General features: G+C 53.2%; 63 protein-coding genes, 1 tRNA gene, 1 pseudogene and 1 riboswitch (2 of these 66 running past the window's edge). Of the genes and pseudogenes, 6 read left to right on the forward strand and 59 right to left on the reverse strand.

Annotated elements, in window-relative coordinates; translation table 11 throughout:
* From fliG to fliD, 9 genes are all read right to left on the reverse strand, one after another.
* Positions 1 to 758 carry the 5' portion of a flagellar motor switch protein FliG gene (gene fliG / locus IT084_RS03100; protein ID WP_195711039.1) on the reverse strand. 256 nt of this gene lie to the left of the window's left edge, so 758 of the gene's 1,014 nt are visible here — the first part of the coding sequence; the start codon lies at positions 756 to 758; its stop codon lies off the left edge, out of view.
* A 6-nt stretch (positions 759 to 764) separates the two neighbouring features.
* Entirely contained in the window at positions 765 to 2,309 is a 1,545-nt protein-coding gene (gene fliF / locus IT084_RS03105) for a flagellar basal-body MS-ring/collar protein FliF (RefSeq protein ID WP_195711041.1), read from the reverse strand.
* A gap of 29 nt (positions 2,310 to 2,338) precedes the next feature.
* Complete coding sequence (fliE, locus tag IT084_RS03110; protein ID WP_313885409.1) at positions 2,339 to 2,656, reverse strand: flagellar hook-basal body complex protein FliE; 318 nt, start codon at positions 2,654 to 2,656, stop codon at positions 2,339 to 2,341.
* A gap of 6 nt (positions 2,657 to 2,662) precedes the next feature.
* Complete coding sequence (gene flgC / locus IT084_RS03115) at positions 2,663 to 3,103, reverse strand: flagellar basal body rod protein FlgC (RefSeq protein ID WP_195711043.1); 441 nt, start codon at positions 3,101 to 3,103, stop codon at positions 2,663 to 2,665.
* A 2-nt stretch (positions 3,104 to 3,105) separates the two neighbouring features.
* Entirely contained in the window at positions 3,106 to 3,513 is a 408-nt protein-coding gene (flgB, locus tag IT084_RS03120; RefSeq protein WP_195711045.1) for a flagellar basal body rod protein FlgB, read from the reverse strand.
* 173 nt (positions 3,514 to 3,686) lie between these two features.
* Positions 3,687 to 3,773, reverse strand: a riboswitch (cyclic di-GMP riboswitch).
* Between the two features lie 138 nt (positions 3,774 to 3,911).
* Entirely contained in the window at positions 3,912 to 4,277 is a 366-nt protein-coding gene (locus tag IT084_RS03125) for a flagellar protein FlaG (protein WP_195711047.1), read from the reverse strand.
* Positions 4,278 to 4,299: 22 nt separating this feature from the next.
* Positions 4,300 to 4,773: a flagellar export chaperone FlgN gene (gene flgN, locus IT084_RS03130; RefSeq protein ID WP_195711049.1), complete on the reverse strand. Its 474-nt coding sequence runs from the start codon at positions 4,771 to 4,773 to the stop codon at positions 4,300 to 4,302.
* A 5-nt stretch (positions 4,774 to 4,778) separates the two neighbouring features.
* Positions 4,779 to 5,168: a flagellar export chaperone FliS gene (fliS, locus tag IT084_RS03135; RefSeq protein ID WP_195711051.1), complete on the reverse strand. Its 390-nt coding sequence runs from the start codon at positions 5,166 to 5,168 to the stop codon at positions 4,779 to 4,781.
* Between the two features lie 20 nt (positions 5,169 to 5,188).
* A complete protein-coding gene (fliD, locus tag IT084_RS03140) occupies positions 5,189 to 7,051 on the reverse strand; it encodes a flagellar filament capping protein FliD (protein WP_195711053.1) in 1,863 nt (620 codons plus the stop codon).
* A gap of 326 nt (positions 7,052 to 7,377) precedes the next feature.
* On the opposite strand from fliD, the gene IT084_RS03145 reads away from it, so the two are divergent.
* A complete protein-coding gene (locus IT084_RS03145) occupies positions 7,378 to 7,863 on the forward strand; it encodes a hypothetical protein (protein ID WP_195711055.1) in 486 nt (161 codons plus the stop codon).
* Here IT084_RS03145 and IT084_RS03150 read toward each other — a convergent pair.
* From IT084_RS03150 to IT084_RS18490, 3 genes are all read right to left on the reverse strand, one after another.
* Positions 7,788 to 8,339, reverse strand: a complete 552-nt coding sequence (locus IT084_RS03150; protein ID WP_195711057.1) for a Uma2 family endonuclease — start codon at positions 8,337 to 8,339, stop codon at positions 7,788 to 7,790. The two genes, IT084_RS03145 and IT084_RS03150, sit on opposite strands and share 76 nt — an antisense overlap.
* Positions 8,340 to 9,012: 673 nt before the next feature.
* Positions 9,013 to 9,786: an Rpn family recombination-promoting nuclease/putative transposase gene (locus IT084_RS03155; RefSeq protein WP_313885416.1), complete on the reverse strand. Its 774-nt coding sequence runs from the start codon at positions 9,784 to 9,786 to the stop codon at positions 9,013 to 9,015.
* Positions 9,783 to 9,944 (reverse strand): PD-(D/E)XK nuclease family transposase, encoded by a 162-nt coding sequence (locus IT084_RS18490; RefSeq protein WP_279327806.1) that lies wholly within the window; start codon positions 9,942 to 9,944, stop codon positions 9,783 to 9,785. Before IT084_RS18490 ends, IT084_RS03155 begins: the two co-directional genes overlap by 4 nt.
* Positions 9,945 to 10,434: 490 nt before the next feature.
* Here IT084_RS18490 and IT084_RS03160 point away from each other — a divergent pair, with 490 nt between their 5' ends.
* A complete protein-coding gene (locus tag IT084_RS03160) occupies positions 10,435 to 10,866 on the forward strand; it encodes a nucleotidyltransferase domain-containing protein (RefSeq protein WP_195711058.1) in 432 nt (143 codons plus the stop codon).
* 3 nt (positions 10,867 to 10,869) lie between these two features.
* Positions 10,870 to 11,298 carry a type VII toxin-antitoxin system HepT family RNase toxin gene (locus IT084_RS03165; protein WP_195711059.1) on the forward strand — a complete coding sequence of 143 codons (429 nt, stop codon included), beginning with the start codon at positions 10,870 to 10,872 and terminating at the stop codon, positions 11,296 to 11,298.
* 38 nt (positions 11,299 to 11,336) lie between these two features.
* Here IT084_RS03165 and IT084_RS03170 read toward each other — a convergent pair whose 3' ends face one another.
* The 21 genes from IT084_RS03170 to IT084_RS18965 form a co-directional block, all read right to left on the reverse strand.
* Positions 11,337 to 12,290: an Rpn family recombination-promoting nuclease/putative transposase gene (locus tag IT084_RS03170; RefSeq protein WP_195711060.1), complete on the reverse strand. Its 954-nt coding sequence runs from the start codon at positions 12,288 to 12,290 to the stop codon at positions 11,337 to 11,339.
* A 4-nt stretch (positions 12,291 to 12,294) separates the two neighbouring features.
* Positions 12,295 to 12,543: a hypothetical protein gene (locus tag IT084_RS03175; protein WP_313885410.1), complete on the reverse strand. Its 249-nt coding sequence runs from the start codon at positions 12,541 to 12,543 to the stop codon at positions 12,295 to 12,297.
* On the reverse strand, positions 12,537 to 12,770 hold the full coding sequence (locus tag IT084_RS03180; RefSeq protein WP_195711061.1) for a hypothetical protein: 234 nt from the start codon (positions 12,768 to 12,770) through the stop codon (positions 12,537 to 12,539). The genes IT084_RS03175 and IT084_RS03180 overlap by 7 nt, the downstream gene beginning before the upstream one ends.
* A gap of 445 nt (positions 12,771 to 13,215) precedes the next feature.
* Positions 13,216 to 13,347, reverse strand: a complete 132-nt coding sequence (locus IT084_RS18960; RefSeq protein ID WP_195711062.1) for a YjfB family protein — start codon at positions 13,345 to 13,347, stop codon at positions 13,216 to 13,218.
* A 331-nt stretch (positions 13,348 to 13,678) separates the two neighbouring features.
* Positions 13,679 to 14,506 (reverse strand): Rpn family recombination-promoting nuclease/putative transposase, encoded by an 828-nt coding sequence (locus tag IT084_RS03190; RefSeq protein WP_195711063.1) that lies wholly within the window; start codon positions 14,504 to 14,506, stop codon positions 13,679 to 13,681.
* Between the two features lie 712 nt (positions 14,507 to 15,218).
* Positions 15,219 to 15,602, reverse strand: a complete 384-nt coding sequence (locus IT084_RS03195; protein WP_195711064.1) for a hypothetical protein — start codon at positions 15,600 to 15,602, stop codon at positions 15,219 to 15,221.
* 197 nt (positions 15,603 to 15,799) lie between these two features.
* The gene (locus IT084_RS03200; RefSeq protein ID WP_195711066.1) at positions 15,800 to 17,071 is read right to left on the reverse strand and encodes a flagellin; all 1,272 of its coding nucleotides are present in this window, start codon (positions 17,069 to 17,071) and stop codon (positions 15,800 to 15,802) included.
* Between the two features lie 130 nt (positions 17,072 to 17,201).
* The gene (csrA, locus tag IT084_RS03205) at positions 17,202 to 17,429 is read right to left on the reverse strand and encodes a carbon storage regulator CsrA (RefSeq protein ID WP_195711067.1); all 228 of its coding nucleotides are present in this window, start codon (positions 17,427 to 17,429) and stop codon (positions 17,202 to 17,204) included.
* A complete protein-coding gene (fliW, locus tag IT084_RS03210; RefSeq protein ID WP_195711068.1) occupies positions 17,429 to 17,917 on the reverse strand; it encodes a flagellar assembly protein FliW in 489 nt (162 codons plus the stop codon). Before fliW ends, csrA begins: the two co-directional genes overlap by 1 nt.
* Before the next feature lie 102 nt (positions 17,918 to 18,019).
* Entirely contained in the window at positions 18,020 to 19,018 is a 999-nt protein-coding gene (gene flgL / locus IT084_RS03215) for a flagellar hook-associated protein FlgL (RefSeq protein WP_195711069.1), read from the reverse strand.
* A gap of 19 nt (positions 19,019 to 19,037) precedes the next feature.
* Entirely contained in the window at positions 19,038 to 20,510 is a 1,473-nt protein-coding gene (gene flgK / locus IT084_RS03220; RefSeq protein ID WP_195711070.1) for a flagellar hook-associated protein FlgK, read from the reverse strand.
* A 14-nt stretch (positions 20,511 to 20,524) separates the two neighbouring features.
* Positions 20,525 to 21,016 carry a flagellar protein FlgN gene (locus IT084_RS03225; protein ID WP_195711071.1) on the reverse strand — a complete coding sequence of 164 codons (492 nt, stop codon included), beginning with the start codon at positions 21,014 to 21,016 and terminating at the stop codon, positions 20,525 to 20,527.
* Between the two features lie 107 nt (positions 21,017 to 21,123).
* Positions 21,124 to 21,480: a flagellar protein FlaG gene (locus IT084_RS03230; RefSeq protein WP_195711072.1), complete on the reverse strand. Its 357-nt coding sequence runs from the start codon at positions 21,478 to 21,480 to the stop codon at positions 21,124 to 21,126.
* 56 nt (positions 21,481 to 21,536) lie between these two features.
* Positions 21,537 to 21,839, reverse strand: a complete 303-nt coding sequence (flgM, locus tag IT084_RS03235) for a flagellar biosynthesis anti-sigma factor FlgM (protein ID WP_195711073.1) — start codon at positions 21,837 to 21,839, stop codon at positions 21,537 to 21,539.
* Between the two features lie 88 nt (positions 21,840 to 21,927).
* Positions 21,928 to 23,013 (reverse strand): chemotaxis response regulator protein-glutamate methylesterase, encoded by a 1,086-nt coding sequence (locus IT084_RS03240; protein ID WP_395879346.1) that lies wholly within the window; start codon positions 23,011 to 23,013, stop codon positions 21,928 to 21,930.
* Positions 22,997 to 25,144 carry a chemotaxis protein CheA gene (locus IT084_RS03245; protein WP_195711075.1) on the reverse strand — a complete coding sequence of 716 codons (2,148 nt, stop codon included), beginning with the start codon at positions 25,142 to 25,144 and terminating at the stop codon, positions 22,997 to 22,999. Before IT084_RS03245 ends, IT084_RS03240 begins: the two co-directional genes overlap by 17 nt.
* A gap of 22 nt (positions 25,145 to 25,166) precedes the next feature.
* Entirely contained in the window at positions 25,167 to 25,646 is a 480-nt protein-coding gene (locus tag IT084_RS03250; RefSeq protein ID WP_195711077.1) for a chemotaxis protein CheW, read from the reverse strand.
* Positions 25,647 to 25,679: 33 nt separating this feature from the next.
* Positions 25,680 to 26,465 (reverse strand): flagellar motor protein, encoded by a 786-nt coding sequence (locus IT084_RS03255; protein WP_195711079.1) that lies wholly within the window; start codon positions 26,463 to 26,465, stop codon positions 25,680 to 25,682.
* 40 nt (positions 26,466 to 26,505) lie between these two features.
* On the reverse strand, positions 26,506 to 27,324 hold the full coding sequence (locus IT084_RS03260; protein ID WP_195711081.1) for a flagellar motor protein MotB: 819 nt from the start codon (positions 27,322 to 27,324) through the stop codon (positions 26,506 to 26,508).
* A gap of 30 nt (positions 27,325 to 27,354) precedes the next feature.
* A complete protein-coding gene (locus IT084_RS03265; RefSeq protein ID WP_195711083.1) occupies positions 27,355 to 28,836 on the reverse strand; it encodes a DUF342 domain-containing protein in 1,482 nt (493 codons plus the stop codon).
* Positions 28,837 to 29,039: 203 nt separating this feature from the next.
* Complete coding sequence (locus tag IT084_RS18965; RefSeq protein WP_395879398.1) at positions 29,040 to 29,192, reverse strand: DUF1540 domain-containing protein; 153 nt, start codon at positions 29,190 to 29,192, stop codon at positions 29,040 to 29,042.
* A 135-nt stretch (positions 29,193 to 29,327) separates the two neighbouring features.
* On the opposite strand from IT084_RS18965, the gene IT084_RS03275 reads away from it, so the two are divergent.
* Positions 29,328 to 30,044 (forward strand): 2-phosphosulfolactate phosphatase, encoded by a 717-nt coding sequence (locus tag IT084_RS03275; protein WP_195711088.1) that lies wholly within the window; start codon positions 29,328 to 29,330, stop codon positions 30,042 to 30,044.
* Positions 30,045 to 30,103: 59 nt separating this feature from the next.
* Here the strand turns inward: IT084_RS03275 and IT084_RS03280 are convergent.
* A tRNA-Val gene (locus IT084_RS03280) sits at positions 30,104 to 30,178 on the reverse strand.
* Positions 30,179 to 30,264: 86 nt separating this feature from the next.
* Between IT084_RS03280 and IT084_RS03285 the strand changes: the two are divergent.
* Positions 30,265 to 30,900 (forward strand): annotated as a pseudogene (locus tag IT084_RS03285) (DUF362 domain-containing protein); the annotation flags it as partial.
* 6 nt (positions 30,901 to 30,906) lie between these two features.
* Here the strand turns inward: IT084_RS03285 and IT084_RS03290 are convergent.
* The 9 genes from IT084_RS03290 to spoIVA all read right to left on the reverse strand — a co-directional run bounded on the left by IT084_RS03290 (position 30,907) and on the right by spoIVA (position 40,705).
* On the reverse strand, positions 30,907 to 32,316 hold the full coding sequence (locus tag IT084_RS03290; RefSeq protein WP_195711090.1) for an RtcB family protein: 1,410 nt from the start codon (positions 32,314 to 32,316) through the stop codon (positions 30,907 to 30,909).
* Positions 32,317 to 32,434: 118 nt separating this feature from the next.
* On the reverse strand, positions 32,435 to 33,205 hold the full coding sequence (locus IT084_RS03295) for a LysM peptidoglycan-binding domain-containing protein (RefSeq protein WP_195711092.1): 771 nt from the start codon (positions 33,203 to 33,205) through the stop codon (positions 32,435 to 32,437).
* Positions 33,206 to 33,299: 94 nt separating this feature from the next.
* On the reverse strand, positions 33,300 to 33,638 hold the full coding sequence (locus IT084_RS03300; protein ID WP_195711094.1) for a hypothetical protein: 339 nt from the start codon (positions 33,636 to 33,638) through the stop codon (positions 33,300 to 33,302).
* A gap of 234 nt (positions 33,639 to 33,872) precedes the next feature.
* Complete coding sequence (locus IT084_RS03305) at positions 33,873 to 35,084, reverse strand: cofactor-independent phosphoglycerate mutase (RefSeq protein WP_195711096.1); 1,212 nt, start codon at positions 35,082 to 35,084, stop codon at positions 33,873 to 33,875.
* A gap of 29 nt (positions 35,085 to 35,113) precedes the next feature.
* Positions 35,114 to 36,349: an aspartate kinase gene (locus IT084_RS03310; RefSeq protein ID WP_195711098.1), complete on the reverse strand. Its 1,236-nt coding sequence runs from the start codon at positions 36,347 to 36,349 to the stop codon at positions 35,114 to 35,116.
* Between the two features lie 15 nt (positions 36,350 to 36,364).
* Positions 36,365 to 37,267 (reverse strand): homoserine kinase, encoded by a 903-nt coding sequence (gene thrB, locus IT084_RS03315; RefSeq protein WP_195711100.1) that lies wholly within the window; start codon positions 37,265 to 37,267, stop codon positions 36,365 to 36,367.
* A gap of 4 nt (positions 37,268 to 37,271) precedes the next feature.
* Positions 37,272 to 38,561 carry a homoserine dehydrogenase gene (locus tag IT084_RS03320; RefSeq protein WP_195711102.1) on the reverse strand — a complete coding sequence of 430 codons (1,290 nt, stop codon included), beginning with the start codon at positions 38,559 to 38,561 and terminating at the stop codon, positions 37,272 to 37,274.
* Positions 38,562 to 38,585: 24 nt separating this feature from the next.
* Complete coding sequence (locus tag IT084_RS03325; protein ID WP_195711104.1) at positions 38,586 to 39,029, reverse strand: ACT domain-containing protein; 444 nt, start codon at positions 39,027 to 39,029, stop codon at positions 38,586 to 38,588.
* A 194-nt stretch (positions 39,030 to 39,223) separates the two neighbouring features.
* Positions 39,224 to 40,705 (reverse strand): stage IV sporulation protein A, encoded by a 1,482-nt coding sequence (gene spoIVA / locus IT084_RS03330; RefSeq protein ID WP_195711106.1) that lies wholly within the window; start codon positions 40,703 to 40,705, stop codon positions 39,224 to 39,226.
* A gap of 337 nt (positions 40,706 to 41,042) precedes the next feature.
* Between spoIVA and IT084_RS03335 the strand changes: the two genes are divergently transcribed.
* Positions 41,043 to 41,684, forward strand: coding sequence for a C40 family peptidase (locus IT084_RS03335; RefSeq protein WP_195711108.1), 642 nt, complete (start codon positions 41,043 to 41,045; stop codon positions 41,682 to 41,684).
* A 193-nt stretch (positions 41,685 to 41,877) separates the two neighbouring features.
* Here IT084_RS03335 and IT084_RS03340 read toward each other — a convergent pair whose 3' ends face one another.
* The 16 genes from IT084_RS03340 to IT084_RS03415 all read right to left on the reverse strand — a co-directional run.
* Positions 41,878 to 42,420, reverse strand: coding sequence for a gamma carbonic anhydrase family protein (locus tag IT084_RS03340; protein WP_195711110.1), 543 nt, complete (start codon positions 42,418 to 42,420; stop codon positions 41,878 to 41,880).
* 19 nt (positions 42,421 to 42,439) lie between these two features.
* On the reverse strand, positions 42,440 to 43,501 hold the full coding sequence (locus IT084_RS03345; RefSeq protein ID WP_195711112.1) for an NAD(P)H-dependent glycerol-3-phosphate dehydrogenase: 1,062 nt from the start codon (positions 43,499 to 43,501) through the stop codon (positions 42,440 to 42,442).
* Positions 43,502 to 43,503: 2 nt separating this feature from the next.
* Positions 43,504 to 44,094 carry a glycerol-3-phosphate 1-O-acyltransferase PlsY gene (gene plsY / locus IT084_RS03350; RefSeq protein WP_195711411.1) on the reverse strand — a complete coding sequence of 197 codons (591 nt, stop codon included), beginning with the start codon at positions 44,092 to 44,094 and terminating at the stop codon, positions 43,504 to 43,506.
* 23 nt (positions 44,095 to 44,117) lie between these two features.
* Positions 44,118 to 45,431, reverse strand: coding sequence for a ribosome biogenesis GTPase Der (gene der, locus IT084_RS03355; RefSeq protein WP_195711114.1), 1,314 nt, complete (start codon positions 45,429 to 45,431; stop codon positions 44,118 to 44,120).
* Positions 45,432 to 45,433: 2 nt separating this feature from the next.
* Entirely contained in the window at positions 45,434 to 46,780 is a 1,347-nt protein-coding gene (locus IT084_RS03360) for a DUF512 domain-containing protein (RefSeq protein ID WP_195711116.1), read from the reverse strand.
* A 91-nt stretch (positions 46,781 to 46,871) separates the two neighbouring features.
* Complete coding sequence (locus IT084_RS03365) at positions 46,872 to 47,315, reverse strand: DUF3189 family protein (RefSeq protein ID WP_195711118.1); 444 nt, start codon at positions 47,313 to 47,315, stop codon at positions 46,872 to 46,874.
* 1 nt (position 47,316) lies between these two features.
* The gene (locus tag IT084_RS03370; protein ID WP_195711119.1) at positions 47,317 to 47,775 is read right to left on the reverse strand and encodes a DUF3189 family protein; all 459 of its coding nucleotides are present in this window, start codon (positions 47,773 to 47,775) and stop codon (positions 47,317 to 47,319) included.
* Between the two features lie 22 nt (positions 47,776 to 47,797).
* Positions 47,798 to 47,986: a capping complex subunit for YIEGIA gene (locus tag IT084_RS03375; protein ID WP_195711120.1), complete on the reverse strand. Its 189-nt coding sequence runs from the start codon at positions 47,984 to 47,986 to the stop codon at positions 47,798 to 47,800.
* A 25-nt stretch (positions 47,987 to 48,011) separates the two neighbouring features.
* Positions 48,012 to 48,902: a YIEGIA family protein gene (locus IT084_RS03380; RefSeq protein WP_395879355.1), complete on the reverse strand. Its 891-nt coding sequence runs from the start codon at positions 48,900 to 48,902 to the stop codon at positions 48,012 to 48,014.
* A 187-nt stretch (positions 48,903 to 49,089) separates the two neighbouring features.
* Entirely contained in the window at positions 49,090 to 50,346 is a 1,257-nt protein-coding gene (gene spoIIP / locus IT084_RS03385) for a stage II sporulation protein P (protein ID WP_195711121.1), read from the reverse strand.
* Entirely contained in the window at positions 50,343 to 51,095 is a 753-nt protein-coding gene (locus tag IT084_RS03390; protein WP_195711122.1) for a DUF1614 domain-containing protein, read from the reverse strand. The genes spoIIP and IT084_RS03390 overlap by 4 nt, the downstream gene beginning before the upstream one ends.
* 136 nt (positions 51,096 to 51,231) lie before the next feature.
* Positions 51,232 to 53,355, reverse strand: coding sequence for a bifunctional 4-hydroxy-3-methylbut-2-enyl diphosphate reductase/30S ribosomal protein S1 (locus IT084_RS03395; protein WP_195711123.1), 2,124 nt, complete (start codon positions 53,353 to 53,355; stop codon positions 51,232 to 51,234).
* A 31-nt stretch (positions 53,356 to 53,386) separates the two neighbouring features.
* Positions 53,387 to 53,977 (reverse strand): 1-acyl-sn-glycerol-3-phosphate acyltransferase, encoded by a 591-nt coding sequence (locus IT084_RS03400; RefSeq protein WP_195711124.1) that lies wholly within the window; start codon positions 53,975 to 53,977, stop codon positions 53,387 to 53,389.
* Positions 53,977 to 54,654, reverse strand: coding sequence for a (d)CMP kinase (cmk, locus tag IT084_RS03405; protein WP_195711126.1), 678 nt, complete (start codon positions 54,652 to 54,654; stop codon positions 53,977 to 53,979). Before cmk ends, IT084_RS03400 begins: the two co-directional genes overlap by 1 nt.
* A gap of 115 nt (positions 54,655 to 54,769) precedes the next feature.
* Positions 54,770 to 56,056, reverse strand: coding sequence for a 3-phosphoshikimate 1-carboxyvinyltransferase (gene aroA / locus IT084_RS03410; RefSeq protein WP_195711127.1), 1,287 nt, complete (start codon positions 56,054 to 56,056; stop codon positions 54,770 to 54,772).
* 89 nt (positions 56,057 to 56,145) lie between these two features.
* Positions 56,146 to 57,113: the 3' portion of a prephenate dehydrogenase gene (locus IT084_RS03415; RefSeq protein WP_195711128.1), read on the reverse strand. Its footprint extends 121 nt past the window's final position; 968 of the gene's 1,089 nt are visible here — the last part of the coding sequence; its start codon lies beyond the right edge, outside the window; it ends in the stop codon at positions 56,146 to 56,148.

The following is a 57,113-nucleotide window of genomic DNA, read 5'->3' on the forward strand; positions in this document are numbered from 1 at the left end:
CGCTGAATGGATGAATCTGGCAATTTTACAATGTCTTCGAAAACGAACAACAGCTTGCGGATTTCCTCCGTCAGCGCGGGGTCGGTAATTTCCAGTTCCTCCAGGATAGTCTTTTCCGTGCTGCGGTCCACCCGGTTCAACACGTCCACCAACGCCTTGACGCCGCCCGTGCTCTGTTCGCTGTGCTCCAGCACGGAGAGCTTGCGTTCCAGGATGATTTCCACTTCCCGGATCATCTCGGGTGAAACCCTGTCGGTCAAGGCGATGCGGCGGGCTATGTCACTTTGCTGCTCCGGGCTTAACGCGGACAAAATCAAAGCCGCCTGGTCGGGATGAAGATAATTTAAAATTAAAGCTATTACCTGGGGATGCTCGCCCCGGATAAAATTGACCAGGTGCTTGGGGTCGGTTTTGCGTAATGCGCTAAAGGGCCTGTTTTTAATGGTATGCTGCACTTTTTCCAGTATCTGTGCGGCCTTGTGGTCCCCCAGCGCCTTTTGTAACATTTCCCTGGCGTAATCCAGGCCGCCCACCATCAAGTATTCCCGCGCCTGCAGCATTTGCGCGAATTCTTGCAGCACTTCCTCCTGGATTTCCCGCGGCACGGTTTCCATTAATGAAATTTGCTGGGTAATTTTTTCAATATCATCCTGGTGAAAATTATTTTTTAAAATTTGGGCAGATAAATCCGCCCCCAGCGAAATTAGCAATATGGCGGTTTTTTGCAACCCGTTCAATTTAGAAACGACACCAGGCATTTTGAGTTACTCCCTCAGCCACGCTTTTAATACTTCCACTATTTCGGACGGTTTCTCCCTGGCGATATCCTTGATCTTGGAACGGTATCCCGGTTTTGGTTCCTCGATCGCTATTTCCCGTTCTTCCGGTTGTTCTGCCGCCAAACTCTGTTTTGCCGCTTCCTCGGCCTCCAGGCGCAGCAACTCTTCCCGGCGCCTGCGCGCCCGCCTCCTCAGCACCATAATTAAGACAGCCAAGATAAGCAGCGCTCCCGCCGCAACACCGGCGGCAATCAAATAATTTCTGCTGGCCCAGGGTGCCGCTCCCTGGCTACCGGACGGTTCATCAAACCCCGGTATGGCGGGGCTGTTGAACTGCATGCTGGATACGGTAATCTGGTCACCCCGGGCGGCATCATAACCCACCGCGGCGGCGACCACCTGCTGAATTGAGTCCAACTGGGCCTGGGGATATTCACCGTCCACCACCACTGATATCGACAAGCGTTTTATGTTGCCGGGAGATTTGATGATTGTTTGCTGCGTAGTATCCACTTCATAGTTGGTGGTGCGCTGCTCCCGGTTATAATTGGAACTTGTATTGCCATCCGCAAGGGGCATGGTATCGCCCGGCATCTCCGTATCCGTACCCGGAACGCCGCCCGGGGCGACACCAGCGCCGCTTTCGGTGGTTGTCTGGTCGCTCAGAACCGCGCCCGGACCATGTTCCGTGCGCACTGTTTCCTGCTTGTCAAAGTCCAATTCGGCAGTCACCATGGACACCGCCCGGCCCGGTCCCAGGATGCGGTTTAACATTTGTTGGATGCGGCTCTCCATTTCCTTTTCATAATTCTTTTGGATCTCATACCTTTCCATAGCCGTGGTGGAAAGGGGCTCATTACTTTTTAATGCCAGAGAATCATTGAGCACGTTGCCTTCCGTGTCTATGATATGGATATTTTCCGGCTTCAACCCTTCCACACTGCCCATAACCAGGCTTTGAATCCCCATTACCTGGTTTGGCTCCAGCTTGGCATAATTTTTCAACTTGAGCACGATTGATGCCGATGGTGCAACCTGTTCGTCCAGAAATACACTTTCCCGCGGCAAAACCAGGTGCACGCGGGCCTGCTCCACCTCGTCCAACTGTACGATGGTCCGCCTCAGTTCCTCCTGCAGCGCCCGCTGGTAGCCCACCTGTTGCTCAAACTCGGTAATGCCGAATTTTTTTTCGTCAAACAGCTCAAATCCCACGCCACTGTCTTGTAATACACCCGCACTGGCCATTTGGATGCGCAGCTTGTATACCTGGTCCTCCGGCACCTCAATATTTTTGCCATTATTGGTCAGGCGGTAAGGCACCTTTGAACTTTCCAGCTGTTCAATAATCTTCGCGGCATCGCGCGGCTCCAGCTCGGTAAATAACGGAGCGTAAGAGGGGCGCAGCACAAGTTGTCCCAACAAGGCAATGGTGACAAGAACACCGGTGCAGCCCAGAATGAATATGATTTTCTGATTTTGTTTCAAAGATTGCCACCACTGGCGCAAACTGGCCAGCCTTCCGCTGTTCATCCGACCACGCTTTCTGTATCGTTAAGTGTTTAGACCTGCATTCTGGATAATTCCTGGTAAGCCTCAACCAGTTTATTTCTAACTTCCACGGCCAATTGCATGGTAAGCCTTGCTTCCTCCATGGCAATGATCACCGTATGCACATCCTCAACTTCACCGGTTAAAAATTTTTTTACCGTTTCTTCGGCTTTAATCTGACTTTTATTTAAGTTTTGCAGCGCCGTGTCGAATATATCTTTAAAAGAGATATTTTCTTCGGGGGAACCCACCAGTGCCCCGGTAGTGTTATTGTCCTTTACGGGCCCAATATTTTGTGAGAGGGGTAAAGCTACAGGCGTTATTTCCACCGGTTATCACCCCCTGCCCATCTCCAGGGCGGAAAGGGCCATGCCCTTGGCCGCCTCCAGGACGGTGACGTTGGCCTCGTAGGCCCTGGTGGCCGCTATGAGGTTAACCATTTCGTTTAAAATATTAATATTGGGGTAAGCCACGTAACCCGTAGCTGGATCGGCGTCGGGGTGGCCGGGGTCGTAAACTAGGCGGGGTTCGCCTTCATCCCTGGCCAGGCGGGTAACCCGGACTCCAAGGCCGGGTGAGGCACTTCTTTCTGCGCCCATTTGTTGCCGCAATATTTCTCCAAAAACAGGAACCTGGCGGCGGTATGGCTGCTTCGCCGGGTCGCCCGGCGTACCGGTGCTGTTGATGTTGGCCACGTTATTGGCGATTAAATCCGCCCAAAAACGGTTGGCCGTCATACCCGAGGCGCTGATGCCGAAACTTTCGAACAGGGCCATTACTACTTACCTCCTCTAATGACGTAACTGAGCGTATTTGCCCGGTCGCCGTTTATCATTGTGACAAGCCTGTACAATATTGTATTGGCGGCCAAGTTGACCATTTCCTCATCTATATCGACATTGTTTTTGCCGGCCCGCATGGAGGTGTCCCGGACCTGAACCACCGTTGGAACAAGCCCGCCCGTCCCGCGCCCGGGCGATCCGATATGTCTGTCACTGGATGTCCGCAGGCTGAAACCGCCGCTCCCCAGGGCTTCTTTCAGTTGCTGCTGAAAATTAACCTCCGATTTTTTAAAGCCCGGGGTATTGACATTGGCGATATTATTGGCAATAACCCGCTGGCGCAGCGTGCAAGCATCCATCTGCCGGGCTAAAATTGTGGACAGGGGATCGCCCAATAATTGCATAAATAACCCTCCCCATGCAAATTGCGCCAAAATATAGGAATATCTTTCAACATTAAATTTAAATTTCCTGCAATAGACTGCCTTTTGTAGAAATTTAAGAAAAAATTAATATTTATTTGCGTAATAAAAAAAGGAAAGTCGCAAGCAGACTTTCCATAGGATAACCAGCCCTCACTTGCAACCTGGCGATCATAACGCTTCTGCGCCTTAGACCCATGGCTTTGCGCCCCCGCCTTTCAACGGGTTTGCCCTCGGTGGATAGTGTTAATTGTTATAATTCGCCTTAAATTAAACTACATTGACAAATTATACAATATTTTTATCACATGTCAATAGGACCTTAAAAACACAAAAAATCCCGCCCGGTTCGGCGAGATCCTGATTATAATTTATCTTATTTAAATCAGTTTATCCACAATAATTCCAAGCATTTCTTTAAAATAAGCCACCATGTCCAGAATTTTTTCAGGCGGGATTTCCCTGATTACAGTACCGTCCGGCTGCTTCATCACCTTAACCATGTATTCACCGCTTTTTTCATGCAACTCAAAGTGCAATTCGGTATGATAAGTTTTCATGGTGTTGTTTAATTGTTCAACCGCCTGGTTGATGCTCTCCAATGCCTCCTGCGGATCTTTCCACTTTTCCTCCTTCTCCTCAACCGCGGTTGTTCTTATGCCGCCCTGCCGACCTTCCCCCGGTGCCGGTGTTTTGAAATCGCGCAAATTAATAACCGGGTTGGAATCAACGCTATTTAACTTCATGGCAAATCACCTCCCACCGGGTCTATCTTTTTTTATCTACAAAATAGCCTTCCACCTGCCGGGCTTTTTTCCGGTACATGTTCCTCGCTTGTTTGGCCGTGCGCAGCGCGTCCAGGTTGCGGACAAGGTCATGATAATCCCGTTCCAGATCGGCTTTAGTTTTTTGATCTATCTCCCGCACCCGCACCAGGCATTGGCGCAACTCACCTATCAGCTCCCGGATTTCCCCGGTGATGTCGCCCGGCACGGCATCATCGGAAAGCGTAAATAAGTTGCCGGGGTTGATTTTTTCGGTATGCGACAACTTCCGATCCAGGCCGTTAACCTTTTCAATAATTCGCTGCCTCCGCTCAATGACTTCTTGAAATTTGTCCATTTCCCGGCTCTTTAGAGCAGACTGCAGCAATTCCGCAAGACATGCGAATTCCTGCATCAGCTCAAGTTTTTGCCGCAGGATATCCCGTACCTCTACCAATTGCTCCCGGGTATCGTTCAACGCGGTCAACCTTCCGCTACCTGCCCCCGGGCTTTTTGCATGGCCTCTTTCCAAGTGTCACGCAGTTCCTCTGCCAACTCCAGCACGCCCGAAAGTATGGAAACGTCCTTTTTAATGTTCGCTTGCGCCAGCTGCCGGAGAATAAAGTCGTAAAGGCTGTTCAGACCTGCGGAGAGCTCGATTTCATGGTTAAGAGTGTTCGCCAGGTGCATATATATCTCCTGGGCCCGCACCAGCGCCTCGTGCGCCTTTTCTATATTCTTATCTTCGATATGTTTGATGCCCTGGCGGATGAACCTCACCCCGCCGTTATACAACATGAGCGTCAGTTCTTCCGGCGTGGCGGTTGTCACCGAATTCTGCCGGTATTTCTGGTAGGGATTGGGCAAGGCCATGTTTAATACCTCCTCACTTGCTATTGCTGGCTGTACATGCCAAACTGCTGCATTAACCACATGCTCTGGGAGTTCATCTGCTGGATGGCCTTTTCCATGGCGGTGAACTGCCGGTAATAGCGGTCCTCCAATTGTTTTAGCCGGTCCTCCCAGGTATCTATCCTCTCGTCGATTTCCTTGATTTCCTTGCCGATGAAGCTGTTATCCACCAGCTTAACATCGCTGGCATTGCCGGCTTTATCAATTAAGCGCTCCATTCCGTAATTTACGTCTTCGTAAAGACGCATGGCAATGCCCATTTCGCTGTATTCTTTCGTGTCCGGATTTTTGGTAAACAAATCCAGTATGCCCTGCGGGTCCTTTTCTATGGCTTCCCTCAACTTATTCTCGTCGATAACCAATTTTCCGGACATATAATCAGCCGTAGTGGTAATACCAATGGCGGAAAGGCGATCGCTGTAGACGGTTTTACCGTCCTTGACATAACCGCCGGAAACACCGGGAACAACGGCGGACATGGTCATTCGAAATCTGCTGTAGATATCGGATAAAATGGGATCGCGCCGCAACAAACCGCTGCGCGCCTTTTCAGTCCATTTATTTATCTGGTCATCCGTCAGTTCTTCCCTTTGTTCATCCGTAAGGGGTAAATAATCGCGGTAACGCTCCTCATATAATTTGTTGCTGATGGTTTCAATTACAGAGTTGTACTTGTCGATAAAATCCTTAATTGAATTGAAAACCGCGTCCGTGTTGTTATCCACAGACACGGTAATGAACGATGATGTTTCACTTTTCAGGTTGAAGGTAACGTTGTTAAATGATATATTGTTGGTTGCTCGAGTTATGGTAATTCCGTTGATTGTAGCGGACGCATCAGTCCCGCCCTGTTCGTTGGCTTCATTGATTTGCAGCACTTCAGCCAGGAAACCGGTTGTGCCTACACCGATTTCCACCCCGCCGGTATTGTTATCACCCGTAATATTCCGTGATATGGATACCTTGTCGGCCCCCGCATCGTAAAACACCGTTACTTCCAGTTTATCATCAGCGTTAATTAAATTAATCACATCATTCAGGCTTTGGGTGTTGGCATCAATGGTAAACTCGGCGATATGGGCTTGGTGTTCCTGGTTGTATGTAGTGAGGCTGAATTTAAAAGTTTTGGTGTTATATGAATAATCGGCGGTAATAACACTCCCCGCTGTTATGGTATTACTAAAAGTCATTTGGCCGGTTGCCATGTCGAGCAACACTTTGTTTGGATCACTGCTGTCATTATAAGCCGTCTGGTCAGTAAATACCGAATATGTATCGGGGGCTGCCGTTCCATCACCGTCCGGGTAAACCGATATTTGAGAAGGAACAGTGGTAATTGCATCATGAGCTAATTTGAATACTGTTCCTTCAGCGGTTACATTAATCTGCTCGCCTACGACATCCTTTAATATCCAGTCAAAACCGGTATTGGCAAACTTATCCTTTTGGGACCAAAGGGTTTTTGTGCTGTCTATTTTATCCCCCGGGTCTTTAGAAAGTGTACCCTGACTGGAATTATAAGCGGAAGTTGCAAGGGCATTTACTTTAACATTATAAACGGAGTTGCCGGCGTTGGAATTTGCTGTGGCAGTTACCGCGTTTTCATCTGAAGAAGTAACACGTTTAGCCATGTACGTGCTTTGCAGCTTCATGTTAAACACGGCGTCCCGGAAAGTCCTTAACGCGGTATTTATGGCACGGTAATCTTCCTGCTGCCACTCAAGTATCTGCCTGCTTTGCTCCAGTTTGGTCAGCGGTATTCTGTGCGCCCGCATTAAATCCTTAATTATTGAGTCGGTATCTATGCCGGAAGCCAATCCGCCAATGCGCAGGTTGGAAATCACGGGAAGCCACCACCTTGATATTCTTAATGCTTTACAGTTAATTATCGGCAAAACGATAATAAACTTTACTGCAATAAAATAAAACCGCCTCACAATACATGTACCACCTGGTAGCTGATAGCATCTATTGTCCAAATTGACTATAATGCCCCAAAAATGGTACGATGAGAATAGCAATTTATGCTGCGGCACAAGCATCTGCAATCATCTTGCCGCCAGGTTCACCTTTCTGGAAGAAACTTTGCGAGAATATTTAGACTACCAACCTTTAATGCGGGCATACCTGAAGATAACAATAAGGCATATTTCAAGAAGGAAAAAATTTCATGAAAAGTAAACCGGTTAATCGAGAATATCTTGAAAATTTACGCCGGGCCTGGCAGAAGCGGGCAAAGCAAAAAAAAGAGGACATGGAAAAGCTGCGCCAACACGCTTTCCTTAAAGCAATTGCCGCCGCCGATCACTTAAAGAAAAAATATAAGGTTAGTGCTGTATATCTTTACGGTTCGTTGGTCTGGGGAAGGCATTTTTCCGAGAGATCAAACATCGATCTTTTTGTAGAAGGCTTTCCTGCAGAAATGAATTATTGGAAGATGTTAGTGAAGAGATTGAAAACTTTAAAGGCCTCTATTGTTTTTAGAAATGTATATGGATTTAATCTATCCTCTCCCGGCGGGAGTCACACCCGCTATATAAGGCGACCTTGCTTGGCCACACTGCCTGACACCCGGCTTTTCTATTTAAAAATATCCTTCAGTTGTATTTCTAAACCGGGTAAAAGCGGAGAAACCAAGGTATCCTCCATGCTATAAGACTGAAATAGATTCCAACTCTTTTCGCCGGGGGTAAAAATTTCAATAATTTTGGCATCTGGATCAACTATCCAGTATTCCTTTACCCCGTGAGTATAATAAAGTCTGCTTTTTTCGACCCTGTCACGGCTTACCGTTGACGGTGACAATATTTCAATTACTAAATCTGGTGCTCCTTGAATATTTTTTTCGGTAATAACGTTTAATCTGTCTTTAGAAATAAATATAATGTCCGGTTGAGGTTTATCTTTTTCAGTCAATAAAACATCAATTGGTGCGCCGTACAGTTCACCAAGATTGTTATCATCAATAAATGTTCCGATGATTTGAAGCAATTTTCGAGCTACTTTTTGGTGAATAAGTCGTGGCGCCGGAACCAAAATAAGTTTCCCCCCGATCAACTCATATTGGTTATCGTCATTTAGTTTTAAATAATCATCATAGGTATACAACCTGTTATAAACTTCAGCTTGCATGTAATAAGACAAACCCCCTTACCGCGTATTCCAACGAATCCACCCACTCATTCGGGATGAAAACAGCCGCTGGCCGGATGTGGATCAAACGATGGTATCTTTTATATAACACAATGGCCGTTTTGATTCAAGTGGCTAGCAATGCGGGTTTAATTCAACCAGGGGGTACTCTTTAAATCAAGTAAGCTTTCCAAATTGACAAATGGCATCTTGAGCCAATCGCAATTTTCCCCTCAATCCTGGCACCAGCCAGCATGGAAATCTCATCCCGCGCCGCCTTCTCCCGCAGTTCGTACAGTCGGCGCTCAATGCGGTTTTTATAAAACATCTCCTCTTGGTCATGGCTTTGCGGATGCCGGGATTGTTCATGGCTATAACCTCCATTTCTTCTCCCTGCGGGTTATAAAGGTACATTAGCCATTCTTCCAATGGGTTTAGCGGTCGCCTCTTCAGCCGTTTTGCCTTCTCCAGTTCTAAAAAAGTAAAAAAACAATCCTCTCAAGTTTACTGTAGCCGCCACCCTCAATCATGGAAAGAGAGCGGTTTTTTCTTGCCCCAAATGGCATTATACCTCTCCCGGCCGGAGTTGCACCCGCTATATAAGGCGACCTTGCTCGGCCGTACTGCCTTGCACCCGGTTTTCGTGACTGGTCCCATCTTGGTTCGCCAGTTGCTACTTTGCGGCGCCGTCAACGTCGTCAATGACGGCCCCCGCCTCTTCCAGCGAGCCGGCAGTGTAAATTTCGTTGATGATTCTGTCCAGTACCTCCAACCTATCGATCCGCTTGACCCGCCCCTGCAGGCCCCGCGAGGCCTCCCCGAACCTGACGTCAAGGAACTTGCAGACAGCATTCTGGGCCATCGCGACTTTGCCCTTCGTCTCGCCCTCGGCCATAGCGCCGGCTATCATGGACAACTCATCCCGCATGGCCTTCTCCCTCAGCTCATAGAGCCTGCGTTCCTTCTTGCTCTGCCAGAATGCTTTCTCGATTGTCAGCGCTTTCCTAATCCCCGGGTTCTCCATGGCTATCGCCTCCATCTCCTCTCCTTCGAGGTTGTTCAGGTACATCATCCACGCCTCCAGCGCGTCCTTCGGCCTGCGCCTCACGCGCTTCAATTTCTCCAGTTCCAGGAAGTGGATCTCCAGATCATCGCACAGCGGCTCCCCTGTCTCGTCGTCCCGGACGTGGAAGGCGCGGTGGTGCCGCCCGTCGCCCCGGAACCAGTCGAAGCCCAGGATGTTTATGGTCACGGTCTTGCGCAGGTCGCCGAACTTCTGGCCGCTGGTCAGCTGGCCGTGGTAGAGCCCGGCCCAGTAGTACATGGTCCGCTTGTCGATGTTGTACTGGTTGGCAACCTGGACCTCGATGTTGATGAGCGTGCCGCCTCCCGTCCGGGCCAGGACGTCCAGCCTGGCGCCACGGTCCGGCAGGTGCTTGGGGTCTATTCCCTGTCCAGCAGGTCCACGTGGACCAGTTCCCTGCCGGGAGGAGGCTTCAGTACGGCATTGAGGAACCCCAGCAGCGCATCCTTGCCTTCCTCCGACCCGAAGATCCTCTTGAAGGCGTAGTCGTTGATCCGATTGATCCCCCTGATCTCTGCCAAGTACCCACCCCTCTCCCGCTTCTTCTCACCAGTCTTATTATACCAGATTCTGTGTGGACCAAAGTCCCTGCTTCCCGAACGCTTATGGATGATTTTATGGGATTAAGCCGATTCATAATAATCAGCTGATTCATGAGTGTCTTTCATCTATGTTCAAGAAACATCGCTTATACAAATTACCTTTAATCCTGGGCATCCTGGCACTATTACCTACCTTGGAACCATTTTAACAGAAAAATAAATTCACATTGAAAACCGTCCCCAATATGAATTCTTTGCGCCAAATAAGTTAATAAGTTAAGTGCCTGGCACCAGGCTTTTCCTTTGGTTAGTAGGATTGCTGCACCTGCCATAGGAACCGTCCCCCTGGTTTTCCCCCCTGGTTTTCCCCCCTGGTTTTCCCCCTGGTTTTGGTTTCAGTTTCCCCCGGACAGTTGACTGCTATAACCAGAAAATGGTACGATAAAGAAAAAACAGCGGGTGTGTTTTAGTGAATAACTTAATTAAATTTAAAGAGATTTGCAAACAAAACGGCATTATTTTAGCTTACCTATTTGGTTCTCAAGCACATAATGGTTATAAGGTCATAAATGGTGAAAGGGTGGTGCAGAAAGACCCATACGCGGATTTGGATTTAGGTATTATATTGGATGATGAAAACAGGTTAACCGGCTCTATGTATAAGCTGCACTCTACCTTATATAACCAATTGGATGAATTATTTCTACCGCTACGTCTGGATTTGGTTTTTTTACAAGAAACCCACTCTGTATTTCAGTTTGAAGCTATAAAGGGGATTTGTATTTACGCGGCCAGCGAGAGCATAAAAGAAGAATACGAACACAAAATACTGGCCAGGGCCGCTGACTTTCGCTGGGTGCTGGAACAGTATTATAGGGAAAGATTGGAGGAACTGGGATAGCCCATGATAAATAAGATGCTAGTTTCGCAAAGATTAGAATTAATAGGCGATTGGCTGAAAAATTTAAAAAAACTATCCAAACTTTCTTATGAAGAATTTACTTCAAATAATCTTAATTCAGCAGCCGCGGAAAGCTACCTGCGAAGGTCATTAGAAGCAATATTCGATATTGGAAGGCATATCCTGGCCAAAACCGGTAATCTTGACATGGCCGGGGAATATAAATCTATTGCAAAAGGGTTAGCTAGCAATAATTTTGTCAGTGATACTTTAGGCGAAAAACTAGTTCAAATGGCCGGTTATCGGAATAGAATGGTCCACTTTTATAGTATGGTTACGGAAAAAGAACTATATGATATACTGCAGGATAACCTTGGTGACATTGAACAGTTCACCATGGAAATAAAGCAGTCTGTTTTAAAATGGTTGTAAATTTTGGCATCCATTTGTGCCATCAGCACACACATTTCTCAGATTCCCTTAACTACGGAAGTTGCTTCTTCCAAACTGCCTGCCTTGTAAATGCGGTTGATAATCTGATTTAAAATCTCCAGGTTATCCATTTGTCGCACCGCCTGTTGCAAATCACGCGCGTCATGGCCAAAACGAACCTCTAAAAATTGACAAATGGCATCTTGAGCCATCGCAATTTTCCCCTCAGTTCTCCCTTCTGCTCTTCCTTCTGCTCTCCCTTCCGCTCTCCCCTCAGCCCTGGCACCAGCCAGCATGGAAATCTCATCCCGCGCCGCCTTCTCCCGCAGTTCGTACAGTCGGCGCTCAATGCGGTTTTTATAAAACATCTCCTCTATGGTCATGGCTTTGCGGATGCCGGGATTGTTCATGGCTATAACCTCCATTTCTTCTCCCTGCAGGTTATTAAGGTACATTAACCATTCTTCCAGTGGGTTTAGCGGTCGCCTCTTCAGCCGCCTTGCTTTCTCCAGCTCCAAAAAATGAATTTCCAGATCGTCGGTTAGTTTTTTGCCGCTACTGTCTTCGCAAATATGGAAAGTGTGCTGGTAGCGCTCGTCTTCTTTAAACCAGTCAAAGCCCAGAATGTTGATGGTGATGGTTTTGTGCAGCCGGCTGAAGTCCTGCCCGCTTTGCAGTTGACCATGGTAGAGTCCGGCCCAGTAAAAAAGCGTGCGCTTGTCAATATTGTACTGGTTGGCTATTTGTATTTCGATGTTGATGATGGTACCGTCCTGCGTGCGGGCCAATATGTCCAGGCGGGCTGCTCTGTCCAAAAGGTATTGGGGGTCGAGTTCCCGGTCCAGCAGCTCTACTTCGGCAAGCAATTTTTCGGGTGGAGGATTTAACACGGCGTTGAGCAGCCCCAGCAGGGCTTCTTTGCCTTCTTCCGAGCCGAATATGCGCTTGAAAGCGTAGTCGTTGGTGCGGTTAATGGGTGGTTTGGCTGCCAAAAGCTCACCTCCCGCGGGCAGGTGTTTTATTTTTATTATACCAGAGGTTGTTCAGTAATAGTAACTGAAGAAATATTTTTTCCTCGGATGTAAATGATTCTGTAGATAAAACAATACGGCTACCGTTATTTTTTAAGTTTCCGTCATCCTGAAACCAGATGGCCAGACCATCTGCTTCAAGGTTTGCCGCAACCCATTCCATTGGTATCACTTTACGTCCCTGATACCAAAGAGGATATAGTTTATCTAACACAGCTGAAGTTCTGGACTGGTAAAAAACCCTGCCGTAATTCTTTTGCGTCCGGTTGTCGTAATAGAATTCATTTCTTCTTTCACCAGTAACAATACCTTGTTAGCTTCATCAATACTTCTAGCCCGATCTAGACATTTTTGAGTAAAATATCCAAATAATGCTGCTAGGAAAGCACCGATTACCGTGCCAATAAAACTTTGATAATTTAATATTAAGTCTTTCATCATTATTTCCTCTCCAAAATTAACAACACCAGATAGTTATTTACGGGAATACTGTATGTAAATTTTCAAAGCTCAGGCAACAAGAGGCCTCGAAATAATCGAGACCTCGCAATAGTAAAAGTAAACTACCGTAGGAGCTGGAGGACACCCTGGGGCTGTTGGTTGGCCTGTGCTCTGTCGGCCCGCCGGCTTTCGCCGGCGCCTAGACTATATCTTCATCCCGCTGCTTATCGACGGGAGACGGGCGCTTTGGGTGCCTCCAGGTGCCCTACGTGGTTTTCCCAAGTGCCTGGCACTGGACTTTAACACTTGAAACACGCCATATTGCCTGGTAAAATAAGTTAAACCGTGGTTTTGTTTGGAGGATTATGAATTGGAAGATACTCTGCAAAGGAAAGTTGATGTGTTAACAGAGGCTGCCATTTCACCTTACATCAGACCCTATATACTAAATGACATGAAGGTGATAATGTGAGAAATAATGCTCCGCAGTGTCCATGGCCTTCTTTAAGACGGCAATACCCGCATCCTGCTTAAGCTGGACATGGTTCTTTATTATTGACAGCGCCGTTATGTCCATCCGTGTCACCCCAAGTTTCCGGTAGTTATTATGTGCTGAATTTGATAGCACGGGGCGTTACTGGCAGTTCGTCCGGAACACCTCATCCAGCACGGTGATTTCCTGCTGCAGTATGTGCAGCCCTGCATTGATCTCCTAGGCCACGTCCCGGTTTATGTGGGTGTCCCTGACGTATATGGCCAAAGACTGCATTTCCAGCACTTGTACTCGATCTCTTCCAGGGCCGCCATCCTTTGTGCCACCCACTACAGTTTCTGTTGCAGGTAATCTTCGTTGTAAGCACTAAACCAGAAGAACCTTCCCCCTGGTTCCAAACGATCGCTTCTCGTCTTCAGTTCTCCAGCTCTCTCTTCAGTTCCAATACGGTCTCCCTGGACAGCCCGGTTATCTTGCAGATCACGTCTACGTCCAATCCTTCACTCAACGCTGTCCTTGCAACCTCAACCTTACCCTCTGCCTCAGCCTCTGCCCTCTCTTCCTTGACCCACTCCTGGAATATGGGTGATTCCATGACCATTTCCCTCCTTATCATAGATAGCACCAGGTCCGGCGGGAACTTGCCGCCGGCCAGTATCGCCATCACCGCCAACAGGTCCAGTTGCAGCGCTTCGTCCTCTATTCCCTGCACTGCGGCCATGCTTTCCCTCAGTGCCTGCTCCGGGGTCTCGTCGTCGTCCTCGCCCCTCATCAGCGGCAGCAGGGGGTACAGTCCCACCAGTCGTCTTGCTATGACCGGCTGCCTGCGCTCGTCCCACACCCGTATCACTGTGTAGGAGTACTCCAGCAGCCCTCCGTCCCACCTATCCCGCAGCCTGTGCAGGCCGTTGTCGTCATCCTGGAAGAAGAACACGACCACCTGCCTTATCGGCGGCGTCCCCCTTCCGTCCGTCAGGGTGGCTTCCCATATGTCGCTCCTGTAGCGGAGCATCCTGGCCGGGAGCGCGTTGTCGCGGTACCCCATCGGCTCGAAGTTGAGCAGGTACGGCCCGCCGGGGTCGGTTATCTCCAGCACGCTGTCCAGCCTCGATTCTTTCTTCGGGGTGTAGTTCGTCTTGAATTTCGTCACCCACTCTTCCCTGCAGCCCGGCTGCACGTACCTGGCCCAGTCCGCCGGCCTGAGTTCGATGAGTTTCTTTATCGGTATGTCTATCTTGGGCATTCTGTTTTCCGCTCACCCTTCCTGTTTATATTTTACCATATGGCCACCTGTTTTCTGAATGCCGGGTTATTTTTCCTGCCTCCCCACCTTCTATTTTTATTTCCCGGCCAGACGCGAAGAGGCCAGCCCGGTCGTCTACCCGGGCTGGCCTCAGCTCGCTGCCTAATTTGAATTAGGCAGTCAGTTTCATTCAGGGATTGGTGACGTCTCATCTTGATTTTCCTGAATATTCTGTTCCTTTAGGTTCTGGTCCAGTTTTTTGCAGTGAATCGCTTGGATTTTTGCAGTGAGCAGCCGATGTTTTTTTCTGCGGAGTTGGCAGCCCGGTTTTTTTCTCCTGGGCTTTCAGGACAATAATTTGCGACCTAAAAGGTCTTTCCCAGGCCCTGCCTCCCTAATTTTCTTTCAATGTTCTAGCCCCATTTCAAAGTTTATTTTTTGATTCACATTTGGAACGTCACTAATGTTCTTACAAACCGGTATCCCATTTTATCGGGTACATCTCTAAAAGTGCTTCGAGGTACTTTGCGCGCTTCGAGTTGCCTGTGGCATTCGATATAATACCAACTAAGTTAATAAGTTAGGTGCCTGGCACCCGGCTTTTCCTTTGGTTTGTAGGATTGCTACATCTGCCATAGGAACCGTCCCCCTGGCTCCCCCTGCCCCTGGCTCCTCCCCCCTGGTTGCCAGTGGTTGCCAGGATTGACCACAGTTACACTTGAATGATACTATTAATAGTAAAATTTTCTATTTTCCTTGTATCAATATCTATTTCAAATGAAAAAGGAGCCTCATAAATTGGATTGCAATCACCAGCAAAACGATATTTATCACCAGCTATATCATAATTGGAATTATACTCTCGCACTTCTACCTCACATTGAACTACTATTTTGCCAGTTATTATTATAATTCCATTATCATCATCGCAACAAATATCCTTCACTTCTTTGGTTTCAATTTTTATTGGGTGAACAAAACCTGTTTCACTACAATTTTCAATTATATCACTTGGCTCTTTTTTTTTAAAAAATTGCTGAAAAAATGTTTGTACATCATCTCTAAATAATTTATCGAAAATATCAACCTCTTTCACCATAACACCTCCCGAGGAATTCAGCCCTTTAAAAACAGAGTTTCACTGTGGCTTTGGTGCTACTCTTGCGCAAGGAATGAAAAAGGGAACCTAAGAAATCACGTTTCCCAGCCTAATTCAATTTAGAAAACCGTATTCAAATGTAGCTCAGGAAGCCAGCCTTGGGGGCTGGCTTCCTGCAAATTTTGTATTCACTTTTAACGCAGGAGCTGGAGGACTGCCTGGGGCAGCTGGTTGGCCTGGGCCAGCATGGCCGTGGCGGCCTGCTGCAGGATGTTCATCTTGGTGAACTCCATCATTTCCTTGGCCATGTCCACGTCGCGGATGCGGGATTCGGCTGCGGTCAGGTTTTCCGCAGAGGTTCCCAGGTTGTTGATGGTGTGCTCCAGGCGGTTCTGGTAGGCGCCCAGCTTGGAGCGCTCGGCAGACACAGTCTCAATAGCTTTGTTAATCGTAGTAACTGCGCTGTTTGCCGCTTGCTGGTTCGAGACATCGACTCCCTTCACTTCAAACGTGGTATCGGCGGTAACAGCTGCACCTAAAGTAAAGAGCGTCTTTCCGGCTGCATCTATAAAGGTTTTATCATCCAAGGATGTGGCGATGACTTGGCCGCTTGAATCCTTAAGCTCGCCACTTGTTACATTGTAAGTGTATATTCCTGCTTCCAGGCCACTGTTGGTCACTGCGGCGGTCCCGGTGGCTGTGGTTGTACCACTATCGGTAGCGATTGTCACAGTACCGCTGATTACTGCATCATTGAATGTAAAAGTATCGTCACCAGGGGTCACGGCGGTATAAGTCTTACCATCAGTACTAGTGGCAACCGCCTGGCCGCTGCTGTTGATCAGCTCATACTTACCCGTGCTGTCATTCTTTTTCACCGTGTAGGTACCATCAGCAATATCTTGGGTTGTATTAGTACTCAAATTCACAGTAGCGGTTACGGTATAGTTTACACTACCCACTACGCCCAGGGCAAATCCTCTCATATCATTAACCTGCAATGAGAGGTTCTGGTTTTCATTGGCTCCAATCTGGAATGTTCCCGTGAAAGTGCCATTCAAGAGTTTTTGGGTGTTGAATTCGGTAGTGTTGCCAATCCGGGCAAGTTCTTGTGCCAGCTGATCTACCTCTTTTTGGATTTCTGCCCGGTCAGTGGCGGTATTCGTGTCGCTGGCTGATTGGACGGCCAGTTCCCGCATGCGCTGCAGGATGGAGTGGGTTTCGTTCAGTGCACCTTCAGCAGTTTGGATGAGGGAAATACCGTCTTGAGCATTCTTAGAGGCCATGGCGAGGCCTCGAATCTGCCCTCGCATCTTCTCGCTGATGGCCAGGCCGGCGGCGTCGTCGCCGGCGCGGTTGATACGCAGGCCGGAAGACAGTTTCTCAAGCGACTTTTGTGAACTAATATTGTTGGCACTCAACTGACGATAGGTGTTCAACGCCGCGATGTTGTGGTTGATAATCACTTCTTCATTCCTCCTTGAAAATAAATTTGCTTCCTTGCGTTTGTATGTCCCGGGTGGCCACCCGACGGGATTTTAAATATCCCTACCTTTAATATTCGGTTATTTGGCAGCATACTTTAGAATTTGGTAACTATTTGTTGAAAAAACTTTTCAATAAATCAGCCGCGGTGCCTGTATTTGAAAGGGCGGTGATGTTTTCGTCCCTTACGGCCTGGTATAATTCGCTGCGCAAGATCAACAAGTTTTTGGGAGCATCAATGCCGATTTTCACACCGTCTTCCATGATCTCCAGGACGGTGATTTTGATGTCGTCACCCAGCATGACGCCCTGGTTTTTTTTGCGGGTCAGGACCAGCATTATTTCCCCTCCCCGCCACTAACTTTTCCCTCTTCCCCTTTTGTTGTTGACGATCCACCGGCGCCGGGGAAAAGGCGGTGTTTTGTTGTATAAGGCGAACCGGTCAGGATTACCTGCTTGCCCCTGTTCAGCCTGGTGTTGATCACTATGGGGGCCACCAGGTTGGCGGTGGCGCCGCCGGGGTTGTCCCCGGGCACCGTGATCACCGCCAGCACCAGCGCTTCCGAGGGGGTTTGCAGGTGCAGTTCCTCGATGTCGGAATCCGGGATTTCAAAGGAGTACCCCTGGAAAAATTTAAACGGGTCGATAACCAGCAGGGCAACCGCGGGGTCTTCCACTGCGTGCAGCCAGTGGAAGTCCTCCGCGCCTTCCACGGGAAGAATAAAGAAGCTGCGCAGTTGTTCAAAGCCGGGGATGCCTTTGGGAAAAATGATAACTTTTGTTTCGTCTATCTCCAAAACGCCAAAACGGGCGGAATTTATTTTCATCAGCTTTGCTCCTTTAGCCATAAAATTCTACCTTGAAATAAATTTTCAGGTGACCCTGATCAGGTCACCCGCACAAGTAACTCTCGCATTGTCATCTATAACCTATTTTAAGAAATTTAACAGGCTGGTTTGCATAATTCCCGCACCCACCGCTAAGGACGCGTTGTATGCCAGTTGCTGCTGGCTGTATTCTATGGACAGCCGGGCGATGTCCGCGGCTTCGATGTTGTCTAGGCTTTGGGTCAATTTGACTTCTTGATCAAGCAATTGTGTCTTTAAAGATTCAAAATGCTGGTAGCGGGCTCCCACGGCAACACGGTGCTGAAGCAGTTTATTCTTCTCTTTTTGCAGTTCACTTATACTAATTTGTAAATCGCTAGTTTTATTGCCCATTAACCGGTCCCTTAATTCAAATAGCACTTTAAAAATGCCCTCCCCTTGGGCGATACCATCGGCATCATATTGAAAAACAGTGTATACACGTGTAGTTGAGTCATATGTTCCTTTTCCAAACACACCGGCAGGAGCGTCGAGGTTAGTCGGATCATAAGTAATACCCGGCTCATCAATGCGGTAGAAGGTATTGGCCGCAACCTCGCGTGTTATTTCCTGAACGTTACCCTTATAAACTATCATGTCGCGACCTTTAGTGTCCTTTATACGTTCAAAGGGAGGGGCATCATTTTGGGTTCCGGCATAGATATATTTCCCGCCCACGGTTGAGTTGGCCAGATCCTTTACCTGGTCAATCAATTTGTCTATCTGCTCTCCTATAGCAATACGATCATTTTCATTATAAGTGTCGTTGGCGGCCTGAATGGCATATTCCAAGGCTTTGTCCAGCACATTCCCCAGGGTACCCATGGAAACGTCGCTCATTTCCAGGAATGACAACCCGTCATCTATATTTCTGTTGTACTGTTCATTGTAAGACAGCGTGGCTCTAATTTTCAGGAACTCGCCCATTACGTTCGGGTCGTCGCTGGGACGCAGGATACGTTTACCGGTGGAGAGCTGTTCCTGGCTGCGGGCCAGCTTACCCAAATTGCCCTGGATGCTGTTGAGCACTTGGCTGGCCATGTACCTGTTGGTAATCCTCATACTATAATCCTCCCGGGTTTTAGAACAAGCGGTTGATAATCACATCCAGCATACTGTCCAGGGTGTTGATCACCCTTGCGGAAGCCTGGAAGCCGTACTGGAACTGCACCATGCGGGTTAACTCTTCATCGATGGACACCCCGGAAACCGAATCCCGCAGGGCGATAATTTGTTTGCTGATGGCGGCCTGGTTCTCGGCCATACCGCCGGCGCTTTTGACACCACTGCCCACCTCGGTGACCAGCAGGCCATAATACTGTTCAAAAGTGTTACCTTTCAGGGCTGTAATGTTTTTATCCCTAAGGCTGGCAACATCACCGGCTTTTGTACCGTCAAGGTCGCCCGGGTTGTCACTAAGATCTTTGATTACCTTAAAGCTATGACTGCCCAAATCGCCTTCAAAAAAATGTTCGTCAACATCAAAAGAAGGATCATTGGAAGGATCGGTTGAGGGATCGGACGGATCATAATTGGCAGAAAACATCGTCTTGGCAATCTCTTCCTTCATTTTCACCGCCAGTTGGTTTAACATTGTTCTGAAATCGGTGACGTTTTGCCTGGCGTATTCCAACCCCAGCAGCGAACCGCCTTGTTGAGCGTCATCACATTTTTGAGTTAAATTTAAAGACGGTGCTGAAGGGTCTGTGCCGTATACCAGTTCCACTTCTTTAGCAGCGTTAAAACTTATATTAAATTGTTGCGGATTATTTATATCTATTTCAAAAGTAGAGTCAAATAAAAATATTTTAGTAATCTCACCCGTCGGGCTCCCCGGCAACGGAGCGCGTTCCACCTTTACCGGGGCATACTCGCTTAATTCTTCCAGCAGCTGGTCTCGATTATCAAGCAGGTCGTTGGGTTGCTGCCCCAGGGCATAGATTTTTTTAATTTGGGTCGTCAGATCACTAATCTGGGTAATTATATCGTTAATCCGGTTGACTTGGTCCGCCAGACTGCCCGCTAACCCTGTGCCAGGATCACTGGCAATGCTTTTCTCGATGTCTTCCAGCTGTTTATAGGTGGAGGACATCAGCGTAGCCAGTTCATTGCCCAGTTCCACCACCGCGGCCTTGGCGCCGTCATCCTGGGGATTGTTGTTCAAATTCATCCAGGCTTTAAAAAAGTCCACGATCCGGTCTCCAATGCCGGTCGTGGCGGGCTCGCCGAAAGCGGCCTCGGCCCTTTGCAAAAAGTTGATCTGGTCCTGCCAGTATCCTGTGGCGGTGACAGCCTGGCGCACCCCGTTGTCCAGGTACTCGTCCTTGATCCTGCGTATGCTGTCAACCCCTACCCCGCTGCCGAACTGCCCCGGGGTGACGGAACTGTTCAGGCCGGGGTTTGTATACGGGTCGGTCACCCTGATCACGGCCTCCTGGCGGGAGTAACCGGGGGTGCTGGCGTTGGCCAGGTTGTGTCCGGTGATGTCCAGCGCGTGCTGGTGCACTTTCAAGCCCCTCCGGGCGATCTCCAATCCGAAAAATGTTCCGGGCATGGTATCCCCGCTTTCTACACAGTTTTATCGAGCACGCCCGGCGGGCGGTCGCTCCGCTTCAACGCACCGCTGTGCTGATAGGTTTCTCCGCCGCCGGAGGCGATAATTTGCAGCAATGTTTCGTTAACCTGCATGGCCCGCCTGGTGAGCAGGCCGTTGATTTCGTTCAGGCTTTTCAATTGTTCAAAATCCTGTTTCAGTTCCAGTTGAAGTTCTTTAAGCCTGTCCCGCAGGGCTGCCGGGGCTCCGGGCAAAATGTCGCTCAGGGTCGCCCCCGGTTCCAGGCCCAATGCTTGCTCCAGCTTGCTTTGCACCTGCTCCCTTTGTTTGTCCAGCACGGCCATTTGCCCTGCCAGCCCGGTCAGTTTTTGTACCGCCGCCTGCAAGGACTGGATATCCACCTGGCGCAGGGCCCGGTTTTGAGCCCCGGAGGCCTTGATTTGTTCCTTGACCAGCTTGCCCTGGGCGGCCAGTATTTCAGCCAGTTCAAAAAAAAGAGGCTCCACGAATACAACTCCGCCTTTCGAAATCGTGTGTCCCAATCCAATGCTCCGTTCGCTCCGGAAAGCCACCGGATCGCCTGCCGCTGTTTATTTTGCAGTCAAATAAATTATCAGATATATTCGTCTATGTTCAATCCCCGGGAGTCCTGCATCTTATTGAGCAGCTCGCCGGCTTTTTCCGGTTCAAGCCTCTTTTTAGCGCCGGTCCAGGTGTTCAGCATTTCTATGAAGTCCTGTCCCGCACTGTTCTTTTTGTGCGCAAAACGCAGCGGCAAATCATACGCCTGTGAGGCATCGTTGAGCCGTTCCACCGTTTTGTTCAGCATGTCCCTGTTCAGCGCCGCCGCGGCATCGCTGTCGCTGACGGGTTTTTGCTGGTAGTCGGGCCGGCGCGATTCCTGCGCCTGCCGGGAGGCCACGTCATCGTGCGTGGCGTAGGATTGCAAACCACCCGCTGCTATTTTCACGGCATCCACCCCCGTCCAAAATTTTTATATCACCGGGAAGTTTAATTGATGACCGGTTAACCTTTTTGGCCTAGAACCGTGCCCGCCGCCCCCTCCCGGATCATCCCTTCGGCTATTTTTTCCTCAGAGATTGTGTAGGTTCCGTTGTTGATCCTGGCTTTGATCTCCTCAACCTTATCCTGCCGGATGCCGGGCATTTCCTTGAGCATGGCCCGGTAGGCAAGCATTTCCCTGGCCCCTGGTGATATTTCGGCCCGGTCCTGCTCGGGTTTCCCTTGTTCTTGCTTAATTTCCCTGTTTTTTTCGTTCCAGGTTTTATACAGGTCGATGACGCCCGGGCCCAGGTGAGTGATTTTCATGCGCTCACCGCCTTTGACAACGCATTGATTCTTAATTTGATATATCGGCAGTTGTGGCCGTTCACTTTAGGAATAAATTCTGCTTTTGTCAAACCATGCGCATTAACTCGCCGGCAATTTGCTGCAACGGCAGCACTTTTTCCGCCGCCCCCAGTTCAACGGCGGCCCTGGGCATGCCGTACACCACGCAGGTGCTCTCGTCCTGGGCGATGGTCCGCCCCCCTCGTTCCCTGATGGCCAGCATCCCCCGGGCGCCGTCCCGGCCCATGCCGGTCAGCAGCACGCCCACCGCCCGGCTGCCCGCCACCTGCGCGGCCGAATTCATCACCACGTCCACCGAGGGACGAAATCCGCCCGGCGGCACGGGCTTATTGCTCCTTTCCAGCGACACGCTGAGCCTGTCTCCATACCGGCGCAGGAACAGGTCATAACCCGCCGGCGCCACCAGCACCCGGCCCGGCAATACTCTGTCGCCGTGCTCGGCATGTTTTACTTCCATCCTGCACCTGCGGTTCAAATGCTCGGCCATCGGCCCGCTGAATCCCACCGGGATATGCTGCACCACCACCACGCCGCAGGGAAAATTGGCGGGTAGCGCCGGCAGCAGCGATTGCAGCGCCGCCGGCCCGCCGGTGGAGGAACCGACCACCACCAGTTCCACCCTGCCGGAAGCGGTCTTTTCCACCGGCGCGGCAGCCGGCGCCGGGCGGGCGGGCTTTATTCCCGGTTCGGGCCGGGGCGGCGCGGGCGCGGGCGTGGCCATGCACCTGCCCGGCGACGCCCGCCTGGCCACCCTGATTTTACGGGTTAGTTCCGCCGCCATTTTTTCTGCGCCGCCCGGCTTCACCGGCTTGGGCACAAAATCCACCGCGCCGGCGGCCAGCGCCTCCATGGTAACCCGGGCCCCCTCGGTTGTATGTGCGCTGAGCATGATTACCGGCACCGGGCACTGGCGCATCAGCCGGGTAACGGTTTCCACCCCGTTCAAACCCGGCATTTCCACGTCCATGGTCACCACGTCGGGCCGCAGGAGAGTCACCTTTTGGATGGCCTCTTCCCCGCCGGCGGCGGTGTCAATCACCTTGATGTCGGCCTGGGTTTCCAGCATGCGGGCGATGACCCGGCGCATCAGCGCCGAATCGTCCACCACCAGCACCTTAATTGGCTGCAGCATAGAATACGGCCTCCTCGGAGCCCGCGTTGCGCAGGAGGCTCCGCGCATCCACGATCAATGAAACCTTGCCGTCTCCCAGGATGGCCGCGCCGGCCAGCCCTTCCACCTGGCCGAGGTAGTCGCCCAGGGATTTGATTACGATTTCCTGTTCCCCGATCAATTTGTCCACTACGACGCCCAGTTTTCGCTCGCCCGACCCGATAATAACAATGTAGAGTTTGTCCCCGGCGGCCCCGGAATCGTGGTTGAAAATGTCGCCCAGGCGCCTTAGCGGGTACACCTGGCCGCGTACCACGATAACCTCGGAGTGTCTGATGTTTTTAATCTCGGTCCGTTTAATGTTCAGCGTTTCCACCACGTAAGCCAGCGGGAAGGCGTACACCCTGCCGCCGTGTTCCACCATCAGCGCCCGGATGATGGCCAGGGTCAGCGGCAGCTTGATGGAAAAGCGGGTTCCCTTGCCGGGCGTGGTTACGTATTCCACCGTCCCGTTAATGTTTTCAATCTGGGTGCGCACGATGTCCATTCCCACGCCCCGTCCGGAAATGTCGCTGACATCGTCCTCCGCAACCGTGGAAAATCCGGGCATGAAAATGAGGTCCAGGGCCTCCCGGTCGCTCATCCGCTCATACTGTTCCCGGCCGATGATGCCCGCCCGCAGGGCCTTGTCTTTTAGTTTTTGGGCGTCGATGCCTCTGCCGTCATCTTCCACGGTGATGACGATATGGCTTTCCACGTAGGACGCCTTGAGCTGGAGCAAGCCTTTCACCGGTTTGCCCAGGCGCTGCCTTTCCAGCGGGCTCTCGATCCCGTGATCGATGGCGTTTCTCAGCAAGTGGATCAGCGGGTCGCCGATCACTTCGATCACGTTGCGGTCCAGCTCGGTTTCCTTGCCTTCGATGACAAACTCCACTTCCTTGCCCAGTTTGTGGGCAATGTCCCGCACCATCCGGGGGAACCGGTTGAACACCTGGGCCACGGGCAGCATGCGGGCCTTCATGATTTCATGCTGCAGGTCGGTGGTGACCTGCCCCAGGTGACTTGATATTTCCAGGATGTCATCCGCCAGGTCGCCCGAGCCGTAATTGTGCTCAAATATTTCCACAAACCGGTCCAGCCTGGTGCGATCGATCACCAGTTCACCCACCAGGTTCATCAATTTATCCAGCTTCTCCACGTCAACCCGCACGGTTTTGATGGTTTTCTTTTCGGCCTTTCCGGGCCCGCCGGGCTGGGTTTCGGTACCGGCGCCGGCTAAGCCGGCGGAGAGCGCTTGCTTCTCCCGACCCCCGGTTTCCCGGGCCTGCTCCGGCAGCGCTTGTTCCTGCGCAATGTTGCTGGACTCGATCTGCTTTATGTATACATCTTTAATCTCGGCCACCGACAGGGCCAAGTTTTTAACCTGGTCGCCGTCCTGCCGGCTGATGATAACCAGGGCGATGTTATTGTCAAAATAACCGTTTTGTATATCCTCGGCGGGAGGATTGGTCCTGATGATTTCGCCGGCCTGTTCCAGGGTTTCGAACAGTAAAAAGGCGCGCACTTCCTTCATCTGGCAGTCTTCTTCAAAAACGACCTGCAGGCAGTAGGCGTGGTATCCCCTGAGTTCGGCCTCGTTGATTACGTCTTCCAGCACGCTGTCGATTTCTATATCCAATAGAGGCGATGCCGGGCCGCCCGGAAGCGGCAGTTCAAGCCCGGGCATTTCCTCAACAACCGCCGGGTCACCGGTTGAATCGTCACCGGAGCTTCCATTGTCCTTGATTTGTTTTATTTTTTGCAGCAGGGGGCCGATGTCGACCGATTTTTCAGCCCCGCCGACAATTTCTTCCTTCAGCTCCGTCAGCGTGTCCATGGCCTCAAAAAGGACATCCACCAGCCGGGCGCTGATCTCCAGGCGGTTGTGGCGAATCTCATCAAACAGGCTTTCAATTTCATGGGTCAATTCCGTCATTTTGTCATAACCCATCACGGCGGATGATCCTTTAATGGTATGGGCCGCCCGGAAAATCTCCTGGATCACTTCGGGTGTAACATGCTGCTGCTCGAGCAAAAGAATATTGTCATTGATTATCTGCAGCTTTTCTTCCAGTTCTTCCTGAAAAATCGCTATTTCCGCGTCGCTGAACATGCCTTCACCTCCTGAAAAACACCTATGCGCTTTCCTCCATCGCCTTTAAAACATCTAAATCCTGTTCGGACAGGAGCTTTTTCAAATTGATTAAAACAATCAAATTTTCGCCGTCCAGGATAATCCCCTCGAGGTAGTTCTGGTTGAGACTGATTGCCGTCGGCGCAGGATGGATCATATCCGGGGATATCTTTCTCACCTCGTAAACCGCTTCCACAATCAGCCCGAATTTTTGCCCGCCCACTTCCACAATCACTACCCGGTTGCTGTCGCTCCGCTCGCCGAGTTGAACGTTGAATAATTCGTGCAGGTTGATTACCGGTATGACCCTGCCCCTGATGTTGATGACACCCTCCACGTACACCGGGGCCTGGGGTATGGGAGTGATTTTTTCCAGCCGGATAATCTCGGAAACCGAGGAAATATCAATGCCGAAATACTGTTCAGTTATGGAAAACACCACAACTTGCAGATCATTTGTATTGCTTGCTCCAACAGCCAATCAAAACTCCTCCCATCAAATTTAAATTTTGGTTCATTCCATTTCTTCCTCTTCTTCACCACTGCGGTTGCGGGCCGACGGGTTAAGATAAGCCACCAGCCGCTCCCTGATTAAAATGGGGTTATACCCGGCCTGCAGAGACACAATGCCCTCCATCATCAACTGTTTCAACAGGATTTCCTTTTGACTGATGTTTGACAACTTGGAGGCCAGGGGCAGCCAGAGCACGTTGGCGCTGCCCACGCCGTACAACGTGGCCATAAAGGCGACGGCGATGGCGGGTCCCAGGTTTTCCGGGCTGGTGATGCTGCCCAGCACGTGCACCAGCCCCATCACCGTGCCGATGATGCCCATGGTCGGGGCGTAGCCCCCCGCCGCCTCAAAAATGCTGCTCCCGATGTGGTGGCGCTCCTCAATGGTGTATATCTCCACTTCCAAAATATTCTTGACCAGTTCCGGATCGGTGCCGTCGATCACCAGCTGCAGGCCTTTTTTTAGATAGGGGTCATCAATTTCCGGCAGGCGGTTTTCCAGGTGCAACAACCCCTCCCGCCTGGCTTCTTCGGCCATGGCTACAATGTCTTCAATTGCCTTGGCGGTGTCGTAAGGTTTGTTGCGCAGGGCCAGCATGATCAGTTGGGGCACAACTTTCAAATCCTGGGGGGCAAAGCTGAACATGGTTGCGCCAATGGTCCCGCCGAAAACAATCAGTGCGGCGCTGGGTTGAAACAGCGCGCCCAGGTGGCCGCCTTCCCACACAAACCCGGCAATTAAAGAACACACGCCCACCACAAAACCGATAATTGTCGCTAAATCCATTTGGTAGATCATTCCTTTGTCCTAATATTAAAACCTTTATTTAATGTGTGCTTAAAGGGGCAGCCAGCGGGGCGGTTTCCCCGCGGATATTCGTCTCCCCGCCATTGTCTCCCGCCTTACCGGCGGCTTGCGGTTCGGCGTCGGCAAACTTGCTTCTCAATATCACCAGGTTCACCCGGCGGTTTAGCTGGCGGTGATAATCGCTGTCGTTGGGTACGGCGGGCCTGTATTCGCCGTATGCCGCGGCGGATAATTTTTGCGGTGTGAACCGGTGCTGGTTGATGAGTTCCTGCACCACGTTGGTGGCCCTTGCCGCGGACAATTCCCAGTTGGAGGGGAATTCAGCAGTATGAATCGGCAAGTTATCCGTATGCCCCTCGATGCGGATATAATTAGGGGTATCCTTCAGGATCGGCGCCACTTTGCCCAGGATTTCCCTTGCCTGCGGTGTGAGCCGGGCGGAGCCGGATTCAAAAAGCACATCTTCCTGGAAACTTAAAACAATACCCCTCTCTTCCGTGGTTACCGATATCCGGGCGGAAAGGCCGTTTTCATTTATGTAATTTTCCAGCCTCTCCTTTAACTGGTTCAGCTGCGCTTGCTCTACCACATCCTGTACCTGTTCCGGCGGGCTGCCCGGCACCACCGCCGGCCCCGGGCTTTCCAGCACCATGCCGCCGGCGCCGAAAACCGCGGCCAGCGATTCGGCCAGGGTCTTGAACTTGGCTACGTCAACCTTGCTTAAAGCGTACATGACAATAAAAAAGATCATCAGCAGCGTAATTAAATCGGCATAGGTGATTAACCAGCGCTCGTGGTTCGGTTTTGATTTTTTCATCCTGGCGCGTCTTTGGATCATTGCACTACCCCTTAAATATTAACTAACCAATTAAAACAAAACAATGTCTCCGTCTTCATTGATTCTTGCCCGCACCATGCTGTAATCTTCGTTGGCGGTAAATACACGGGGGCCAATTTGCAACACCGACCCGTTATACACTATTTTAGCCTTGATTACGCTGCCCTCTTCGGTGCGGGCGAGCGTCCTGACGCCCATGGGGCCCCCTATTTCACCCACCGTGATATTGCCCCGGGCATATATTTCCCCGCCCCTGAACACGCCCTTGATATCAACGGCGCCGCAAGCATGCAACCTGGAATTAAACGCCCCCTGCCCGGTGATTTTAATGTTGCCGGTGGCCGTCACTTCCGAATTCCACACGCTGTTTACTATGACGTGGGATGGTTTGCGATCCGACAAGTCAAAGTAGTTGATCGCATTTTCCAGGCTCTTTTTAATACCTTCCAGGTTTTTTAATGATAATGCCTTGATTCCGGTAATGTCGCTTAATGCCCAGGCAACTTTCTGCAATTCTTCGGGCGGGTTCTGGCTTTGCTTTTTTACTAAATCACAAAAATCCTGAACCTGTTTGTTGAAATGTATGAATTTTTTATCCAGCAAGGCCATAATCACCTGGCCGTACTCGACATGACGGTTATTATCCTTCAGCTTGCTTAGAAACTGCGCCGCTGCAACGTCCAGGTTGCGCACCGCCTGGTCAATTTCCCGCAGCCTGTTCTCTATATCGCTGAAAGATGCTATCATGCCGCCGGCGGTGATCTTGCCGGCGGTAATCACCTTCATTACTTCCAGGTTGCCCCCGACATTAATGGTGGAGCGGGAAACAAACCCGGCCACTTTCAGGTTGCCCGTTACATCCACGATCATGTTTTCAGTAACGTTTCCCGTGACAAAAACATCGCCATGGAAGCGCAAATTGCCCGACTTGATGTCAACGTCGCCTTCATGCTGGTAAACGGCATCCACACCCACGATTACGCTTCTGCCCTGTTTTTTTACCCAGGGGCGCCCGTTAACGGCGCTGCTCACCGCTTTACCGTCCGGCGCCAGGGAAGCTCCCTTGCCCGCCCTTAACGACAACTCCACAACTTTGCGGGCCGGGATAACCTGACCGGTAACCGTAATGCCGTCTTCCCCCTTGACCATGGGGTGATATACCGCCAGCACGGTATTGGCGCTTACCGACGGGACATTAAAAATTTCACGAAAATCAATATTTTTTTCATCCTGTAAATGCGCGGCGGGGGCCCGGCTTGTAAACAGGTATTCAACATACCCGTCCCGGCCTTCCCTGGGGGGCTTGCCTTCGGCGATCAAAAACGTGCCCCTGCGCGGGCTGCTGAGTAGTTCATTGATCAATTGTTGATTAACGCCGTATTTAATGCCTTTTTCCCGCAGCAGGTCGTGCAAAACGCTTTCGTTTAAAGATTCCACCTCTCTAATGGTGATCATCGCCTTTAATTTGTCATCCGTGATTACCAGGGTTACACTACCGTCCGAATCACTCATGCCGCCACCCCCGCTTCTGGTATAAGGTTTATAAAGTAGTATAATTTTCTACAAATAGTGTTCATATCCTGCAAATATACGGCCTATTTTCACCCGGAATGATAATATCTAAATGCGGAACCGGAGCCTTTTTGGCTTCCTAATTGAAATATCGGCGAAAACGGTACTGTACTTGAGGAACTGAAAATGCGCATGTTATACCATTAAGGTACCGGTCTGAAATGCTGACAAAATGCCCGATCGGCCGCCCGCGTAGAACGGGTGCCCCCCAGTTTAACCTGAACCCTCGGCGCGTTGCATTTCATATTGTTGTTAAAGCGACACTCTTCGATAAAACAATTGATCCTGTACATCATCAGCACCCCGGTTCTCCAAAATTAAACCGGTATTCGCCGGTTACCGAAAAAAATATTGTAATTATTAATATAAGTCAGCAGAATATTATTATACAGAGAAGTCGGTTACAGATTTTAATTGCCGGAGTGATTCCAATGCATGTTAAACTAATACCCGTTGCCGCCGCGGCTGATCGTGACGTGTTCGAGGGAACCACCGCGGTGGTTTTTGATGTTTTGCGCGCCACCAGTACCATTGTAACGGCCCTGGCGGCGGGTTACCGGCGTATTTATCCGGTTGCGGAGGAAAGCGCGGCGCTGGCGCTTGCCCACAAGCATGGTTACGCGCTGGCCGGAGAGCGCGGCGGGAGAAAGATACCGGGGTTTCCGCACGGCAATTCCCCGCTTGAATTCTGGCCCGGCGACGGGAAGGAAAGTGAGGCCCTTGTACTCACCACCTCCAACGGAACAGGAGCCATCCAAATGGCCTCCGGCGCCGCCAGAGTACTGACCGGCTCCTTGCTCAATGCCCGGGCGGCCGCGCTGGCGGCCTTGAAGGAAGGGCGGGACATTTTGCTGGTCTGCGCCGGTACGGGTGGCGCTTTTTCCCTGGAAGACGCCCTGGGCGCGGGGTTCGTTCTAGCCGAATTGATCCGCGCTACAGGCGAAACCCCGCCCATGGACGACTTGGCCATGGCCGCATACAGGCTGTCCATCTTTTACGGCAACGACCCGCTGGGCGGCCTGCTGGACAGCCGGCACGGTCAAAGGCTGCTGGCCTTGGAGTGCGAGGATGACCTGCGCTGGTGCGCGCAGCTCAACAAGTTCAATATAGCCCCGGTTTTTATGCACGATCATATTTATGTCCCCTAAACGGGCACAAAAAAATTCCGGCATAACTGTGCCGGAATCAAAGCCCCATCGGGTTTTACTGGTGGGGCTAGCTGGTTTCGAACCAGCGACCTCTTGAATGTGAGTCAAGCGCTCTCCCGCTGAGCTATAGCCCCGTTAAACATTTTATAGTTTATCACATTATCTTTGCTATTGCAAGGAAAAATTATTGGTTTTTATTTTATTGCAATTGCATTTTTAAGGTCATGAGCTGACAGGTTTCGGCGGCGTGTTGAAAAATCTGGGCATGGGCCTGGGCTGCCGCAGCGCCAAGCAGATGATGCATTCCGATGTATTGCCCAAAGTCAATGCCGGTAAATGCATCGCCTGCGGCATGTGCACCGAGTGGTGTCCCGCCGCCGCCATCAACGTCAAGGAGCATGCCGCCATTGATGAGAAGGTGTGCTGGGGCTGCGGCGAATGCACAGTCACCTGCCCGGAGGGAGCGATTAAAATCAACTGGAAGACGACGCCCGGCGCGTTGCAGGAAAAAATTGTGGAGTATACCATGGGCGTGTTGAAAAACAAGCAAAACAAAGCCGCACATATCTCGTTCATCATGAACGTATCTCCGGAATGCGACTGCTGCACTTATAACGACGCCCCCATCGTCCGGGATATCGGCATAGCCGCCTCCCTTGACCCCGTGGCCCTGGACCAGGCCTGCATCGACCTGGTCAACGGCGAGAAAGCGCTGAGCGGTTCCCGCCTGGGGGAAAATCCCGGTGTAGAGGATAAATTCGCCGCCCTGCACAATAATGTGGACTGGTCGGTGCAGTTGTCCTATGGCGAACAGATGGGGCTTGGTACCAGAAAATACCAGCTGGTCAAAATTTAAATCCCGTTAATCGTCTTCGCCCTTGATCACGGCCAGCGGCGCTATCCTGGCGACTTTTTTGGTGATGCCGGCCTCAACCAGCGTCTCGACCACCTGGCTGATGGGCTTGTAGGCCTGGGGCGCTTCGTCCAGCAGTTTGCCCAGGTTGCCTTCGTTAAACACAACGCCTTCCATGGATTTCCTGAAATCCTCCCGGGATACGGTTTTTCTGGCCTCCCGCCGGGAAAGTACCCTGCCCGCCCCGTGGTTGACGGAACAAAGGGTTTCCCGGGCCAGGTCCGTACCCACAACCACGTACGAATCCGAACCCATGCTACCCGGAATAATCGCCGGGTGCCCTGTTTGCCGGTAAACGGGCGGGTTGTCCGGGTGCAGCGAGGGCAGAGCCCTGGTGGCCCCCTTCCGGTGCACCAGTATGGTGCGCCTGAAGTGGTCTTCGTACTTGGCTATGTTGTGGGCCACATCATAAACGGTGCGTAAAGTCCACTTGCTTCCCGCAATTTTTTCCAGGGCCATGCGCGCATCAAAGGCGATCAGCTGGCGGTTGGCAAAAGCGAAATTAACCGCGCTGCGCATGGCCCCGAAATATTTTTGGCCCTCCGGCGAACCCGCGGGAACGCAGGCTAAACCCTTTGCCGGCAGTTGGATACCGTATTTTGCCGCGGCGTTGACCATGATTTGGCTGTAGTCGGTGCAGACCTGGTGGCCCAGCCCCCTGCTGCCCGTATGGATCATAACGGTAACGGCGTCCCGGGACAACCCGAAATCCCGCGCGGCCTCCCGGTCGTAAACTTCGGCCACGTAACCCAGCTCAATAAAATGGTTGCCCCCGCCCAGGGTGGACAGTTGGCCGGTTCGAGAAAGGGCCTTTTTGCTCAACGCGCCGGGATCGGCTCCGGCCATGCACCCGCACTCCTCGATATATTGTTCCTCGCCCCGGTATCCATACCCCCGCCGAATCAGTTCGGCGGCGCCGCCAACCAATACGGCTTCAATATCCAGTTCGGCATGTTTTGATTTTTTCCCCACGCCGCAGGGTACCAGTTCTTCGATCTGTTGGGTGTATCGCTTTAAAAAATCACGGTTTATTTCATGCCGGGTCCAGTTGCCCACCAATAGCCGCACCCCGCAATTGATATCCATACCCACCGCCCCGGCGGAAACCGCACCTTCATCACCACAGGTGGCCATTACTCCACCGATGGGCAGGCCGAACCCGGTATGAATATCCGGCAGGCCGATCACCGGGTGGCACACCCCGGGCAGGCAAGCCCCGTTGACCAGCTGTTGAATTGCTTCATCTTCTATATACCGGAGTAAGGCGGCGCTTAAATAGATATTTACATCCACCCGCATTTTGTCCCTTTGCCGGATGATATAGCGGTTCACCCCGCAGGACTCGATCATGTTTTTCATTGTTCCAACCCTGCCTTCAAACTGTTTTGTTTCCTCATTTATTGTAATGTTCTTCCGGCGCGGCGCAAAGAAAAAATGATAAAAAACCGCCCGCAGGCGGTTTCGTTTATATTAAGTTTTACCAGGTAAAAGTAAAAGAATCCAAAATTCTGCTGACCGGGCGGGATTGCAAGAATTTATTCGGCACCCATGATTCAAAGAAGTACAGGGCTCCGTTTGTGGGGTCCCAGCCGTTCAAAGCGTCCATCGCGGCCCGCCTGCCCGATTCGCTGGCGGGGTTGTTGATCCAGCCGTTGAGCACGGGTTCAAACTGGTATCTACCCGTCTCGTCCACCTGGTATACAACCCCCCGGATGGTGTTGGGAAACAGGGGGCTGTCCACCCGGTTTAAAACCACCGCACCCACGGCCACCTGGGTTTCGTATGACTCCGAGTCGGCTTCGGCGGTAATAATGCGGGCCAGCAAATCAAAGTCGTAAGCGCTGATTCCGCCTCCCCTGCTGACCGGGACATACCCGCCCGTTCTAGAATTGGATGGTATGTAAAGAACCTGGCCCGGATAAATGACGTTGCTGCCGAGCCGGTTGGCCTGCCTGATCCGGCTGTAATCGACGCCGAATTTTTTACCGATTAAATATAATGTGTCACCCTTTTGCACGGTATACTTGAAAGGGATGACGATTTTCTGGCCGGGGGTGATTTGATCCGACCAAAGATTGTTGGTGTAGCGCAGGGCAAACTGGTCCACTCCATACCAGTTGCTGATTTTATAAATGGTATCGCCCCGGCTGACCGTGTGCACTTGCGCCATGGTAACCGCTGGAAACACCAGCACCAGCGCCGGTATCAGCAGCAAAAAAAATAGCTTTCCCTTGATGTATTTACTCATGCTGTCGGTAACATACCCTCCTTGGCTTTAAGTTGTCGGTTACATTATACAAGCTTACCGGTTAAATGGCCAAGGAGTAAATTTTGGAAAAAAATCAGTGCGGCTTGTTTTCCCCCGGTTTATACATTTTTTCGTTGATATGGTCCACCAGGAGCATGGTTGAAAATACATGGTAAATCCGGATGACCACGCTTTCCACTGAGCCGTCCAGCGTGTTCAGCCGCTCCTTGAATACCGGGCGAAAGCCGTAACGTGTTTCCAGTAGTCGCATGAACGATTCAATGATCTTCTCCCGTGTTTCTTCACCGCCCACGTCCCGCCAGGGCATGAACGGGTCTTTGACCTGATTGCGGGTGTGCCGGTTCACCTCTTCGATAAACCAGTCCCGGAACTGGTTGAATAAAGGCCGCTTGCTGCTGAAGCTCTGTTCCATGTTACTTCCCTCCTTTCATTTATGACTGCAGGCGCTTGTATAGCAGGTAGGAGTAAACCACGAGGATAACCGCCGCCAGCACCAGGGGGATAAAAATCTGGCGATCCGGTGGCATCAATCGTTCGTTTCGCAATTTTACCCTTGAGGCCGGTGATGCTTGTAGTAAGTCCGCCGGATCGCCTGTAACTGTGGTATGTAATTTTGCAATAAATCACTTTTAATGCCGGTATTTAATCATTGATCGATTCCGAGAAACCTGCGCATCAGCGCGGGGCCGTTCGCCAGCGCAATCCCGGCGGCAGCCGCTGTTGACTCGCAATAAGTTCTATCTGTGAAGACCTGTTTCCCGCTGTCCAGCAGGGCAAAAGGCACCGGCTCGGGTGTATGGGTTTTGATGCTGAGCGGCGTCGGGTGATCCGGCAGCAGCATAATCCGGTAGGCCTTAAATTCGCCCAGTCCGTCCAGTAACGTACCCAGCACCTGGCGGTCTATTTCTTCGATGGCCCTGACCTTGGTTTCAGTGTCGCCGTGGTGGCCGGCCTCGTCCGGAGCCTCCACGTGCAGGTAGACAAAATCCGCCCCTTCCCGGAGCGCCCCCAGCGCGGCCTCGGCCTTGCCTTTAAAGTTGGTGTGGATGTTGCCCGTGGCGCCGGGCACCGTTACCACCTTGAGCCCCGCACAGATGCCGATGCCCATGATCAGGTCCACCGCGGAAATGACTGCACCTTCCAGCCCGTACAACTCCTTGAACGGCGGCAGTGATGGCTTTTTGCCCTGGCCCCACAGCCACACCGAATTGGCCGGGCACAGGCCCCTTTGGACGCGGGAACGGTTGACCGGGTGGTCCTTTAATATGCCGTAACTTTGCTGCATGATGCCAAGTAATACGTCCCCGCCCTCGCCCCGGGGCAGATATTCCCCAACCACACGGCCCGAAATATCGTGGGGCGGGGTCAAAACCGTTTCTTCCGGCCCTCCCCGCCAGACCATCAGGTGGCGGTAGCTGATCCCCGGGTAAAACTGTCTTTCCCCGTCGCCCAGTTCCGCTTCCACAGCGCCGATCAGCTCGCGCGCCTCCGAGCTTGTGATTTCGCCCGCGCTGTAGTCGATCATTTGTTTATCCGCGTAATTTTCCTCACCCGACAGCGTCACCAGGTTACAACGAAAGGCCACATCCCGGTCGCCCAGGGTCACCCCCATGCTCACCGCCTCCAGCGGCGAGCGCCCGGTGTAGTATTTTTCCGGGGCGTAGCCCAGCACCGAAAGGTTGGCCACGTCGCTGCCCGGCTGGAAACCGTCCGGCACGGTTTTCACCAGGCCCACTTCCCCCCGGGCGGCCAGCAAGTCCATGTTGGGGGTCCGGGCATACTGCAGCGGCGTCCGGTTGTTTAATTCGGGGCGGGGATAATCGGCCATCCCGTCCCCGACAATAACGATATATTTCACCTGACCACCTCCGTTTGCGGGCGCGCGCTTCAAGCGCAGCAGTTGCAGTGCCCGGCCTTCTCCAGCCCGAACTTTTTGTGCAACACCTTGACCGCCTTTTCCGCCTCGCTGTTCTTGACGATACAAGAAATCTTAATGTCCGAGGTGGAAATCATCTCAATATTGATATTTTCATCCGCCAGGGCGCCGAACATCATCGCCGCCACGCCGGGGTTTTGGGTCATGCCGGCCCCCACCACGGAAACCATGGCCACGTGAGCGTCGTGGGTGTAACCGTTCGCCCCCACCACCCTGATGATTTCCTCGATGGTTTCCAGGGATTTGCGCAGGTCATCCTGGGCCACGGTAAACGAAATGTCATTGACGCCCTCGCGCATGGAACTTTGCACGATCATGTCCACGTTAATATTATTATCGGCCAGCATTTTAAACACCATGTAAGCGATGCCGGGCTGGTCGGGCACGCCGAAAATGCCCAGCTTGGCCACGTTTTTATTGCAGGTGACTCCGGTGACAAACAAACCCTTCTCCATTTCGCCTTCCTCCTTTACGATGGTGCCCGGATTGTCGTTGAAACTGCTCCGGACGTGCAACGGTATACCGTACAACTTGGCGCACTCAACGGCCCGGGGGTGCAGTACCGCCGCGCCCAGGTGGGCCAGTTCCAGCATTTCATCGTAGGTGATGGATTCCAGTTTGCGCGCTTCGGGAACCACTCTGGGGTCGGTGGTATAAACCCCGTCGACGTCCGTGAAAATCTCGCACAGGTCGGCCTGCAGCGCGGCCGCCAGGGCCACGGCGGTGGTGTCGGAACCGCCCCGCCCCAGCGTGGTGATATCGTTGTGTTCGTTGATACCCTGGAAGCCGGCCACCACCACAATTTTACCTTCATCCAGCTCGGCCCTTAGCCGCGTGTTGTCAATATCTGTAATGCGCGCCTTGGAATATATGTCATCGGTCTTGATGCCCGCCTGCGGCCCGGTCAGCGAAATGACCCCGGCCCCCAGGTTCTTGATGGCCATGGCCAGCAAAGCTATGGATACCTGCTCGCCGGTGGACAGCAGCATATCCATCTCCCTGGGTGAGGGATTGTCGGTTATTTCCCGGGAAAGCCGGATCAGGTCGTCGGTGGTGTCGCCCATGGCGGAAACCACCACCACCATCCGGTTGCCCTCCCGCTGCTTTTGCACGACCCGCCGGGCCACGTTTTTAATCCGGGAGGCGTCTCCCACCGATGTGCCGCCATATTTTTGTACAATCAACATGTTTCTTTCCACCCCTTATAGTACTTCCAGTGCTCTTGCTCCCACCGGGCTGGGCGCCAGGATCATGCAACGGGCCTTGACGCCGCTTTCCCGGAAGGTTTCTTTCATTACTTTGGCGATTAAATTAAAATTACTGTCGGCCAGGGCGATCAGAGACGGTCCCGAGCCGCTCAGGGCCACCCCCCGGGCGCCGGCCAGCCTGGCCGCCGAGATCACCTTTTTGAACCCGGGAATCAGCCCCGCGCGGTAAGGCTGGTGCAATTTATCATCCATGGCCGTACCCAGCACGGAAAGGTCGCCCTTCTGGATAGCGGCCACCAGCAGCGCCGCCCTGCTGATATTGAACACGGCGTCCCGCAAAGTCACCATGTGAGGCAGGTTTTCCCTGGCGTCCCTGGTGCTCAGGATAAAGTCCGGCACTGCCACAACCGCTTTCAACCCCGGGGGTAAATCCACTTTGGTCCAGCTGATTTCCCCTTCAACGGCGGTATAAATGATCAAACCGCCCAGCAGCGCCGGGGCGATATTATCCGGGTGTCCCTCCAGGGAACAGGCCAGGGCCAGTATTTCCCGCGGGCTCAACCCGGCGCCGCACATGATGTTCGCCGCAATGATGCCCCCGATAACGGCGGAGGCGCTGCTGCCCAGGCCCCGGCCCACCGGGATGCCGTTGACCAGCTTGATCCTCAGCCCCTCCGGGACGCGCCCGGAGCGCTCAAACACTTTGCGGGCGGCTTTGTACACCAGATTGCTTTCATCCCGCGGCAACCCTTCAGCGCCTTCCCCTTCTATTTCTATGACCAGGCCGCGGGGGATTCTGCCGAACTCCACCGTGTTATACAGCTCCAGGGCCAGGCCCAGGCAATCAAACCCCGGGCCGAGATTGGCGGCGGTAGCAGGAACCTGCACTCTGATCACGGGTTTATTCACCCTCCACACGAATCACATTGGAAACCTCTTTCACGGAAGAGAGATGTTTAATGATTTCCAGCGCCTCCCGCATGTTCTTTTCCCGCACCTTGTGGGTAACGAGCACTATTTCCGCCGTTACGGTATCGGTTTGCTTTTGCAGCACCGAAGCCAGGCTGACCTCCTTGTCTCCGAAAGCATAGGCGATGGAGGCCAGCACGCCGGGCCTGTCGGACACCTGCAGGCGGATATAATACCGGCTTTCCACCGCCCCCATATCCTTGACCGGCTTTTCCTCGTAGCAAGTGCAGGAAATGATGCCCGGCACGTTGCGCAGCAGGTCCCGGGCGGCGTCCATGATGTCCGCGACAACGGCGCTGGCGGTGGGCATTTCCCCCGCCCCCCGGCCGTAAAACATGGTGTCGCCCACGGCGTCGCCGGTAACGAAAATGGCGTTATAAACATCGTTGACCGCCGCCAGCGGGTGATGCACGGGAATCAGGGTCGGGTGCACCCTTGCTTCGATCCCTTCGTCCGTCTCCTTGGCGATGGCCAAAAGCTTAATGGTATAATTAAGCTCGCCGGCGTAAGCAATATCGGTGGCGGTGATTCCGGTAATCCCCTCAACGTAAACATCATCCAGGACAATTCGCGAGTTGAACGCTATGGAAGCCAGGATGGCCAGCTTGCGCGCCGCGTCGTACCCTTCGATGTCCGAACCGGGGTCCGCCTCGGCGTAACCTTTTGCCTGGGCTTCCCGCAGCACGTCTTCAAAATCCGATCCCTCACCGGTCATTTTACTTAACATGTAATTGGTTGTGCCGTTGATAATCCCGATGACCTGCGTGATTCGATTGGCCGCCAGGCACTGCTTGAGCGGCCTGATGATGGGTATGCCGCCGGCCACGCTGGCTTCAAACAGGAGATCGGCGCTATTTGCTTCGGCCAGCGCAAAAAGTTGTTTACCGCAGGTCGCAATCATATCCTTGTTTGCGGTAACCACGCTTTTGCCTTTCTCCAGGGCGGCGCTGACATAGCCGAGGGTGGGCTCGATTCCGCCCATCACTTCCACCACGATTTTGATCTCCGGGTCTTCCAGAATATCTTCAATTCTGGTGGTCAGCTTGCCGGGGTCGAGATCGATGCCGCGATCCCTGTTTAAGTCCCTGACTAAAATTTTCTTGATTTCCAGCCCGGCCCCTATCTTGCGCTTAATATTTTCCCCGTTGCCGGTGATAATGCGATATACGCCCCTGCCCACCGTACCCAGGCCTAAAAGGCCGATTTGTATACTGTCCGACATTAATTCAACCCCTTTCGTCCAGCTTCACGCGCCCAGAAGTTTAGCCTGCCTTACCCCCACGGTGCTGCGCAGCAAGTTCAGCATTTTTTCCACGTCGCAGTTCAGGTTGGCTGTTTCGATGGTGACCGTGGCGTTGGCCACACCCTGTTGCGGCAGGTTTTGATTGATGGTGACAATGTTGCCCCCGACCGACGCTATGCCGCTTAAAACAGCCGATAAGACACCCGAGCGGTGTTCCAGTTGAATCTCCAGGGTGACAGTTTTATCCCGGTTCCACCGGTGAAACGGGTAAACCTTGTCCTTATATTTGTAAAAGGCGCTGCGGCTTAATTGCACCTTTTCCACCGCCTCGGCCACGGTGGCCGCTTCACCGCTCATCAATAATTCCTTGGCCCGCACGGTTTTATGAAGCGCTTCGGGAAGAATGTCTTCCTGGACCAAAAAAAATCGCGGCTCCTTGCCCGCCACCCTTGTTGCACCTCCCGGGTCAGTCCACAATGCGCGGATATAATTCCATGCATGGTAGACATTATATCACTACCCCGGCGTTATTGGCAATATTTTGAGGGCAGTTTGCATTTTTTACACCAAAAAAAAGCTTGCTGTAGGGACCGGTAGTTCCCAGCAAGCGATGCCGACAGGTGTCGCGTTGTTGCGATTTGTTAAATAATAATGCAGATAAGCCCGCCGCTGCCCTCGTTGACAATACGTTGCACCGTTTCCTGCAATTTGGCCTGGGCGTTTTCGGGCATTCTTTGCAGCTTGTTTTGAATGCCTTCCCGGACCAGGTCACTGACCGATTTGCCGAAAATCTCGGATTGCCAGATCTTCTGCGGGTTTTCTTCGAATTCATTCAACATATAGCGCACCAGTTCCGCACATTGCTTTTCCGTGCCGATAATGGGGGTGATTTCGGTGTTGATGTTGGCCCTGATCATGTGAATCGACGGCGCGCTCGCTTTTAGCTTGACACCGAACCTGCTGCCCTGGCGAATCAGCTCGGGCTCTTCCAATTGCATGTCTTCAATACCGGGATTGACCACCCCGTAACCTGTTTCCTTTAATTCCATGAGGGCCGGCGCAATTTTGTCGTATTCGCGCTTGGCCACGGCAAATTCCTTGAACAATCTGAATAACATGTGATCTCCTTCCAGCTCAAACCCGGTTTCCTCCGACAGCACCCGGTAAAACAGGTCCGGCTTGGAAGCTATTTCTATGGCGACGGTGCCAGTACCCAGATCCATATTATTCAGTTCAACCCGCTGCACCATATCATATTCCCCAAGTTTTTCCACGGCGCCGTCAATATCCCGCAGGCGCCGCACCTGTTGTACGGTTTCCCTTACCGCGGCATCAAATTTTTCCCGCAGCCAGTGCCTGGATTCCAGCTCTTCCACCCATAGCGGCATGGTAATGGAAACTTCATTAACCGGGAATTCAAACAACGCTTTTTCCAGAATTTGCAGGATATCCTGCTGATTCATCTGGGCGCAGTTGACCGGGATTACCGGCACATCATACTTTTCCGTCAATTCGTCCGCCAGTTGAATGGTTGCTTCATCATTCGGCGCGGTGCTGTTCAAAACGATTAAGAAGGGCCTGTTAATCTCCTTTAACTCCTGAACCACCCTTTCCTCGGCGGGAATGAAATTTTCCCTGGGGATATCCGTGGTGGTTCCATCCGTGGTAACTACAATCCCAATGGTTGAATGTTCGCTGATTACCTTTCTGGTGCCGGTTTCCGCGGCCTCTTCAAAAGAAATCGGCTCATCAAACCAGGGGGTTGAAACCATGCGCGGGTTGCCCTCTTCATCCTCGTAGCCCAGTGCTCCCTCCACCCGGTAACCCACGCAATCAACCAGTCGCACTTTCACCTTCAGGTTGGGGCTGATCTCAATTTCCACCGCCTCGTTGGGGACAAATTTAGGCTCGGTGGTCATAATGGTTTTTCCGTTCCCGCTCTGGGGCAGTTCATCTTTGGCCCTTTCCCGCTCATGCACGTTTTCTATATTGGGTATGACCATTAACTCCATAAACCGCTTGATAAAAGTTGATTTACCTGTCCGGACGCCGCCGCTTACACCCAGGTAAATATCCCCTTCGGTGCGTTCCGCTATGTCGCGGAAAATATCAACTTTTTCCATGAACGCACTCCCTCCTTTGGAAAATTTAAAATATATATAGGTTAAAAGGTTTAATACATACCTTAGCATCCCCCCCACCGGCAGGAAAGGCATTCAAATATTCCCACTCGTGCAGGCCTAGTCCACGAGAATTTTTTTCCAATGGCATACATTAACAATATATATATATGAAGGAGATTAATGATTATTACAAAATAAATAAAAATGTATATGCCCAAAATGATGTTTTTAATCTTGGACAAACAAGCAGGAAAATGAGCAACGATTGTCGAAGACTGAAGAAGACTGAAGTTGAAATAAAAAAAAACGGCAAAAATTTTAACGAAAGGAGAACGTGGTGCGTAGAAAAATATTTCCAATAATATTAATATTCACAATCCTTTTGTCCTTTGTTTTTCCCTTTGCTACCGGGGCTATGGCCCTACCCGTGCAGCGACCGGTTACGGTGGTCGACGAAGACGGCCAGGTTTTGTTTAAAGAAACAATTCTATATACAAGTTCATATACTCCACCGCAGGAAAAAATTCCGGCAGCACCATCACCGGCACCGGCAACAGCAACAACAAAACCTCAAAAAGCCGGCCTTCCCTCCAGGGCGGACACCGGCGATGTCCGGCTGGTAATTAAAACAGCCTACGAGCTCTTGGGCAAAAGCTACGCTTACGGGGCAAGCGGCCCCAATAGTTTTGACTGTTCCGGTTTAACAAAGTTTGTTTATCAAAAAGTAGGAGTAAACCTGCCTCACTCGGCGGCTAGCCAGTTCCAAAGCGGCATCCGCATTGCCCGTGAAGAGTTGGCGCCAGGGGACCTGGTGTTTTTCAGCTATTACGGTAGTGCCGGGATCAACCACGTCGGGGTTTATGTCGGTGACGGCATGTTCATTCACGCTTCCACCCCCCAAACGGGCGTCATTATAAACTCGCTGAAGGAGTCGTATTACGCGCATAACTACCGGGGAGCCGTCCGGTTAATTCGTTAACAACCAGTTAAAAGATCCGCCAGTTGAAAAGAAAGGCGCGCTCCTTTCGGCACTTTATTCCTTAGCCCCGGCCATAAATATGGCCAGGTATGTTTTCCTGAAGTATAAACAGGGGGCGGGCAACTTTTCTCAAAGGAAAAAGTAGCCCGCCCCCTGTTTTTGAAAAATATTTTTGCGGCGTGGGGTGTCGTGTCTATTCGTCTTTTTCTTCCCGCACCACTCCCGTTCCTTCCTCCAGGTAGGCATTCATCAGGTGTTGGTAAGCCAGGGCGCTTTGTTTCACCCAGTTCAGCGCGTTGCCCGAGATTTCCTTCTTGGGCTTGGCCGGTGCGCCCGCCGCCAGGTGCCTGGGCGGGATCTGCATCCCGTCGGTGACCACGGAACCGGCGGCAATCATCGCTTCCGAGCCGATCACCGCGTTGTCCAGGATGACGGCATTCATGCCGATGATGGCCCCGTCTTCAACTTTGCAGTTATGCAGCACCGCTCCATGAGCCACGGTTACATTGGAACCGATCACGGTTTCTCCGCCGGGCAGCACGTGGACCACCACGTTATCCTGCACGCTGGAGTTCCCGCCCACCCTGATTTTACCGAAATCGGCGCGGAGCACCGCCCCGAACCAGATGCTGGCCCCGGCTTCAACCTCGACGTCACCGATCAACACCGCGGTGGGGGCGACAAAAGCTCCCGGAGCAACCCTGGGGCGCTTTCCCTTGAACTCGACAATCTTCATGTAAACACCTCCCAATGATTTATTTTGGATCCCGCTCAATCCACCACTTAATTTTGGCCAGGGCCACTTCCTCCACTTCGCGCGTCTTATCCCTGCACATCAAATTTTTTACCGCCACCGCCGGGTCCAACCCCTGGAACAGCACCCGGTACATTTGCTCGGTAATGGGCATCTCCACGCTCCACCGCCTGGCCAGGCCGCGCGCCGCCCTGGTGGTACGCACCCCCTCAACCACCATGTTCACCCCCGCCAGCGCCTGCTCCAGCGTTTTACCACGCCCGATTTCAACCCCGGCGCGGCGGTTGCGGCTGTGCCTGCTGGTACAGGTGACAATCAAATCCCCCAAACCGGCCAGTCCCGCAAAAGTCAACGGGTTGGCGTGCATGGCGATACCCAGGCGGGTTATTTCCGCCAATCCCCTGGTCATTAAAGCGGCAGTGGCGTTGTCGCTGCCGATAAGCCCGTCCACTATCCCGGTGCCCAGCGCGATGACATTTTTCAAGGCGCCGCCGATTTCCACGCCGGTGATGTCCGGATTGGTATATACCCGAAAACTTTCACCCATGAACAAATCCTGGGCCAGCGCCGCCGTATGACTGGAAACCGACGCCACCACCACCGCGGTGGGCATTTTCAAGGCCACTTCCTCGGCGTGGCTGGGACCGGAGATCACCGCGTAATTACCGGTTCGCTTCTCGCCCGCTTCCTGGACAAATACCTCGGACATTCTCAGCATGGTATCTTCTTCAATGCCCTTGGCGGTGTTGATGACAATAGAATCCGGCCCCAGGCGGGGCAGCACTTCTTGCAATACCGCCCGGAAGCAGTGCGAGGGAACGCTGAAAACCACGACGCGCGATCCTGCCAGCGCCCGCTCCAGGTCATCCGTAACGTTGATATTTCGAGGCAGTTCAACCCCGGGCAGGTAACGCTTATTTTCCCGGTTCAAACACAGTTCTTCCGCCTGTTCCCGCCGCCTGGCCCACAAATTGACCGGGTGCCCCTTACAGGCTAGGTGGCAGGCCAGGGCTGTTCCCCAGCTGCCCGCTCCAAGCACGGTGACTTGTTCCCTGTCAGCCATATTTAATCACGCCTGCCCTTCCCGACCTTGAATTCCGTGCCGTCCATAATCCGCTTGATGTTTGGCCGGTGCTTGTAAATTGCGAATATTGCAAGTAACACGCCAAATAAAATATATGCGCCGCCCATTTTCAACACGGCCATGGTTACCGGCACTGAGATCGCCGCCAGCATCGACCCCAGGGATACATACCTACTGATGCCCACCGTAATCAACCAGACCGCCAGTGCCACCAGGACGGTAACAGGCGAAACCGCCAGCACGACGCCGGCGCCGGTGGCGATAATTTTACCGCCCCGAAAAGACAGGAACACGGGCCAGCTGTGGCCGCAAAGCACGCCCAGGGCGGCCAGCAGTTCCGTTTCCGCGCCGCCCAGTTGCCGGCCCAACATCACCGCGGCCACCCCCTTGCCCATGTCCAGCAGCAGCACGGCCAGGCCCGGCACGGGGCCCAGGGTGCGCCAAACATTGGTGGCGCCGATATTGCCGCTGCCGTGCTCCCTGATGTCAATGCCCTTAAGCAGCCGGGCCAGCAGGAATCCAAAGGGTATTGAGCCAATCAGGTAGCTGATAACCACGGCCAGTAATGACATTGGGGACATGATGATTTCACTCCTCACTCTCTCCTGCGCGTTAGGATCCTGATCGGGGTGCCCTCGAAACCGTAGGCTGACCGCAGCTGGTTTTCCAGGTAACGCAGGTAGGAAAAATGCATCAATTCCGGCTCGTTGACGAATAAAAAAAACGTGGGCGGCTTGACTCCCGCCTGGGTGGCGTAGAATATTTTCATCCGCCTGCCCTTTTCCTGGGGGGGCGGGTTGTGCAGGACGCATTCCCGGATTAAATCGTTCAGGTTGGCGGTGGAAATGCGCATGTTTTGCTGTTCGCTGACGTAGTCCACCAGCTCCAGCACCCGCTGTACCCGTTGCCCGGTAAGCGCGCTGACAAATAATACCGGAGCATACTGCATAAAGCCGAGCCCGTCTCTTAATTCCTCAATATAACGGTTGGCCGTGCGGTCGTCCTTTTCCACCAGATCCCACTTGTTGACGACCAGGATGGAACCCCGGCCTTTTTCATGGGCGTACCCGGCAATGCGCTTGTCCTGCTCGGTCAGCTTTTCCACGGCATCGATCAGCACGAGCACCACATCGCTCCGGTCCACGGCCCGCAGCGAGCGAATGACGCTGTATTTTTCGGTGGGCAGGTCGATTTTGCTCCGCCGCCTGATTCCCGCGGTATCAATAATCAAATATTTTTTATCCCGGCGGGTGATGCAGGTGTCGATGGCATCCCGGGTGGTGCCCGGAACATCGCTGACAATGACCCTTTGTTCACCCAGGATGGCATTCACCAGCGAGGACTTCCCCACGTTGGGGCGGCCGATGACCGCAATTTTAACGACATCATCGTCTTCATCCTCTTCCGCCGCCGGCGGCAATTTTTGCACGATCAAATCCAGCAGTTCCCCGGTGTTCATGCCCTGGGCCGCCGAAACCGGAACCGGGTCACCCAATCCCAGTCCGAAAAATTCGTACAGCTCGTGCACTCTGTCAAAGTGTTCCACTTTATTGGCTACCAGCAAAATAGGTTTATCGGAACGGCGCAAGACCCGGGCCACGTCCTCATCGGTGCCCGTCAGGCCGGCCCGGGCATCCACCACGAAAAGCACCAGGTCCGCCTCGGCAATGGCGATTTCGGCCTGCTTGCGGACATGTGAAACTATTTCGCCGTCTTCCCGGTAGTCGAGTCCTCCCGTATCCACCAGGGTGAATTTGCGGCCGCTCCATTCCGCATCCTGATAAAGGCGGTCCCTGGTTACACCGGGCACGTCCTCCACGATTGCCACCTGGCCCCCCACGATACGGTTGAAAAGCGTGGACTTGCCCACGTTGGGACGGCCCACGATAGCCACAATCGGTCTACCCATGCTTAGCGCACCATCTCTCCATAATAGTCACCAGTTACAGTACCGGATAGTATACTTGCAACCAGCTCGCCCGGACCGCTTACCGGTATTACCGGCACCTTGAGCCGCCCGGACAGCTCGTCCACGTTAATGTCGTCAAGAAATACCTTCTCCCCGGCACGCAGCATAACCTTCGGGATATATAACCTTTCTCCGAGGTCCCGCCCGGCCAGGCCATCCAGCAGGTCTTTTCCCGTCAGTAAACCGGCTACGGTTACAGTTTTGCCGAAAAACTTGTTTTCCAGAACATGCAATGCCGCGTTAACACCGGAAATGCGGTTCAATTCCGCCACCACCGGCCCGAGCACGGCGGCGGCCAGCGTTCCCGTCACAATGGAACACTGCACTGGACGGTCCACCCGGACGGGGAGACATTTACGCACGCCGTTCCATTCATCCCAAAAAAGGCGCACCAGCCCCACCCCGTTTTCGGTCTGGGGAAAACCGCCGTATTTTTCCGCAGGTGGAACCGGAATTTGGGCCAGCAGGTAAAATTCGTCACCCGCAAACACCAGCGGGTATTCGTATTTTGCCACGAACAAGTCCTGCCACTGGTGCACCCGGGTAACCACCAGGCGGGCCTCCGCGCCGGTATAGGGGCGCAGGCCGTACAGCCCCCGGCGGTGACCGGTCAGGCCCACCGGAACCACCGCCAGGGAGCGCACCGCCGGCCACAGGCCGGCCAGGTCGCTGACCGTGCGCTCCAGTTCCGCGCCGTCATTGATTCCCGGGCACAGCACAACCTGCGTATGCATTTCAATACCCGCGCCCGCCAGGTACCGCAGTTGCTCCATAATTTTTCCCGCCTGCGGGTTGCCCATCATTTCCCGGCGAAGTTCGGGGTTTGTGGTATGTACCGATATATACAGCGGGCTCAGGTGCAGGCGGGCGATACGCTCCAGTTCGCCCGGCCCTATATTGGTTAAGGTGATAAAATTGCCCTGGGCAAAGGACAGGCGATAATCATCATCCTTGACGTAAAGCGTTGACCGCATTTGCCCCGGCATCTGATCTACAAAACAAAAAATACATTTATTGCCGCAGCGGCGGGTCCGCCCCCAGCCGCCGCCCCGAAACCGTATGCCCAGGGGCTCGTCGTAGTCTTTTTCAATTTCCAGCACCCAGTGCTCGCCGTTCGTCTTTTGCACCAGTACCTCAAGGTTTTCTTCCGCGGTTAAAAACCGGTAATCCAGAATGTCGGATACACCGGTGTTGTTGATCCGCAGGATCGCGTCACCGGGCTCCAGGCCCAGTTCTCCGGCAATGCCCTCCCCGTCAACCGCTTCGATAATCAGCCCGTGGTCCCGCATGGGGACCCTCCTCTCAAAAATATGACGTTCTCGTTACATTATCCGATAGCTGGCAGATTTAGTCAAGCATTGCTGCGCGGGCCCGCCGGGGCTAAGGTTCCGTTCCCCGGCGGGCCGCCTCGGCCAATTCCCGGTAAACATTCGCTACGCACCGGTGGATTAAGGAGTAACCGGCTGCCTTGAGCCCCGGAAACCTGCTCAACCAGACCCCCAATCCAAGTAAAGGCGTCCTCCGGCAGTTAAGTCTAACCAGTTCGTAGTCATGGATGTGAAAAAGCCCGAGAAAGCTGTTAATCGCACGGGTCACCATATCCCCGTTACCCTTTGTCCACAGCGCCAGGCATTTTTCATCGCCGCTGCCCCGGCCGAGATCGTAAACGCTGGCGTCACCCCCGCCGAGCCCGTAACAAAGCAGTACTTCTTTCACTTCACCCCGCCCGGGCGGCCGGTCGGCGGGCAGCCGGCCGCTCCTGATAGCGGCCGCCAGCACGGCGAACGGAAAACCGGTATCATTATAATAGATCACCCGTTTCATCTTAACGGCACTCCCGCGCCCTCACCAGGCGGACCAGCTTGATGATTTTGTCGTACGCACGCACGGTACCCCAGGCCACCAGCGGGCGTCCCGCGTTGATCCACTTGAACCGGCGCGACATCGTGCCGCCGATTCGCATGCTGGTGTTTACCTTGTTCAAAACATTAACGAGTTTGTATTCTCCGGAAGGGATATCAAAATGCCGGGCCAGCCCGTGGACAAGGTTTTCCAGCATCCTGGAGGCTCCCCTTTGACCCACAAAGCAGATCTCGTTTCCACACTCGTCAACTCCCATCAGGGTTATCACGCCGTGGTCGGCATTATCCCTTTTATCAAAATAAGGGATGGCCAGCAATTCCCCGGCGCTCGGCGCCCGGTGCAGGGGCAACATGCCCAGGTGGGCGGCCGCGGCCGTCACTGAAGAATGAGTGCCTCCATAACAATGGTAGATAATTTTCAAGAAAATCACCTTTAATGTTTGACTAATGTTTGACGATAAAATAGCAGCCGTTTTCCAGGTCATGCACCATGGCATCCAGAGTTTTGGCCAGAAATAATGCCACTTTTTCTTTTTCCGCTTCGTCTTCGGCAATAAAGATGGGTACGGCGCCGGTTACTTTGTTTTTATCTGTTGTAACCACGGCCAGGATCCCTTTTTCCCGCTCACCCAATTTGGTTAGCCCCCTTGGCTGTTTTTTAATCGGCGGCCATGCGCCCGGCCTGGGTTTTCAGCGGCCTGACCCGGGCGCTTTCCAGCACGGGTGTACGTTTGACCGCCAAAATGAGCGATTCCAAGTCTTTTTCGATGGGCATAATGTACAGGGCTACTGCTCCGGTATCCGGGTTCTTGCGCACCAGCGGCGTAAACTCCGGTATGTCGACATCCTTTTTACTGCCCATAATCACCGCGGCGGTGTGGGCAATGGCCATGCGCTGCCCCATATCGTGCAAAGTTGCCCTGGCATTGTCATCCTTGGGCTTGATCATAACCCCAAGCGCTTCTTTTTTTATTTTTTCCCGCATTTCGGGCAACCCCACCGACATAAAATCAATATCATTGACGCGCAGCAATGAACCTTTAAAATTGATTTCCCCGGGTATTACCTCGCAAATATCGCCAATGGTCTCGCCGGTCATAAAGGTCAGGCTGAAAAAGATCAGGATTACCGCCACCACAGCAGCTCCAATGACACCGCCCAGCACCGCCGCAACGCTGGTTAGAAAAGCCGTGATCATGACCAGGTAATTGCGTGCCTCAAATGTCCGGGCAATCCCTTCGATATAGTCCTTGCCTCTTTTTTCCAACCTTGTTTCTTCGAGGTTTTGCAAGGTTTCCCGTTCAATATTTCTGATCTCCCGGAATTGCTGGGCGGCCAGGGCCAGGAAGGTGAAGGCGGTGAAATCTTTATTTAACAAGGCGGGTACGGCCACTGCGCCCAGGGCCGAAGCGATCGCACCCAGGGCAAGATGGGAGATGTATCCATGCGGGTACCCCGGATATTGCCGGTAATCCAGCCTGATCAAGAGCAGCCGGGCCAAAGTGCCCGCTAGGCTACCGGAAAGGATGATTTTCATGTACTCTTCCAAGCCGGGTCACACCTCTTTGGTGATATATGAAGCATCATAAGTTGGGCGTATCATCTCTTGTCAGATATGATACGCCCATCGGAACAACTCCATATCAGTTGTAGTTTGCTATCTAAACACTACACCCGGTGCTCGTTCGCTCCAGAAAGACGCCGATCGCCCGCCACTATGGGTGGCTATCCAATAACTAATCGTTTCTAACTCTTTCCAGGTTTTCTCTGGCGGCATCACTGGCGTCCTCGCTGTGTGACTTTTCAACATCACCTTTGGGGGTTATGATTTTCTTTTTAGACGGGCCCATGAAACCGGCAAATTCCCTACCCCAGTAACTGCCCAGCCTTTCCCGGGCCTTTTGCCAGCTTCCCGAACTGATGAGCAGGAACGCGCCTCCCCCCAGAAGGGCGATCCCGATGATCCAGGCCAGGGTTTTCCAGCCCGCGGGCGTACCCGATGCCGGGCCGTACCCTCCGGGTGCCGTCACGTTACCGCCCACGCCCAGCACGCCGGGAAGCGCGTCAGCAAACATGGCCGCACCCCTTTGAGCCGCCTCCCGGGAGTTGGTGTGGGTGCCCACTTCAACCAGCATGGCTGAAGACATCAGGTCCTGGTTGTAATTGCCCCGGGCGATGAAAATTTCCTTGACAATGCCGGGGTGCACTTTATTGGCATAAGCCATCACCCTTTTGGCAAATTCCATGTTGGACTGCATTTTGGGGTTTTGCCTGCCCACCACCAGCCTGACCCTGGTTACCCCCTCACCGTTGATTGTTTTACTGTAATAATCGGGGTCGGGTATCCCATCCCGGTGCACGTCAATCAGCGCAACCGGGTTTTTCTTCATCAAGCCGGCAACGGTGCGCCGGGAACGGTAGTAAGCGTTGCTGTCCCGGGGTTCATGCGGGGTTTTGTCATGCAGTACTTTAACGCCTTTCTTTTGCAGTTCCGCCGCCAGCGCGTCCCCCACCTCAAAAATGCCGCCATGGTAGGGCTTGCTCTCGGTGCCGTCGGTAGGCACGTATGATTCGGCGCTATGGGTATGATAAATGGCCACCGGCCTGTTCTTCCAATCCGCCTGGCCGGCAACCGGCAGTACCGCGTGCTCAAATTCATCCATGTAGGCCAGCAATTCGCGATCCATGCCGGTAAATTCAGCCCGGGCGTTATAACCGTCAACGGCTTTAACCCTGTAGCGCCGGCCCTTGTCGGTTATCAGTTCGTCTCCCACCGTTACGGTGCGGGACATTTTACTCAGCAGCCTGTTGCCGGCATCGGTGATCCTGTATTCCAGACCATCGTTATGCTCGGCCTCCGCCGCGTTGTTCCACAGCCCGCCCGGCGACCAGGCCGGGTGAAACGAGCGGGTCAATGAGTAATACGCCAAAAGGGAAATTCCCAGAACCAGCAGTCCCGCGCCCAGGGCAATTCTAAACCGAGTTTTTTTCACCGTTGGTCACCCTCCCCAGTTTGTTCACTTCCGGGTTCAGCCGGGCCTGGTTCACCGGGGCCGGGTTTGCGCAACCCTTCCATCAATTCCCCCGGCCTGCCCTCCGAAGCCGGCCCCCCTTGAATTCTCTCCCTGGTTTCACCGATGATTTCGGCCAGCAGAACGGCTACGATGCCGGCCAGCACGATCCCGTCAAAAGCGCCGGCGCCGCCGATTGCCACCGTGCCCGCCGGTGCGCCGGTGGCAATCAGCCAGACCAGGTAAGCCACATCAACAAGCACCAGCCCCAGCGTGGCCGCTATAAACGCCGAGCGCCGGGAACGCCCGGCGAGATACGCCACCAGGCCCCCGATAATGGGGTAAACCCACAGGGCGTCCAGGTAGCCGAAAAAGCGGCCGCCCGGTTCCACGTCGCCCCGTCCCATGTAGTAGCCGACGCCGTAAATAACCGCGCCGGTGATTAACGCGCCGACCAGGGCCCGTCCCCATTCCCGGGGAGTGCCGGCCTTGGACAGCAGGTAGATGGAAACTCCGATTGGAACCAGCGCCCCGCCGACATTCAAAGAAACATCGTAGCGCCCCCGGGACAGTGGAATATCGATAAAGCTGCCCACAATCAACAGGGCGATAATCGCAAACGCCGCCCGGTCGGAAAGGCGCATCCGGTCCAGCACACGCTGGGCCAGACCGAAATAAATTAAGATGGAGACCGCAATCAGTATAATGATGCCGATCGGTAACTGCGTCATTGTTGCTTCCTCCTTGCGAAGTTAATCATCACTTTTTGCTCGTAAAATTATGCTTTCCCCGCGAATGGTCAAATATGCAAAAAAAAAGAGGCTTGATCTGCCTCTTGGAATCATATTTTAATTTTAGTTTTTAGGGCTACTTTCTATCCTCGAAGATATCGCCAACCACCTCGCCGATAGTGACCGTTCCGCCGTCACTGACGGGTGCCGGGCTTTCCTGCTCCTTCTTGTTATGGTTCTCCCGGGCGCCGGTTCTGCCCTTTTCCCTGTTCACTTCTCTGATGGAAAGGCGGATTCTCTTTTCCTCTTTATCCACGCTGAGTACCTTGACTTTAATTTCTTCGCCTTCACGCACCACTTCATCGGGAGTTTCCACATGCCGGTCGGCCAGGTGCGAAATGTGCACCAGCCCTTCCACGCCGGGCTCCAGTTGTACAAACGCTCCGAACGGGGCCAGGCGCACCACCTTGGCCGTGATTACAGAACCGACCGGGTATTTTTCTTCCACGTTGTCCCAGGGGTTGGGCAATACTTGCTTGAGCCCCAGGGAGACCTTTTCGTTTTCCCGGTCCACCCGCAATACCATGACTTCCAGTTCATCGCCCACCTGTACCACTTCAGAGGGATGATTAATACGATACCAGGCCATTTCCGAGATGTGCAGCAGCCCGTCAATGCCGCCTATGTCCACAAAGGCGCCAAAACTGGTCAGCCGCCTGACCACACCTTTGACGACCTGGCCTTCTTCCAGGCTGTTTAAGAGTTCTTCACGCTTCCGGGCGGCCTCTTCTTCCAGCACCGCTTTCCGGGAAAGGATAACTTTTCTGCGGGCCCTGTTCAATTCAATGACCTTGGCCTCGATTTCCATGTTCAAGTACTTGCTCAGGTCCTCTACATAACCCATTTCCACCAGCGAAGCGGGGAGGAAAGCGCGTACGCCCAGGTCAACCAGCAAACCTCCCTTAACCACTTCCCGAACGGTCCCTTTTACCGTTTGCCCGCTTTCCTTAACATCTTCCAGGTGAGCCCAGGCCTTTTCGGCATCAGCTTTTTCCTTGGAAAGGATCAGTTTACCCTCGTTATCTTCCGACTTCAGCACATAAACGTCTATCTCATCACCCACATTCACCACGTCCTGTGGGGAATCCACATTGTAGCAGGACAACTCCCTGAGTGGAATGACACCCTCCGACTTGGCGCCCACGTCAACCAGAACCTCGTCCTGGTTGATTTGTACCACAACGCCCTTCACTATTTCGCCGTGGCTGAGCGTCTTGACTTCGACTGCTTCCTCCATTCCCTGCTTCAATTCTTCTTCCTGATCGGCCTGTTCCGGTGCCTCCGGTCCGGTCACAGTCTGTGCCTCAACTTGTTGCTCCTCGATTTTTTCTTCCATCGCGCTTTCTTCCTTGTTGTTCCTTTCCTCGAACTCCATCATTCGACTACAAACCTCCTCAATAATCCAGCCGGGTGTGGATGCGCCCGCCGTTATTCCGACAACCTTCAATCCCTGAAACCATGCAAAATCTATGTCACCGGCAGTTTCGATTTGAAAAACCGGAATTCCGGCAGTACGACAAACTTGAGCCAGTTTAGCCGTATTGGCGCTGTTCTTGCCGCCCAGCACCAGCATGGCGTCAACATTTTGAGCCAATTCCTGCGCTTCTTTCTGCCTTTCCGACGTGGCCAGGCAGATGGTGTTGAATACCCGTACCCGGCTTCCGCTGTCTTTTAAAACATTCACCACAGCGTCCAGATTATCCTGTCGCTGGGTGGTTTGGGCCACGACGCCCACTTCGGGATATGGCCCGAGTGATCGAGCCTGTTCGGCGTCCTTGACCACAATGGCCCGGTTTCCGGACCAGCCTACGATTCCATTGACTTCCGGATGCTCGGGGTCACCTACTATCACCACGGGCAGGTTTTGCTGCGCCAGGTCGTGGACCGTTTGTTGCACCTTGCGCACAAACGGGCAAGTGGCATCAACCACTTTAAGCCCCTTTTGCTCCGCTTTGTTGATAATCTCCGGGGCCACCCCGTGGGACCTGATAATCACGGTGCCCTGTCCGCTGATTTCATCCAAATCGTTTACCGCCACAATGCCCTCGCGGGCCAGCGCCCCGGTTACCTGATCGTTGTGAATCAAGGGACCAAGCGTATATACCGGTCCATCCCTGTCGTGCAAGCTTTTCCGGGCTATTTCCACGGCTCTTTTTACGCCGAAGCAAAAACCCGCTTTTGTTGCCACCTTCAATTCCATAAACTTCACCCCAAGCTGTTTAGTTGCAACCCTATCTCTCAACAACCGCCAGCAGCCGGCCTATTTCCGACATGATATCCCGGCTGACCGCCGCCATTTCATCCCGGGACACTTTGCGTCGGTTACAGGCGGTAATATTCATTGGTTTGCCGATAACAACCTTTACCTGACCCAGAAACCCTTTGGTTCCGCTGACCGCCACCGGCAACAACGGCACACCCCCTTTTATGGCCAACATGGCGGCACCCAAATGGGGATTTAAGAGCTCGCCGGTTTTGCTGCGCGTACCCTCCGGGAAAATCCCCACCACTTCTCCCGCGGCAAGAAGGTCAAGCGCCCGCTTGATGGACGAACGGTCAACCCCCTCGCGCTGAACGGGAAAGGCACCGAGGTTTTTAATAATAAAACCCAGCCCGGGAATCTTAAACAATTCCGCCTTGGCCATAAAAAAAATTCTTCTATTCAGAGCGCAGCCGACAACCACCGGGTCCCAGTAGCTGACGTGGTTTGCCACAACGATCATGCCCTGTCCCGAAGGTAACACCGCATTGCCGGTGACCTTCCACCGGCGAACCAAAAAAAGGATTACCCGGCAGATTATTTTGGCTACACGGTAAAACATTATTTTAACCTCCCTGAAACCTCCGACAGAATCAGATTTACCACCTGTTCCACCGTCATCCCGGAACAGTCGATAATCCTGGCATCGCTGGCCGGTTTCAGGGGCGCAACCGCCCTGCCGGAATCAATTTCATCGCGTTTATTGATATCCCGGATCACCTGGTCATAGTTTATCGAGTACCCGCTTTGCTTTAACTCGGCAAAACGGCGGCGGGCCCGTTCCTCGGCCGAAGCGGTAAGGAAGAATTTAGCTTCGGCATCCGGCAGCACCTGGGTGCCTATATCCCTACCTTCCATCACCACGCCGCCCCGGGCCGCCATTTCCCTTTGCAGCATGGTCATTCTTTCCCGTACGCCCGGCACACGGGAAACCAGCGAAACGGCGCCTGACACTTCAGGCGTTCTGATTTCCTTAGTAACGTCCCTGTTGTTCAAGTAAATACGCGTGTTTCCATCTTCGTCCAAGCGCAGGGAAATGTCGACCCTCCCGGCAATACCGGTCAGGGCCGCCGCGTCATGTATATTTATGTTATCCACTAATGCCTGCAATGTTACAGCCCTGTACATGGCTCCGGTATCGATATAAATATAGCCCAATTTTTCGGCCACCATTCTGGCCACGGTGCTTTTACCCGCACCGGCCGGGCCGTCAATGGCAATCCTGATGCGGTGAGCCATCCAGTTCACTCCGTAAAAATGAATACGAATACCAGGATAATTTCGACATGTGGCGTAAATATCCTCTTTTATATAAAAAATTAACCTGAAAAGGTTAAAAACCCTCCAGGTTTTATTATTTCACACTGATATAACTTAATGTATCAAAAAAAGCCGGGTAGGAGATGTTAACGCATTCCGCTCCCTGGATTACGGTTTCCCCTTCGGCAACCAGCCCGGCCACCGCGGCGGCCATGGCCATGCGGTGGTCTCCGCGGCTGTCGCAGACACCGCCCCGGAGTTTCCGCCCGCCCCGGATGACAAAACCATCGGCTCGCTCTTCAATGTTTACACCCATTTTACCAAGCACATCCACTACGGCGGCAATCCGGTCCGTTTCTTTGTGGCGAAGCTCGCCGGCGTCACGGACCACCGTCTCTCCCTCCGCCAGCGCCGCGGCCACCGCCAGCACCGGTATTTCGTCGATCAGGTAGGGGATGATGTCACCGCCGATTTCCGTACCGGCGAGCCGGCTACTGCGCGCCCTGATGTCCGCCACCGGCTCGCCGCTAATCTCCCTTTCATTCGTTAAAACAATATCGGCTCCCATTTGTTTTAAAATGTCCAGCGCCCCGGTGCGGGTCGGGTTGACCCCGACGCCGGGCAGGATAACTTCGGCCTCCGGCACGATCAATCCCGCCACCAGGAAAAACATGGCCGAAGAGATGTCGCCGGGCACGGCAATTTTTGCGCCCCGCAAGTTCGGCCTGCCCCATACAGCTACCCGTTCCCCCTCGGTTTCCACCCGGGCGCCCAGGTGGCGCAGCAGCCTCTCCGTGTGGTCCCGCGAACGAGTTGGTTCAATCACCACCGTCCGCCCTTCGCAAAACAGACCCGCCAGTAAAACGGCCGACTTGACCTGGGCGCTGGCCACCGGAGACGCGTACTCAATTGCCCGCAAACCGCCGCCCCGGATGGCCAGGGGGGCGCAGGAGTTGCCACACCGGCCCGTGATCCGGGCACCCATGGCGGCCAGCGGCTTGATCACCCGCCCCATCGGCCTCCTGCGCAGTGAAGCGTCTCCGGTAATCACCGAAAAAAACGGGCAGCCCGCCAGAATGCCGGCCATCAGGCGCATGGTTGTTCCGGAATTTCCGGCGTCCAATACATCTTCGGGCTCCCGCAGCGCGTCCATACCCTCGCTTTGCACCACCACCCGCCCCTCTTCCAAGATGACCTTCACCCCGAGGGCGCGGGCCAGGCGGACGGTGGACAAGCAATCCTCGCCGAACAAAAAGTTTTCAATCTCGGTTTCCCCGTGGGCTAAAGCGCCAAGCATCACGGCGCGGTGCGATATCGACTTGTCACCGGGCACGCGCACCTCGCCATGTAAAGTTTTAACCGGTCTGATCCTGGTTTCCAAAACATCACTTCCTTGTTACTTACATTTGGCGCTCCGGCGGCATCAATCGTTCGTTTCGCAATTGCACCCCTATACTCATGGGGGTCCAGCTAGGCTTTTAAGCGGCACTTGATTTCGTTTTCTTGAAGCAACCCGAGGGCGCGTTCTTGCTCTCCCGGCGTGGCGAAACCGATCCTGATGGTTCCGCCGTAGCCCTCCCGGGCGCGTAAAATTTCAATTTCGGAGATGTTGATCCCGGCGCCGGCCAGCATCCCGGCCAGCATGGCGATAACGCCGGGGCGGTCCGGCACGGTGACCACTATCTCATAAACCCGGGGCAGGTAGCCCCTTGACCTGATGGGCAGCTCTGTTCTGATTTTGCCGGCCGCGGTTAAAATCTGCAAAATTTTTTCCCCGTCCCCGCGCCGCAGGGCTGTTTCCAGTTGTTCCACGGCGCCGCGAAACCCGTCCAGGGCCTCCAACACCCTTTCGCGGTTGGAAAGGAAAATATCGCGCCACATTACCGGGTTGCCGGCCGCAATCCGGGTGGTATCCCGAAAGCCGCCCGCCGCCAAGGCCAGCGCCCTGTCTCCAGCCGGCATTCCCGCCACCGCGTTGACCAGGGCCGCCGCCACAAAATGCGGCAAGTGACTGATGGCCGCCGTCACCAGGTCATGCTGTTCCGGGGACATTTCCATTACGTGGGCACCAACGGCTTCCACGAGCCTGCGCATTAAGCCTAGAGCGGCGGGATCGGTCCGGGGGGTTGGCGTTAAAAGGTAAAAGGCGTTTTCAAACAGGTAAGGGTCGGCACCCGCAAAGCCGGCAGTTTCAGCGCCGGCCATGGGATGCCCCCCGACAAACCGGCCCCCGATGGCAGCCTCGGCCTGTTCAACCACGTTCAGCTTGGTGCTGCCCACGTCGGTCACCACGGCGCCTGGTTTCAAGTAATCCCTGATTTCCCGCAACAATCCCGGCGTTGCTCCGACCGGCGTCGCCAGGACCACCAGATCGGCGCCCGCCACGGCCCGGCGCAGTTCCGCAGGCTCGTGGATCGCGCCGCCGGCCAGCGCGGCTT

Source organism: Desulfallas sp. Bu1-1 (assembly GCF_015594625.1).
Lineage (GTDB): Bacteria > Bacillota > Desulfotomaculia > Desulfotomaculales > Desulfallaceae > JADNRQ01.

Bases quoted from the DNA above. Each gene is read 5' to 3' on its own strand.
- fliF (WP_195711041.1), bottom strand. From the start codon at position 2,309: ATGAACAGCGGAAGGCTGGCCAGTTTGCGCCAGTGGTGGCAATCTTTG.
- flgC (WP_195711043.1), bottom strand. From the start codon at position 3,103: ATGGCCCTGTTCGAAAGTTTCGGCATCAGCGCCTCGGGTATGACGGCC.
- flgB (WP_195711045.1), bottom strand. From the start codon at position 3,513: ATGCAATTATTGGGCGATCCCCTGTCCACAATTTTAGCCCGGCAGATG.
- IT084_RS03125 (WP_195711047.1), bottom strand. From the start codon at position 4,277: ATGAAGTTAAATAGCGTTGATTCCAACCCGGTTATTAATTTGCGCGAT.
- fliS (WP_195711051.1), bottom strand. From the start codon at position 5,168: ATGGCCTTGCCCAATCCCTACCAGAAATACCGGCAGAATTCGGTGACA.
- IT084_RS03145 (WP_195711055.1), top strand. From the start codon at position 7,378: ATGAAAAGTAAACCGGTTAATCGAGAATATCTTGAAAATTTACGCCGG.
- IT084_RS03150 (WP_195711057.1), bottom strand. From the start codon at position 8,339: ATGCAAGCTGAAGTTTATAACAGGTTGTATACCTATGATGATTATTTA.
- IT084_RS03165 (WP_195711059.1), top strand. From the start codon at position 10,870: ATGATAAATAAGATGCTAGTTTCGCAAAGATTAGAATTAATAGGCGAT.
- IT084_RS03180 (WP_195711061.1), bottom strand. From the start codon at position 12,770: ATGATGAAAGACTTAATATTAAATTATCAAAGTTTTATTGGCACGGTA.
- IT084_RS18960 (WP_195711062.1), bottom strand. From the start codon at position 13,347: ATGGACATAACGGCGCTGTCAATAATAAAGAACCATGTCCAGCTTAAG.
- IT084_RS03190 (WP_195711063.1), bottom strand. From the start codon at position 14,506: ATGCCCAAGATAGACATACCGATAAAGAAACTCATCGAACTCAGGCCG.
- csrA (WP_195711067.1), bottom strand. From the start codon at position 17,429: ATGCTGGTCCTGACCCGCAAAAAAAACCAGGGCGTCATGCTGGGTGAC.
- fliW (WP_195711068.1), bottom strand. From the start codon at position 17,917: ATGAAAATAAATTCCGCCCGTTTTGGCGTTTTGGAGATAGACGAAACA.
- flgL (WP_195711069.1), bottom strand. From the start codon at position 19,018: ATGAGGATTACCAACAGGTACATGGCCAGCCAAGTGCTCAACAGCATC.
- flgK (WP_195711070.1), bottom strand. From the start codon at position 20,510: ATGCCCGGAACATTTTTCGGATTGGAGATCGCCCGGAGGGGCTTGAAA.
- flgM (WP_195711073.1), bottom strand. From the start codon at position 21,839: ATGAAAATCACTCACCTGGGCCCGGGCGTCATCGACCTGTATAAAACC.
- IT084_RS03240 (WP_395879346.1), bottom strand. From the start codon at position 23,013: ATGCTGCAGCCAATTAAGGTGCTGGTGGTGGACGATTCGGCGCTGATG.
- IT084_RS03245 (WP_195711075.1), bottom strand. From the start codon at position 25,144: ATGTTCAGCGACGCGGAAATAGCGATTTTTCAGGAAGAACTGGAAGAA.
- IT084_RS03255 (WP_195711079.1), bottom strand. From the start codon at position 26,465: ATGGATTTAGCGACAATTATCGGTTTTGTGGTGGGCGTGTGTTCTTTA.
- IT084_RS03260 (WP_195711081.1), bottom strand. From the start codon at position 27,324: ATGATCCAAAGACGCGCCAGGATGAAAAAATCAAAACCGAACCACGAG.
- IT084_RS03265 (WP_195711083.1), bottom strand. From the start codon at position 28,836: ATGAGTGATTCGGACGGTAGTGTAACCCTGGTAATCACGGATGACAAA.
- IT084_RS18965 (WP_395879398.1), bottom strand. From the start codon at position 29,192: ATGATGTACAGGATCAATTGTTTTATCGAAGAGTGTCGCTTTAACAAC.
- IT084_RS03275 (WP_195711088.1), top strand. From the start codon at position 29,328: ATGCATGTTAAACTAATACCCGTTGCCGCCGCGGCTGATCGTGACGTG.
- IT084_RS03290 (WP_195711090.1), bottom strand. From the start codon at position 32,316: ATGAAAAACATGATCGAGTCCTGCGGGGTGAACCGCTATATCATCCGG.
- IT084_RS03295 (WP_195711092.1), bottom strand. From the start codon at position 33,205: ATGAGTAAATACATCAAGGGAAAGCTATTTTTTTTGCTGCTGATACCG.
- IT084_RS03300 (WP_195711094.1), bottom strand. From the start codon at position 33,638: ATGGAACAGAGCTTCAGCAGCAAGCGGCCTTTATTCAACCAGTTCCGG.
- IT084_RS03310 (WP_195711098.1), bottom strand. From the start codon at position 36,349: ATGTTGATTGTACAAAAATATGGCGGCACATCGGTGGGAGACGCCTCC.
- IT084_RS03320 (WP_195711102.1), bottom strand. From the start codon at position 38,561: ATGTCGGACAGTATACAAATCGGCCTTTTAGGCCTGGGTACGGTGGGC.
- spoIVA (WP_195711106.1), bottom strand. From the start codon at position 40,705: ATGGAAAAAGTTGATATTTTCCGCGACATAGCGGAACGCACCGAAGGG.
- IT084_RS03340 (WP_195711110.1), bottom strand. From the start codon at position 42,420: ATGAAGATTGTCGAGTTCAAGGGAAAGCGCCCCAGGGTTGCTCCGGGA.
- IT084_RS03345 (WP_195711112.1), bottom strand. From the start codon at position 43,501: ATGGCTGACAGGGAACAAGTCACCGTGCTTGGAGCGGGCAGCTGGGGA.
- plsY (WP_195711411.1), bottom strand. From the start codon at position 44,094: ATGTCATTACTGGCCGTGGTTATCAGCTACCTGATTGGCTCAATACCC.
- der (WP_195711114.1), bottom strand. From the start codon at position 45,431: ATGGGTAGACCGATTGTGGCTATCGTGGGCCGTCCCAACGTGGGCAAG.
- IT084_RS03360 (WP_195711116.1), bottom strand. From the start codon at position 46,780: ATGCGGGACCACGGGCTGATTATCGAAGCGGTTGACGGGGAGGGCATT.
- IT084_RS03365 (WP_195711118.1), bottom strand. From the start codon at position 47,315: ATGAAACGGGTGATCTATTATAATGATACCGGTTTTCCGTTCGCCGTG.
- IT084_RS03390 (WP_195711122.1), bottom strand. From the start codon at position 51,095: ATGACGCAGTTACCGATCGGCATCATTATACTGATTGCGGTCTCCATC.
- IT084_RS03395 (WP_195711123.1), bottom strand. From the start codon at position 53,355: ATGGAATTGAAGGTGGCAACAAAAGCGGGTTTTTGCTTCGGCGTAAAA.
- IT084_RS03400 (WP_195711124.1), bottom strand. From the start codon at position 53,977: ATGTTTTACCGTGTAGCCAAAATAATCTGCCGGGTAATCCTTTTTTTG.
- cmk (WP_195711126.1), bottom strand. From the start codon at position 54,654: ATGGCTCACCGCATCAGGATTGCCATTGACGGCCCGGCCGGTGCGGGT.